Source organism: Aquiflexum gelatinilyticum, assembly GCF_024813435.1.
GTDB classification, from domain to species: domain Bacteria; phylum Bacteroidota; class Bacteroidia; order Cytophagales; family Cyclobacteriaceae; genus Cognataquiflexum; species Cognataquiflexum gelatinilyticum.
Genome location: NZ_JANAEZ010000013.1, coordinates 57,672 through 107,069, shown reverse-complemented (window position 1 = coordinate 107,069; position 49,398 = coordinate 57,672). Strand labels below are relative to the sequence as shown.

At 41.9% G+C, this 49,398-nt stretch carries 47 protein-coding genes (1 of these 47 cut by a window edge); 18 read left to right on the top strand and 29 right to left on the bottom strand.

Features of this window, described 5'->3' with window-relative positions; translation table 11 throughout:
• Positions 1 to 910: 910 nt before the first annotated feature.
• Entirely contained in the window at positions 911 to 4,162 is a 3,252-nt protein-coding gene (locus NK987_RS20845) for a TonB-dependent receptor (protein ID WP_259265429.1), read from the bottom strand.
• 359 nt (positions 4,163 to 4,521) lie between these two features.
• Here NK987_RS20845 and NK987_RS20840 point away from each other — a divergent pair, with 359 nt between their 5' ends.
• Entirely contained in the window at positions 4,522 to 5,226 is a 705-nt protein-coding gene (locus NK987_RS20840; protein ID WP_259265428.1) for a lysoplasmalogenase, read from the top strand.
• 133 nt (positions 5,227 to 5,359) lie between these two features.
• Here NK987_RS20840 and ytxJ read toward each other — a convergent pair whose 3' ends face one another.
• Complete coding sequence (gene ytxJ, locus NK987_RS20835) at positions 5,360 to 5,695, bottom strand: bacillithiol system redox-active protein YtxJ (RefSeq protein WP_259265427.1); 336 nt, start codon at positions 5,693 to 5,695, stop codon at positions 5,360 to 5,362.
• 181 nt (positions 5,696 to 5,876) lie between these two features.
• Between ytxJ and NK987_RS20830 the strand changes: the two genes are divergently transcribed.
• Entirely contained in the window at positions 5,877 to 7,274 is a 1,398-nt protein-coding gene (locus NK987_RS20830; RefSeq protein ID WP_259265426.1) for a DUF4403 family protein, read from the top strand.
• A 110-nt stretch (positions 7,275 to 7,384) separates the two neighbouring features.
• A complete protein-coding gene (locus NK987_RS20825; protein ID WP_259265425.1) occupies positions 7,385 to 7,687 on the top strand; it encodes a DUF6922 domain-containing protein in 303 nt (100 codons plus the stop codon).
• Between the two features lie 96 nt (positions 7,688 to 7,783).
• On the opposite strand, the gene NK987_RS20820 is transcribed toward NK987_RS20825, so the two are convergent.
• The 8 genes from NK987_RS20820 to NK987_RS20785 all read right to left on the bottom strand — a co-directional run bounded on the left by NK987_RS20820 (position 7,784) and on the right by NK987_RS20785 (position 18,116).
• Positions 7,784 to 8,458: a 3'-5' exonuclease gene (locus NK987_RS20820; protein WP_259265424.1), complete on the bottom strand. Its 675-nt coding sequence runs from the start codon at positions 8,456 to 8,458 to the stop codon at positions 7,784 to 7,786.
• A 1-nt stretch (position 8,459) separates the two neighbouring features.
• Positions 8,460 to 10,406, bottom strand: coding sequence for a DUF294 nucleotidyltransferase-like domain-containing protein (locus tag NK987_RS20815; protein WP_259265423.1), 1,947 nt, complete (start codon positions 10,404 to 10,406; stop codon positions 8,460 to 8,462).
• Between the two features lie 163 nt (positions 10,407 to 10,569).
• Positions 10,570 to 12,462 carry an acetate--CoA ligase gene (gene acs / locus NK987_RS20810; protein ID WP_258424047.1) on the bottom strand — a complete coding sequence of 631 codons (1,893 nt, stop codon included), beginning with the start codon at positions 12,460 to 12,462 and terminating at the stop codon, positions 10,570 to 10,572.
• Positions 12,463 to 12,557: 95 nt separating this feature from the next.
• Entirely contained in the window at positions 12,558 to 14,243 is a 1,686-nt protein-coding gene (locus NK987_RS20805; protein ID WP_258424046.1) for a sodium:solute symporter family protein, read from the bottom strand.
• A gap of 23 nt (positions 14,244 to 14,266) precedes the next feature.
• Positions 14,267 to 14,530 carry a DUF4212 domain-containing protein gene (locus NK987_RS20800; RefSeq protein WP_258424045.1) on the bottom strand — a complete coding sequence of 88 codons (264 nt, stop codon included), beginning with the start codon at positions 14,528 to 14,530 and terminating at the stop codon, positions 14,267 to 14,269.
• A 3-nt stretch (positions 14,531 to 14,533) separates the two neighbouring features.
• Complete coding sequence (locus tag NK987_RS20795; RefSeq protein ID WP_259265422.1) at positions 14,534 to 15,982, bottom strand: porin; 1,449 nt, start codon at positions 15,980 to 15,982, stop codon at positions 14,534 to 14,536.
• A gap of 202 nt (positions 15,983 to 16,184) precedes the next feature.
• Positions 16,185 to 16,967 carry a ZIP family metal transporter gene (locus NK987_RS20790; protein ID WP_258424043.1) on the bottom strand — a complete coding sequence of 261 codons (783 nt, stop codon included), beginning with the start codon at positions 16,965 to 16,967 and terminating at the stop codon, positions 16,185 to 16,187.
• Between the two features lie 87 nt (positions 16,968 to 17,054).
• Positions 17,055 to 18,116 carry an FAD:protein FMN transferase gene (locus NK987_RS20785; protein ID WP_259265421.1) on the bottom strand — a complete coding sequence of 354 codons (1,062 nt, stop codon included), beginning with the start codon at positions 18,114 to 18,116 and terminating at the stop codon, positions 17,055 to 17,057.
• A gap of 158 nt (positions 18,117 to 18,274) precedes the next feature.
• Between NK987_RS20785 and ruvB the strand changes: the two genes are divergently transcribed.
• Together ruvB and queG are read left to right on the top strand one after the other, a co-directional pair.
• The gene (gene ruvB / locus NK987_RS20780; protein WP_258424041.1) at positions 18,275 to 19,309 is read left to right on the top strand and encodes a Holliday junction branch migration DNA helicase RuvB; all 1,035 of its coding nucleotides are present in this window, start codon (positions 18,275 to 18,277) and stop codon (positions 19,307 to 19,309) included.
• A gap of 39 nt (positions 19,310 to 19,348) precedes the next feature.
• Entirely contained in the window at positions 19,349 to 20,287 is a 939-nt protein-coding gene (gene queG, locus NK987_RS20775) for a tRNA epoxyqueuosine(34) reductase QueG (protein WP_259265420.1), read from the top strand.
• 21 nt (positions 20,288 to 20,308) lie between these two features.
• Here the strand turns inward: queG and NK987_RS20770 are convergent, their stop codons facing one another.
• Together NK987_RS20770 and NK987_RS20765 are read right to left on the bottom strand one after the other, a co-directional pair.
• Positions 20,309 to 22,108, bottom strand: coding sequence for a Kelch repeat-containing protein (locus NK987_RS20770; RefSeq protein ID WP_259265419.1), 1,800 nt, complete (start codon positions 22,106 to 22,108; stop codon positions 20,309 to 20,311).
• Positions 22,109 to 22,115: 7 nt separating this feature from the next.
• Complete coding sequence (locus NK987_RS20765; protein WP_259265418.1) at positions 22,116 to 23,231, bottom strand: hypothetical protein; 1,116 nt, start codon at positions 23,229 to 23,231, stop codon at positions 22,116 to 22,118.
• Positions 23,232 to 23,513: 282 nt separating this feature from the next.
• On the opposite strand from NK987_RS20765, the gene NK987_RS20760 reads away from it, so the two are divergent.
• On the top strand, positions 23,514 to 24,686 hold the full coding sequence (locus tag NK987_RS20760; RefSeq protein WP_259265417.1) for a hypothetical protein: 1,173 nt from the start codon (positions 23,514 to 23,516) through the stop codon (positions 24,684 to 24,686).
• A gap of 33 nt (positions 24,687 to 24,719) precedes the next feature.
• Here the strand turns inward: NK987_RS20760 and NK987_RS20755 are convergent, their stop codons facing one another.
• A complete protein-coding gene (locus NK987_RS20755) occupies positions 24,720 to 24,911 on the bottom strand; it encodes a hypothetical protein (RefSeq protein ID WP_258424036.1) in 192 nt (63 codons plus the stop codon).
• A 117-nt stretch (positions 24,912 to 25,028) separates the two neighbouring features.
• Here NK987_RS20755 and NK987_RS20750 point away from each other — a divergent pair, with 117 nt between their 5' ends.
• Genes NK987_RS20750 through NK987_RS20740 form a run of 3 tightly spaced genes read left to right on the top strand, consistent with a single transcriptional unit; the run spans position 25,029 to position 28,906 of the window.
• Positions 25,029 to 26,477: a BatD family protein gene (locus NK987_RS20750; RefSeq protein WP_258424035.1), complete on the top strand. Its 1,449-nt coding sequence runs from the start codon at positions 25,029 to 25,031 to the stop codon at positions 26,475 to 26,477.
• Complete coding sequence (gene aroC, locus NK987_RS20745) at positions 26,470 to 27,546, top strand: chorismate synthase (RefSeq protein ID WP_259265416.1); 1,077 nt, start codon at positions 26,470 to 26,472, stop codon at positions 27,544 to 27,546. Before NK987_RS20750 ends, aroC begins: the two co-directional genes overlap by 8 nt.
• Positions 27,547 to 27,562: 16 nt before the next feature.
• On the top strand, positions 27,563 to 28,906 hold the full coding sequence (locus NK987_RS20740) for a dicarboxylate/amino acid:cation symporter (RefSeq protein ID WP_259265415.1): 1,344 nt from the start codon (positions 27,563 to 27,565) through the stop codon (positions 28,904 to 28,906).
• A 58-nt stretch (positions 28,907 to 28,964) separates the two neighbouring features.
• On the opposite strand, the gene NK987_RS20735 is transcribed toward NK987_RS20740, so the two are convergent.
• The 3 genes from NK987_RS20735 to tpiA all read right to left on the bottom strand — a co-directional run bounded on the left by NK987_RS20735 (position 28,965) and on the right by tpiA (position 31,120).
• Positions 28,965 to 29,162, bottom strand: coding sequence for a hypothetical protein (locus tag NK987_RS20735; RefSeq protein WP_259265414.1), 198 nt, complete (start codon positions 29,160 to 29,162; stop codon positions 28,965 to 28,967).
• Complete coding sequence (gene prmA / locus NK987_RS20730; RefSeq protein ID WP_259265413.1) at positions 29,159 to 29,989, bottom strand: 50S ribosomal protein L11 methyltransferase; 831 nt, start codon at positions 29,987 to 29,989, stop codon at positions 29,159 to 29,161. Before prmA ends, NK987_RS20735 begins: the two co-directional genes overlap by 4 nt.
• A 369-nt stretch (positions 29,990 to 30,358) precedes the next feature.
• Complete coding sequence (gene tpiA / locus NK987_RS20725) at positions 30,359 to 31,120, bottom strand: triose-phosphate isomerase (RefSeq protein WP_259265412.1); 762 nt, start codon at positions 31,118 to 31,120, stop codon at positions 30,359 to 30,361.
• Between the two features lie 72 nt (positions 31,121 to 31,192).
• Between tpiA and NK987_RS20720 the strand changes: the two genes are divergently transcribed.
• The 4 genes from NK987_RS20720 (at position 31,193) to NK987_RS20705 (ending at position 32,984) form a co-directional block, all read left to right on the top strand.
• Positions 31,193 to 31,708, top strand: a complete 516-nt coding sequence (locus NK987_RS20720; protein ID WP_259265411.1) for a regulatory protein RecX — start codon at positions 31,193 to 31,195, stop codon at positions 31,706 to 31,708.
• Between the two features lie 44 nt (positions 31,709 to 31,752).
• Positions 31,753 to 32,256: a hypothetical protein gene (locus NK987_RS20715; RefSeq protein WP_259265410.1), complete on the top strand. Its 504-nt coding sequence runs from the start codon at positions 31,753 to 31,755 to the stop codon at positions 32,254 to 32,256.
• Positions 32,257 to 32,353: 97 nt separating this feature from the next.
• Complete coding sequence (locus NK987_RS20710) at positions 32,354 to 32,647, top strand: nucleotidyltransferase family protein (protein ID WP_258424027.1); 294 nt, start codon at positions 32,354 to 32,356, stop codon at positions 32,645 to 32,647.
• Entirely contained in the window at positions 32,637 to 32,984 is a 348-nt protein-coding gene (locus tag NK987_RS20705) for a HepT-like ribonuclease domain-containing protein (RefSeq protein WP_258424026.1), read from the top strand. Before NK987_RS20710 ends, NK987_RS20705 begins: the two co-directional genes overlap by 11 nt.
• 98 nt (positions 32,985 to 33,082) lie before the next feature.
• Here the strand turns inward: NK987_RS20705 and NK987_RS20700 are convergent, their stop codons facing one another.
• Together NK987_RS20700 and NK987_RS20695 are read right to left on the bottom strand one after the other, a co-directional pair.
• Positions 33,083 to 33,550, bottom strand: coding sequence for a heme-binding domain-containing protein (locus NK987_RS20700; protein WP_259265409.1), 468 nt, complete (start codon positions 33,548 to 33,550; stop codon positions 33,083 to 33,085).
• Positions 33,547 to 33,942: a heme-binding domain-containing protein gene (locus NK987_RS20695; RefSeq protein ID WP_259265408.1), complete on the bottom strand. Its 396-nt coding sequence runs from the start codon at positions 33,940 to 33,942 to the stop codon at positions 33,547 to 33,549. The genes NK987_RS20700 and NK987_RS20695 overlap by 4 nt, the downstream gene beginning before the upstream one ends.
• Positions 33,943 to 34,080: 138 nt before the next feature.
• Here NK987_RS20695 and NK987_RS20690 point away from each other — a divergent pair, with 138 nt between their 5' ends.
• The 3 genes from NK987_RS20690 (at position 34,081) to NK987_RS20680 (ending at position 36,614) form a co-directional block, all read left to right on the top strand.
• Positions 34,081 to 34,461 carry a hypothetical protein gene (locus NK987_RS20690; protein ID WP_259265407.1) on the top strand — a complete coding sequence of 127 codons (381 nt, stop codon included), beginning with the start codon at positions 34,081 to 34,083 and terminating at the stop codon, positions 34,459 to 34,461.
• Positions 34,437 to 35,357 (top strand): glycosyltransferase family 2 protein, encoded by a 921-nt coding sequence (locus NK987_RS20685; RefSeq protein ID WP_259265406.1) that lies wholly within the window; start codon positions 34,437 to 34,439, stop codon positions 35,355 to 35,357. Before NK987_RS20690 ends, NK987_RS20685 begins: the two co-directional genes overlap by 25 nt.
• Before the next feature lie 618 nt (positions 35,358 to 35,975).
• Positions 35,976 to 36,614 (top strand): hypothetical protein, encoded by a 639-nt coding sequence (locus NK987_RS20680; RefSeq protein WP_259265405.1) that lies wholly within the window; start codon positions 35,976 to 35,978, stop codon positions 36,612 to 36,614.
• A 256-nt stretch (positions 36,615 to 36,870) separates the two neighbouring features.
• Here the strand turns inward: NK987_RS20680 and NK987_RS20675 are convergent, their stop codons facing one another.
• Positions 36,871 to 37,239, bottom strand: coding sequence for a hypothetical protein (locus NK987_RS20675; RefSeq protein WP_259265404.1), 369 nt, complete (start codon positions 37,237 to 37,239; stop codon positions 36,871 to 36,873).
• 173 nt (positions 37,240 to 37,412) lie between these two features.
• On the opposite strand from NK987_RS20675, the gene NK987_RS20670 reads away from it, so the two are divergent.
• The gene (locus NK987_RS20670; RefSeq protein ID WP_259265403.1) at positions 37,413 to 37,592 is read left to right on the top strand and encodes a hypothetical protein; all 180 of its coding nucleotides are present in this window, start codon (positions 37,413 to 37,415) and stop codon (positions 37,590 to 37,592) included.
• Between the two features lie 464 nt (positions 37,593 to 38,056).
• Here NK987_RS20670 and NK987_RS20665 read toward each other — a convergent pair whose 3' ends face one another.
• The 9 genes from NK987_RS20665 to NK987_RS20625 all read right to left on the bottom strand — a co-directional run bounded on the left by NK987_RS20665 (position 38,057) and on the right by NK987_RS20625 (position 46,984).
• A complete protein-coding gene (locus NK987_RS20665) occupies positions 38,057 to 38,425 on the bottom strand; it encodes a hypothetical protein (protein ID WP_259265402.1) in 369 nt (122 codons plus the stop codon).
• Between the two features lie 35 nt (positions 38,426 to 38,460).
• Entirely contained in the window at positions 38,461 to 38,793 is a 333-nt protein-coding gene (locus tag NK987_RS20660) for a hypothetical protein (RefSeq protein ID WP_259265401.1), read from the bottom strand.
• A gap of 60 nt (positions 38,794 to 38,853) precedes the next feature.
• Positions 38,854 to 39,399, bottom strand: coding sequence for a hypothetical protein (locus NK987_RS20655; protein WP_259265400.1), 546 nt, complete (start codon positions 39,397 to 39,399; stop codon positions 38,854 to 38,856).
• A gap of 198 nt (positions 39,400 to 39,597) precedes the next feature.
• A complete protein-coding gene (locus NK987_RS20650) occupies positions 39,598 to 40,218 on the bottom strand; it encodes a WG repeat-containing protein (protein ID WP_259265399.1) in 621 nt (206 codons plus the stop codon).
• A gap of 256 nt (positions 40,219 to 40,474) precedes the next feature.
• A complete protein-coding gene (locus NK987_RS20645; RefSeq protein WP_259265398.1) occupies positions 40,475 to 40,768 on the bottom strand; it encodes a type II toxin-antitoxin system RelE/ParE family toxin in 294 nt (97 codons plus the stop codon).
• Entirely contained in the window at positions 40,753 to 40,989 is a 237-nt protein-coding gene (locus NK987_RS20640; protein ID WP_259265397.1) for a hypothetical protein, read from the bottom strand. Before NK987_RS20640 ends, NK987_RS20645 begins: the two co-directional genes overlap by 16 nt.
• Positions 40,990 to 41,134: 145 nt before the next feature.
• Positions 41,135 to 42,247, bottom strand: a complete 1,113-nt coding sequence (locus tag NK987_RS20635; protein ID WP_259265396.1) for a Gfo/Idh/MocA family protein — start codon at positions 42,245 to 42,247, stop codon at positions 41,135 to 41,137.
• A gap of 349 nt (positions 42,248 to 42,596) precedes the next feature.
• Positions 42,597 to 43,472, bottom strand: a complete 876-nt coding sequence (locus NK987_RS20630) for a sugar phosphate isomerase/epimerase family protein (protein WP_259265395.1) — start codon at positions 43,470 to 43,472, stop codon at positions 42,597 to 42,599.
• A gap of 11 nt (positions 43,473 to 43,483) precedes the next feature.
• On the bottom strand, positions 43,484 to 46,984 hold the full coding sequence (locus NK987_RS20625) for a PVC-type heme-binding CxxCH protein (RefSeq protein WP_259265394.1): 3,501 nt from the start codon (positions 46,982 to 46,984) through the stop codon (positions 43,484 to 43,486).
• 151 nt (positions 46,985 to 47,135) lie between these two features.
• Here NK987_RS20625 and NK987_RS20620 point away from each other — a divergent pair, with 151 nt between their 5' ends.
• A complete protein-coding gene (locus tag NK987_RS20620; RefSeq protein ID WP_259265393.1) occupies positions 47,136 to 48,011 on the top strand; it encodes an AraC family transcriptional regulator in 876 nt (291 codons plus the stop codon).
• Between the two features lie 50 nt (positions 48,012 to 48,061).
• On the opposite strand, the gene NK987_RS20615 is transcribed toward NK987_RS20620, so the two are convergent.
• On the bottom strand, positions 48,062 to 49,398 hold the 3' portion of the coding sequence (locus NK987_RS20615) for a M14 family zinc carboxypeptidase (RefSeq protein ID WP_259265392.1). It continues 1,252 nt past the right edge of the window; the window shows 1,337 of its 2,589 coding nt (coding positions 1,253–2,589); its start codon lies off the right edge, out of view; it ends in the stop codon at positions 48,062 to 48,064.

The following is a 49,398-nucleotide window of genomic DNA, read 5'->3' as shown; positions in this document are numbered from 1 at the left end:
TCTCTCCTAAGGCTATCGATGGATCGCTGACAGGTTTTCAATTATACCACCGTTCTTGGTTTAATACAACTGTTCAAATCTAAGGTAGCTATCGGGAGGCAAGAAATTTTAATCCTCCCCCGCGCAATGCCACGCCGGCCCGGTCCGCCGCTACGGATCTTCCTACCCGCTCGTGTTCCAAATTAAGATTTTTCTAAAAAAAAATTTCAAACTAGCTCTTCGACATTAAGTCCGCCGCGGCGGAGCGAAATATTTGTAGCCATGGGTAAGGTGCATTACCTGATTCCATACTTTTTCAAATCTCCATGCACCGCAGCCCATAGATAAAAAGGCGGTTTTAACGGTATTTCGGTCACGGATTTCGTAAGTTGGAGAATCTCCATTACCGAAATGGTGGGAAATCTTCAGGTTTTGATTCTTCCAAAACCCCAAGCGGGATTATTATCATTTACTTGAGCAAAAAGACTCAACGTCCGAGTAAAAAGGTGGGACATCCGAGCAAAAAGGTCCACCATTTGAGCAAAAAGGTGCAACGTCCGAGCAAAAAGGCCCACCATCGAAGCAAAAAGGTCCAACTTCCGACCAAATAGGACCAAAGTCCGAGCAAAAAGGTCCATCGTCCGAGTAAAAAGGCGCAACGTTCGAGCAAATAGGCCCAACGTCCGAGCAAAAAGCTCCAACGTTTGAGTAAAAAGGCGCAACGTCCGAGAAAAAAGGCTCAACGTCCGAGCAAAAAGGTGAAACGTCGGAGCAAAAAGGTCCAACGATGGGGTAATGAAGTGGGAGGGGGTACTCCTGAAGTACCCCCTCCCACTTGGGAAGGACCTTATCTTGATTGTGTTTCGGTCAGGACCAAAAAAAAAAGAGGCATCCCGAAAAGGATGCCTCTTGAATTATGAAATGAGTTTGATTAGAAATTGAATCTCAAACCGAACTGTAATCTCCACACGTCACCTGCACCGGCAGATGGGGTGAAAGAATCAGAGATTAGAGTATTTCCAAGGTTTCTGAATCTGAATTGAGGTCTGTTGTTGGCATCTACACCTGCAGGAACAAGCGGAGAAGTTGAAGTCATAAACTGACCTACACCCCAATTTGAATTCAACAAGTTACCTACGTTTAGGATATCTACCCTGAACTCAAGGTTTTGCTTTTTACTTGTGGTCAACAAAGTTTGTGAAGCACTGAAGTCAGCCCTGTATACCATTGGAAGGAATACAGCACCTCTTTCGGCGATTTGTCCTCTATTGGCGCTCAAATACTTGTCTTGTTGGATAAATGATTCCCAAGCAGCAGCTTGTTCAGCAGGAGTGAATGTTCTACCTGAGGAAGTAAACTGTACGAAGTTGGTTTCGTTGGCATTTGCAGGGATATAAAGCAAGTCATTGGAGAAGCCACCGTCACCGTTGAAATCACCGCCATATACATAGCTAGCGTTTCCGATAGTTCTTCCTTCCCAGAATAGGGAGAAAGAGGTAGTACCAAAGGAAAACAAGTCAACAGAATAGTTAGCTACTGCTACTACTCTATGTCCCATAGAGTTGGCAGAAAAGCCCAAACCTGGGTTGTTTGGATCACCTTGGTGTTGGTTGTTGTTCCAAGAACCGAAAGCAATAGAACCTGCATCAATTGTGTTTTTTGCTTCGCCGTAGCTATAGAAACCTTTCAGGTATAAGCCGTTTGCAAATGGTTTTTCCAAGGAAATAGATGCGACCCAAGAATTACCGATTGCTTGGTTACCCAAAGTTACAGCGTTGTCAATTTTACTGTTGATTCTTGTTGCAGCGTTTCCACCTACCCATCTGTCTCTGCCGTCAGGACCTGTAAAACTTCCGTTTGCAGGAGCAAGGTTGGCATTGTAATAAGATACACCGTTTACATCTTTGTTATAAAGGAATTCGGCAGTGGCGATGATTCCACCTGGAAGTCTGTGGTCAATCGCCACGTTAGTTCTCCAGATCTGAGGGAATTTGAAAGTAGGTTCAGTCAAAGCCAATTCATAATTGGCAGCAGGTGCACCTGTAACTGTAGAAGGCTTATAGAAATCAGGATCAGGGTTGAAAGGTCTGGTTGTAGTATTGTCAAATCTGTCAAAACCTGTCAAGATACCGTTATTTCCAACTTGGTTAGAAATCCAAACATATGCAGGACGTCCTGTGAATACACCTGTACCACCCCTTACTTGGGTAGTTCTTGCGCCATCGCTGAGGTCATAGTTGAATCCAACTCTTGGAGACCAAAGGATATTGGCATCAGGAAGTTTGTCAGTTCTGACTTTGATAGTCTCACCTGCTGGATTACGGAAGTTGAATCCTTCCACCTCTTGATTTCTGAAACCTGTCTCTGCGAAGAATGGAACGTCAATTCTCAAACCAACTGTAACCAAGAAGTCTTTGTTGACCTGAATTTCATCCTGTCCGTAGATACCACCATAAGTTACTTTCAATGGCTGTACTGGTTTTTCTTGACCTGGAATATTGGAATATCTCACTTGGAACCTCCTTACTGTAGAAGTTGGGGTTGTCCCTGCAAGGTAAGCATCAGCATCTGCATAGAAATCTTCTAAAGAATTATACACATAAGCTGACTGTGAACCAGGGAAGAATACGTTTTCAGACTCATATCTTTCCAAGCTGAAACCTGTAGTGATGGTATGTTTTCCTTTGAAGATCTGAAGGTTGTCCTGGATCTGGAAAGTTTTGTATCTCAACTCATTGCTTGGAGTGAATGGTTCAAATCCGAATGTGGTGTATGTAGCATTATCCTCCAAAATATCTACCATAGGGAAGAAATCTCCTCTTGAACCCCTGCTTTCATCCTGATAGGTATAACCCACGATCAAGCTGTTGGTCATAGTAGGAGAAAGCCTTGTATTCAATTCAGCTACAATTGAACGGATATTTTCGAAAATGATGTAGTTGGTGTTTTGGAAATTCAAAGCATTCAAGTTTCTGCTTCTGCCACCAAAACCAAGTGAAGAAGAACCTGATGCCAAAACATCAGTGGAAGAATCAAGGTGGTTATACCTTACACTCAATTTGTTCTTGTCATTGATGTTGTAATCTATTTTAGCCAAGAATTTGGTTGCAATAGTAGAGTGGTCATATCCTTGGTAAGGTCCTGTTTCATAACCGAAGTTATTTCTCAAATAGGAACTCAAAGTATTGAGGTCTGAAGCCAAAACTCTCGTGGTGTTACCTGTGATAGGATCACTGCCACTGTTGGCAACGAAGTTTGTTCCTGGAGTTGTTTCTTTATCATCTTCAAATGAAGCAAAGAAGAACAATTTGTTTTTGATGATTGGACCGCCCAATCTAAAACCTACCTGTCTGTATTTGAACTCTCCCGGATCAAAGCTGTTGTCGCCCGCTTGGGTACCGACATTGTCACTTCCTCTCCAAAAGTAATAAGCAGAACCTGTAAATGTGTTGGTACCACTTCTTGTTACAGTGTTGACACCGGCACCGGTAAAGTTACCTTGTCTAACATCATAAGGAGCCACGTTTACAGAAATTTGGTCAATCGCATCCAAAGAGATTGGAGATACACCTGTTCTGTCACCCGGCTGGCTTCCAAGTCCAAAAGAGTTGTTGAAATAAGAACCATCTACAGTGATGTTGTTCAACCTGCTGTCCTGACCACCAAAAGAACTTCCGTTTGCTTGCGGAGTCAATCTTGTGAAGTCATTGATCCTACGGGAGATCGTCGGAAGTTTGTTGATAGTCTCGTTTCCGATTGCCGTTGTAGCACCTGTTCTGTCGGAACTAAATACCGCATTTTTATCGCCTGTAACCACTACTTCAGCAAGTTCCTCGCCATCACCCAACATGGTGACATTGACGTTGGCAGCAATACCCAAACTCAAGAATACACCTTCAACAGTCTGAGTTTCAAAACCGATAAAAGATACCGTAACAGAATAAGGTCCACCAACCCTCATACCTGGGATGGTATACCTACCGTCTATGTTGGTCACTGCACCATACCTTGTACCGGAAGGCATGTGTGTTGCCACGACATTGGCACCGGGAAGAGTTTCCCCGCTGTTGTCTACTACCCTACCAGACATACTGGAGGTGGATACCCCTTGCGGATAAGCAACACCTGTAGCGAGTACAAGCATGATTAACGCAAATAAACTTTTTAGTAATGATTGCCTCATAATTTTTGTTTTTTGTGGGAAATTGAAATTAAAATATTTGGAGCTGGTTATTTTCCGATACAAATGTATGGGAGATGGGCAAGGATTTTTTTTTGAAATTGTTAAGTTTTAACAAATTTTCACAAGTTTACTTAACAAATTCCTAACATTAAAATCCAAAGGTTGTTTTATTTTTAACCAGCTTTTTGTATTTCGTTGCAAATTAGTGCAGTTCACGTCATTTTGGACACGCCGTTTGTTTACCTTTAAATACAATGTTACCAAATCATTACTTCTCTGTCAGAATAGGTATTTATACAAAAGTTCAGAACATAAGTATATAACTTGGCTATATTTGACAATGAAAAATTCTGATTCCTATGAAAAGCAAAAACATACTTTGGCTTTATTTATTCCTTTTTGCAGGAATTATTGACATTGTTTTCACAGCAAATGGAGAGTTTTCCTCTAGGATTTTTACCAAGCCATTGATTTTAATTGCTTTATGGGGATTCTTTATTTTTTCCAGTAAAAATATCAAAGGAACAATTTTAAGAAAAAGCATCAGTGCTGCTTTGATATTTTCGTGGTTGGGAGATGTCCTCCTGATGTTTCCGGACTTGTTCCTCTATGGATTGGGTGCTTTTCTGATGGCCCATATCTGTTATATCATTGGATTCAAGATTGCGCAGACGAATCCCTTTGCGATAGGTAAGGTCAACTTTATCCACCTCTTCTTTGTCAACCTCCCTATTTACATTTTGGCAGCCATTGTTTATTTCCTGATCAATCCCGGACTCGGCCCCATGAAAATCCCTGTGGTAATTTACCTTATTGTTATAGTCATGATGGTAACCACTGCAAGGGAGCGCTACAAAAAGACAAACCCAGTCAGTTTTTGGCAGGTATTTCTAGGAGGAATGTTTTTCATGGTTTCTGATGGGGTGTTGGCCATAAACATGTTTTTCAAACCTTTCCCCGAGTCAGGGGTGATTGTTATGGGGACTTATATCATCGCCCAATTCCTGATCGTCAGGGGGATTTTGGCGCATTTAGACCATCTACCCAAAACCATTCACAAATAAAAAAAATTTCAAGATGGTAAGCGGACCGCTTTTAGTATCAAATAATATCCAGTATCAATCAATATCTAATAAGTCAAGATTAGACATCTGTTTTGTCTTTTTCCTTGAATATTAATTTATGATTGGTCTTAGCTTAAACCCTCCCCATGATATCCGCATAGCTGATTCCCATATGGCTGTTGTCATATACCGCTTTTCCTGATTTGACAATAATAACTTGGGGAGATTCATGGTACACGCTGAATTCCTTTTCGATCTGATTGGAGATTTCCCGATGACGGATCAAATCCAAAAAATAAGGAGTTACTTTTTCAGAATCTTCTTTTTTCCAATTTCTCTTTAACCTGTCCCATGCCATACCGCTGATAGAACACCTTGTTGAATGCTTGAAAATCAGCACAGGTTTCTCTCCGCTTTTTTGCTTGATCTCCTCCAGTTGAGATAAGTTTTCCAGTATATTCCAATCCATGTCTTAAATTTTATTAAACTTTCAAAACCTAAAGTAATTTGAATGGAAATTAGTTCCTTCAAGATTTCCACATTTGCTACCTTTCAGGCAAAACGTTCTTTTGTATAAAGGCAGGGTTCTTGCTTGTTCTGAATACCACAGTTCTTGACTTAAAACCGAAATCCGGATTCTCTCATTTTATATGTTTTCAAAATATATTCTCCCCATTTTCATTTTATCCATCACATTTTCTTCCTGCAAGACCATCAAGCCAGATCATCCCCCGGCTTCTTCAGGGATAGAACTACCACAAGCCATCTCCAAGGCCAATGTTCCTATAGAGATTCCACTTTCTTTTATTGAAAATAACCTCAACCAAGATTGGAACAGCAAGTTGTTTGCAGAAAATGGATTGCCCATCGGCAGCGGACTTACCACCGATATTGATGTGACCAGAACCGGCAAAATTGTGCTGACAGGCTTGGAAAACAATACGCTTCGGGTCAAAATTCCCATGAACCTCAAAGGAGACCTGAAGATTGAAAAGAAGGTTTTTGGGCAGATATTGTCCACAAACTTCCCCTTTAATGAAAATGTCAGTCCCGAAATCAGCTTTGACCCTGAAATCGAAAGCAATTGGGAACTTGGCATCAAAAACCTTGAAATAGAAAATTGGGGCCGCTCTATGAAATACAATCTGTTGGGATTCGAGATAGATCTTGATAAAGTGGTCAAAAGCCAGCTTCAAACCGTGCTCGACAATCAGTTGTCTGCTGCCAACCTCAGCCGTTTTGATTTCAAAAGCATGGCACAAGAGACCTGGGATATTTTTTCTAAGCCTTATACCATGACCCAGCAAGGTTTGGAAGTCCATTTTTACAGTATTCCAACCAAATTGAAATTGACTGAGGAGATCACGACAGATCAAAAATTGAACCTTTATGTTGGATTGGAAGGAGAGATGATGTCCAAAGTCGGTTCGAAACCAAAAGTTCCAAAATCCCCATTGCCCAATATTGATGTCAATGAGAATAAGGCAAACGAACTCGAATTGATATTGCCCCTGATTTTACGCTATGAGGATTTGGATGGCTATCTGAACAAGGAAATGTCAGGCAAAATAATCAAAATCGACAGCAAGACGGAGATAGTTCCCACTGATCTAAAAACCCAAAAATACGGAGACAAGACTTTGTTGTTGATGGATTTTACCGGCATCCGAATGGGAAAAAAGGATATCAAAGGCAAGATGTATTTTGCAGGCAAGCCTGTCTTCGACTCAACGACTGAATCCCTCCGGTTTGATGAAGCTGAGTTTGATGTCAAATCAGACAATGGTATGGCCAATATCGGTATCAGGCTGAAGAAGAGGAAAATCATGAATCAGATCAAGAAACTGGCAAACTATCCTGTCGGTGATTTCCTCAGTGAGGCAAGAAAGGAGATGGAAAAGCAGGGAAAATTTGAGACCGGCTTTGCAACCTTTCAGGTCAAAAATCCAACTTTGGATGTACAGGGAATCTACAATACGGAGGAAGACGTAAGGATTTACCTCAAGTCAACAGGGCAGATGGAAGTAAAGTTGAAGGAAGTGAAATAGATTCAAGACATGAGACAATCAGAATTCCACTTTTTGGTTGAATTTTCATAGATGAATAATTCCGATTTTAACTTTAAATTGGATTGTAATAAATAATCATTTTAAATATTATGTCAGAAAAACCAAAACCAATATTTCATAGACCCATTTTTTGGGATGTGAACTTTGATAAGTTGGACTATGATGCCAAACCCAACTTCATCATCGAACGGGTTTTTGAGCGGGGAGACGTAGATGACATCAGGAATTGTAGAAGGTATTATGGTGATGAGAAAGTTTCTTCTGCATTGTTAAATGCCAAATTTTTACCTGAAATAACCATGTATTTAACTGCTGCCGTTATTGACCAACCTATAACTGCTTTTAGATGTTACGAATTGAGACAGTCGAACCCGGAACTTTTTCCTTACTAGAGGAACTGATGACCGTTCCTGAACTTCAGAGTTTTGTGATTCATTTTTTTAAACAGTTTTTCAAGCTGTCAAGATTCCACATAACCATGCTTCTCCCTACCTTATCAATCCTCCAAAATCCTTGATCCCTTTTATTTCTGCGATTTTGAGTAGTTTCATCAGAAACTGTGCTGTCAGAAATGCATCTCCTGCAGCAGTATGGCGGTCCGCCAATTCTATTCCAAAGCGTTCGCAGACCGCATCCAAGGAGTATTCCTCCTGTTTTGCTGACTTAGTGTCAAAGTGAGGACCTTTCTCCAAACGCATCGCAAGGTATTTGGTGTCAATCACAGGGTTCAGGAATTTTTTAAATCCAAAAGGCTTCAAAGTTTTTTCCAACATGGCTAAGTCAAAACCGATATGGTGGCCCACGATGATGTCTGAACCTATATATTCCAACAAATCCTTTCCAAAATCCTTCAAAGGGGACGTTTCTATGGGATACAAAATCTCATGGACTTTTACTGATTCCCTGTTTTGGACCGGTGCATCAAGATACCTTTCCATGCTGTTTGCTACTTGCAAAGTATATCCTTTGAGTTTGATCGCGCCAAAAGAAACGACATTATCGATTTTTGGATTGAAGCCCGTGGTCTCAGTGTCGAGCACCACAAATGAAAGCTGTGATATAGCCCGCAAAGCAGGAATTTTTTTATCAAAACCCGATTCGTATTCTTCCACGAATGTAGATTTCGGTGTTTTCTTTCCCAATAAAAAATCGAGCCATTTCATATCAGCCTGTAAAAAAGTCGAGTTGAAAGCGGATCCGTATGATCTTCTGCAGCTCATCGATGGGAGCAAAAGTATTTTTCAGCATCTGACGTTGAAGTTTTCCCAAGTCCTCAGGATGGATATACCTTCCCGAATTCCCGGATTTCAAACCTTCGATCGCCCTCATCCGCATCAGGATTTCATAAGCTTTTCCTGCTTCAATCAGGAGTTCGGTATAGTTTGGTTCTAGCTCGGACAGTTTCTCAAACCGCTTGAAAGTATTGTTGATCCCCACTACCCGATGACTGAGTACCAATAACCTTGCGATGTCTGCCAATGGCATCATCGCGCGGAGCTTGATGTCAAATTTGTCTTTTTGCTCCCCGGATTTTTCGACAAGGAAATTCCTGAAAAACCCCAATGGAGGGGGATTGAGCAAAGCATTTTTGGCGAGGAAATTCAGAAAAATGGTTCGGTCTGCAACTTCCTGATAGATATGAGCTGTGAGTTCGTCGGCTAGTTTTTTATGACCAAATACAGGTCTGTAATCAAAGAATATGGTGGCGTTAAGCAATGCCTGTTGGTTTGGGCTGAGGATCCAATCCGAAAAGTAGGATTTCCACACTGATAGCGGCTGACACCATTTGGGGTTGTTAGCCATCATATCAGCCGGGCAGGCCTGAAATCCACAGGCAAACAATGTCTCAATTACTTCCTGTGCGATCAGGAGTAGGTACGCTTTGGTATCTTCAATTTTTTCTTCAGGCACATCTTCAAATACAATGGAATTGTCCAAATCCGTTCTGAGGAGTTGCTCTTCACGGCCTTCGCTTCCCATGGACAAAAAGCAGAATTTTACTTTTGAAGCCTCGAGATGGTTTGGGCTGTGTTTTTTGACTGCCAATTGGACAGCACGCTGGATGATGATGTCGTTGATTTCAGAAATGATGTTTGCCACAAAATCCATCGCCACCTCATTTTCCAGGTAATACTTCAAAAGCATTTCCGCCCTGTTTCGGATTTTGGACATTTCAGACACCTCCCAAGTATTCATCAGGGCATTGATCAATACTGCTGGGCTGTTTCCTTGCGAAAGTAAAATATCATGGTCAGAAAGGATCCCTGTCACTTTGCTTTCAAGGCTGCCATCCTCAGTGAAAATCAGGTGGTGAAGCCTGTTTTTGATCATGGTAAGGTAAAGTTCAGCAAAACCTGCATCCTTTCTTTTGGTCAAGACAGGAGCTGACATCAAATCTTCTACAGGGGTTTCATAGCTTTTTTGTTGGGCAACGAGCTTATTCCGTATATCCTTATCAGTGATTATTCCTAGAGGAAAATGGTTATGGTCCACAATCACGATGGACCCGACGCCTTTTTCCGCCATTTTTTCTACAGCCTTTGAGATTGGAGTTCCTTTTGGACAAGTCAGGACATCTATAGAAAAATTCAGATCCGACTGTCCGCTGAAAATCATCAATCCATTGTCCTTGGACAATTCTGTGAAATCCCTTCTTGCTTTTTGTGATTGGGAAAGGTCCGTTCTGACTACTACCTGCCCCGATGCAAATCCTGCGGCAAAATAGAGACTTACTCTGCTGTTTTCGTTCAGGATTTTTTCAAAAATGGCCACGGGAACCGCATAAATCAAACTGTCTTCAATGGCTCGGGCATTTAGGATATAGGGTCTTTTGCCTAGCAAAGCTAAAACTCCAAACACATCTCCTTCGTCACAGACCTCGACTACACGGTCTTGCCCTTCCTTACTTTCAGTGAGTTGGACCGAACCTTCTTTCAGCACAAAAAAGAAATCCTGGGCAGGATCTCCCTGTTTGAATAAATATTCTTCTTGTGCAAAATATTTGACCTCCACGCCCTTTGCCACCAATCCCAATGAAGCATCATTGAGAAAAGTGAAAGGAGGAAACCTTTTGAGGAATTCCTTGACGCGGTTGACGATGACGTTGGCCATTTATTCTAAATTCAAGACTTGAGACACATATCAGACACAAGACATGAAACACAAGATGTGAGACTTTATTTGGTTTAATCAAAGAGATTCCATCAGGAAATTGAAATCTAATTTGTTAATCGATCCAATCACATGTCCTAAGTCTCACATCTCAAGTCTTATTTTACTTTCTTCCTTCAATAATCTTCGTGACCACATCCGGATCGAGCAGTGTAGAGGTATCGCCCATATTGTCCGTACTTCCTTCCGCAACCTTGCGGAGTATTCTACGCATGATTTTTCCGGAACGTGTCTTGGGCAATCCCGATACAATCTGGATTTTGTCAGGTTTGGCTATCGGACCGATGATCTTGCTGACAGTTTCCTTGATTTCGTTGATGAGGTTTTCTTCAGTTCTATGCGACATGTCGCAGATCACATAGGCGTAGATGCCCTGTCCTTTGACATCGTGTGGATATCCGACTACTGCAGATTCGATGACCAAAGGATGTTCGTTGATGGCGTTTTCTACTTCAGCTGTTCCCATTCTGTGCCCGGAAACATTGATCACGTCATCGACCCGACCGAGGATTCGGTAGTAACCGTCATGGTCTCTTTTGACGCCGTCACCGGTAAAGTACATACCTTTGTAAGTTGAGAAGTACGTCTGTTTGCAGCGGTCATGGTCTCCCCATAAGGTACGTATCATGGATGGCCAAGGGAATTTGACACATAGATTTCCTTCCACTGAATTTCCAGTCAATTCATTTCCTTCAGGATCGACAATGGCCAATTGGATGCCTGGAAGAGGCAAAGTGGCAAAAGCAGGCTTGGTAGGGGTAATGCCTGCAATCGGCGAAACCAAAATACCGCCAGTCTCAGTCTGCCACCAAGTATCCACGATCGGACAACGGGATTGTCCGATATGGTTGTAGTACCACCTCCAAGCTTCCTCGTTGATCGGTTCGCCTACAGAACCCAATACCTTCAATGAATCCAGATTGTAAGGAGCAATGGGGTCTGTACCATAAGCCTGCAATGCCCTGATGGCTGTTGGAGCGGTGTAGAATTGATTGACCTGATGCTTTTCGATAACTGCCCAAAACCTTCCTGGGTCAGGATAAGTAGGCACACCTTCAAACATCAACGTCGTCGCGCCGGCCAATAATGGCCCATATACTATGTAAGAATGTCCGGTAATCCAACCGATATCTGCTGTACACCAATACACATCTCCGGGTGAATATTGGAACACATTTTCAAAGGAATATTTGGTATACACCATATACCCCGCAGTGCTGTGAACCACACCTTTCGGCTTGCCGGTAGAACCAGATGTATAAAGGATAAAAAGCGGATCTTCGCTGTCCATGGTTTCGGCAACGTTGCTGTCCTTTTCACCTTCGATGACCTCATGCCACCAATAATCCCTACCTTCTTTCATGCTAATATCCTGACCGGTACGCTTGCAGACGATCACGGTTTCAACTGAGGCTTTTTCCAAAGCATCATCTACGATGGCTTTGATGCCTATTTTTTTATTGCCGCGGTAATTTCCGTCTGAGGTCAAAATCGCTTTTGCACCGCTATCATGGATTCTGTCTGTAAGGGCATTGGCACTGAATCCCGCAAAAACCACTGAATGAATCGCACCGATCCTCGCACAGGCAAGCATGGCAATGGCTGCTTCTGGAATCATCGGCATATAGATGATTACCCGGTCACCTTTTTGGATGCCTTTTGATTTGAGTGCGTTGGAAAACTGACAAACCTGATGGTACAATTCTTTGTAAGTAATCTTCCTGACCTCTTCGCCGGGTTCGCTTGGTTCCCAGATGATCGCGGTCCTGTCGCCGTAGGCAAAAAGGTTTTTCTCGAAAATATTTTCAGTGATATTCAGTTTACCGTTGACAAACCATTTGACATTTGGGCCTTCAAAATCCCATTTGAGCACCTTGTCCCATCTCTTTTTCCAGTGAAAAGAGTCTGCGATTCTAGCCCAGAAATTTTCCGGTTCGGTAACAGACTTTTGGTATTCATAGAAGTACCCACTCAAGGTATGTATCCTATCACTCATGATTGTATGTATTTTGGTTATTGTTGGTTGAAAATTAACGAAGTCTCCTTTAACAAACTCAATTTTTGTGTAATAATTGGGGTTTCACCAAAATTTCAATGCTCCACCGCACCACCGGCACCTCTTGGAATCCTGATTTCCTCGATCATATCCTGCACATGCTGTGGTGGGGCCGGGGTTGCTTTTGACACAACATAGCAAACCACAAAATTGAGTAGCATGCCCAATGAACCGATTCCTTCCGGTGAAATTCCAAACCACCAATGTCCGGCATTATTCATTTCAGGACTGATGAATTTGAAGTAAATAATATAAGCCATCGTAAATACCAATCCTGAAACCATTCCGGTAATTGCTCCTTCTTTGTTGATCCTGGAGGAGAAAATCCCCATAATGATGACCGGGAAAAATGAAGCTGCCGCCAACCCAAAGGCAAAAGCAACCACCTCAGCCACAAATCCTGGAGGATTTACACCAAAGTACCCAGCCAATACCACAGCACCTCCTGCCGCGATCCTAGCGATTCGTAGTTCTTTTTTCTCAGACATTTCAGGTCTGAAAGTTCTAAAAAGATCCCTTGAAACTGAAGTTGAAATCACAAGTAATAGGCCTGCCGCTGTTGAAAGTGCCGCTGCCATCGCACCGGCTGCCACAAGGCCGACAACCCAATTTGGAAGTTGGGCGATCTCAGGATTTGCCAATACCATGATGTCCTTGTCGATGGTAAGTTCATTGGTTTTCTTGTCTGCCACATACTGCACGATACCATCACCGTTTTTATCCTCTACGACAATGAGGTTGGTTTTTTGCCAGTTCCCGACCCATTCAGGAAGGTTGTCAACAGGCTTTTCCGCAACTGTATCGATGGCATTGTAAATTCCAAATGCTGCTACTGCTGGGGCAGTGGTATACAAAATAGCGATAAAAACCAATGCATATCCTGCGGATAACCTTGCGTCCTTGACCCTTGGTACCGTAAAAAACCTGACAATCACATGGGGAAGTCCAGCTGTGCCGACCATCAATGCAAGTGTGATGGCGAGCATGTCTACCATCTCTTTCCTTCCTGAAGTGTATGCCGCAAATCCCAACTCCGTCAATACGCCATCTAGTTTGTCCAAGAGAGGGGTCCCGTCAGCAACAGTTCCTCCTAAGCCCAATTGCGGAATTGGATTTCCTGTCAACTGCATAGAGACGAAAATAGCCGGAACCATATAAGCGAAAATCAATACACAGTATTGGGCCACTTGTGTATAGGTGATCCCTTTCATTCCTCCCAAAACGGCATAGAAAAAAACGATACACATCCCGATGATTACTCCGGTATTGATGTCCACTTCAAGATATCGGGAGAAAACGATTCCCACTCCCCGCATTTGACCTGCCACATAGGTGAAGGAAATAAACAGTGCGCAAACGACAGCGACAACTCTCGCTTTGTTGGAATAATACCTATCGCCTACAAAATCAGGAACGGTGAATTTTCCGAATTTTCTTAAGTAGGGAGCCAAAAGCAATGCAAGTAAAACGTATCCTCCAGTCCAGCCCATCAAGTAAACCGAACCGTCATATCCCGAAAAGGAAATGATGCCGGCCATAGAGATAAAAGATGCCGCAGACATCCAATCAGCAGCTGTAGCCATGCCATTGGCAAGTGGGGAGACTCCACCCCCTGCAACGTAAAATTCTTTGGTAGATCCGGCACGTGTCCAGATGGCGATACCTATATAAATCGCAAATGAAAGTCCGACAAGGATGTATGTCCAGGTTAAAATTTCCATAGTTTGGTTGGGTTTTGGGTGTTTTATTTTTCATTGACATCAAATTCCTTGTCCAGCTTGTTCATCCGGTAGACATAGACGAATATCAGGATCACAAAGGCATAGATAGATCCCTGCTGCGCAAACCAAAATCCCAGTTTGAATCCTCCGAATTTGAAATTGTTCAGTTGTTCGACCAAGAGGATTCCAAATCCAAAAGAAACCGTAAACCAAACCAATAAAAGGAAAAAGAGTGTTTGGAGATTCTTTTTCCAATAAGCTTTCATTTTTTGTTTGTTGTCAAGCATGTTTTATAGGTAAATATGGGTTTGAAGTATAAATTCTCCGGCTGAGCTGCTTTTTTGGTAATTTTCAAAGATAGGCCTATTGCTATATTGTAATGATATTTTGGCCTGATGCCCGTTCAGGAAATAATTCATGCCGAGGTCATATTGCCAGCTTCCCGTGTCAAAATACTCAAAATCCTTATGGGTCAAAGTACCAAAGGGTTGCAGTTTTCCATTTCTTCCCAACATATTACCCGGAAGCAAAAAACCAGTCTGAAGGTAAAAAACATTTCCTGTTCCGATGGTAGGTTGGGCATTTCCTGTTCCGTTTTGGGTGCTTCCGCTACCTTGTCCGACATTCATGATGCCGATATTCCGAAGATAATTTGGGCCAAAGTCATAGGTGTAATACACTGCATAGACTGTTATGGCTGTACCTTTGCTCTTCCTAAGAGGTAAATCCAAAAAGCTGTCAATGCTCCACAAAGCAATGTCATGTTTTTGGATTTGGCCGGATTGATTTTGAGAACTTGTTGCTTTCGGATGATGGTGCCATCCGCCACCGATGTTAAAGACTTTTTTGGACCCAAGGTAGGAACCTACAAAAAAGGGAAGCTTGTTGTTTTCTTTTTCAAAAAACTGGTAAGCGATATAGCCTTGTGTCGCCCAGTTGTCATTGACGATATTGGCCGCCACAGGTCTGTTACGGGAACTTTCGAAGATGCCTCCTTCGCCCACAGAAAAAGGTTTGTTGACCGCCACTCTATAATCCCATTTTCCCAACTGCCCTTTGGCATACACTCCAAACTGCCTCGCAAACTGATCTGTCATTTCGATCAAGGGCCAGTTGAAAATCGGCGCATCCAGGGTGAGCATATTCAATGTTCCCTGACTGCTGAGTCTTGAGATACCATTCCAATAGTGCAGCCCCATTCCCATAAAAAAGCCATTACTAACTTTAAACTCTGTCCAGACATCGTGGAGGAACATCTGTGGCTTTTTGGCAGAAGTCCCGGCATTGTTTCCAATTCCTGTGACCGGGTCTACTGTGACAGGAATATTTCCGGCATTTCCGGAATTGCCACCACCGGGAACGCCTCCGTTGGTGAAAGTTTGGTTGTTGATACCAAAATGAGCCAAAAACAAAATTTTAGGAGAGACCTGCGCATAGGCCAAAATCCTTGCCCTTCGGATGCCGATATCCACTGTTTTGTTTTTTGGATTGCCATCCACCCCCAAAGTGCCGGGATTGGTTTCGGTAGCCTTTGCCCAAATCTGATTCCACAAAATCAACCTGAAATACCTGCTGCCATCTGAATCAAGGTTCCAAACCAAAGGTTTATACCTATTATCGATTTTGTTGGCATCTTCCAAGGCGGAATTGTAGGCTACCTGTGCCGAATCCTGTCCAACTGCCTCAAAAGACATTTGAATGAATACAAAACAAACCAAAGCACAATAGGCGGGTTTCATCGGCAGGTAATGGCAGCTAAGTCAAACTCAGTAAATGGAATGATTTCAGTGTTAAAATCTAAAATCGATAAACTGACCCAATATAAGAATCGGATTTTTCAATCCTCCAAAAAATTACTTCAAGGGAAAAACAAAACCCAAGAATTCTAATTCAACATTCTTTTCCTTGCAAAAATTGCGTTATGACCCAATCATCAATCCCTTAAACCAACATTTCCAAAACCACAGCCAAACCAAATGCCAAGATGCTGATCAGGACTTTATTGAGGTAAAAACGGTGGTCGGGACTGCTTTCAAAAAAGATGGTAGTCGAGATATGGAGAAATCCACCTGCTACCATCCCATAAAATACATTAAGTCCTTCCCTTCCAAGGATATTTTTTTCATACAAAAAATTACTCAATATCATTCCCAAAGGAGAGGCAAAAGCAAAAACTACCAATAAAGCAAAAACCCATCTTTTTTTAAGGCTTGCCATCAGTACTGCGACCAACGCAAAAGCCTCAGGCCCTTTGTGCAATAGAATTCCAAAAAGCAGGTTATTGCTGCCGTGGTGGTGGTGGCTGTGGCCTGCGTGCTCATCATGTTCATGTAAATGCCCTGCCAAAGAACCGTCTTCAGTCAGCAAAGTTCCTTCGAGAAAGGCATGCAAAAACAATCCGATCATAATTGTCCAAACTCCAACCTGCATGCCATGATGTTGATGATCAGGATGGTGAATATGCCCATGTTCTACGCCTGTGGACAACAAGGCCAAGATCTGCTGCAACAAAAATCCCAACAGGATATAAAATCCCATCTTGGTTGGATCTGATGATTCGAGAAAAAGTTCAGGAAGGATATGCAGAACCGTGATGGCAAATAGATAAGAGCCTGCAAATACCAGGACCAATTTGAAATACCGCTCCTCCCATCTTGGAATGAAATATGCCAATCCACCTGCAATCAAAGCAGTAAAGAAAAGAATCAGGAAATTGAATGTCATGGGATATAAAGGTAATTAGGCTTGAATCAGGAATAAGAACTCAATTTTAAGAAAACGATACATGTTGATTTCTGGGTGGTCACTATTTTAATCTTGAGGAAATGACAAAAACGGTTTGATTCCATCACTTGCAAAGGATTTGAGCTGACCGGTAGAGTCACTGTAAATCAGGAATATTTCAAATAGATTTCTGCTTTTTTGAAGTTCAATGGCTTTTTCTGTTCCCATCACCATCATCGCAGTGGCATAGGCATCTGCTGTCATGCAGTCTTTTGCCAATACTGTCGCACTCAAAAGGCTGTGGTTGACCGGTCTGCCGGTGGCGGGGTTGATGGTATGGGAGATTTTTATTCCCCCTGCTTCATAATAATTTCTGTAATTTCCGGATGTTGCCATTCCTTTATCCTGCAAAGCCACAATGCTGAATAAATCATCTGCCCTTCCTAATTCTTCGGGACGGTTGATACCCACTTTCCACAGTTCACCTTTTTCATTCACTCCTCTTGCCACCAATTCTCCTCCGATTTCTACAAGAAGGTTTTCTATTCCTTTTCCCTGCAAAAATTCAGCGACGACATCCACACCATATCCTTTTGCTATCGCGCTAAAATCGAGATACATCCCCGATTGAGATTTTCTGACACTTGCCGAATCAAAAGTGATTTTATTGAATCCTACCAAATCCAACATACCATCAATGTTGACACTGTCTTTCAGTTGCGGACCTGTCGGGCCAAATCCCCAAAGGTTGACCAAAGGACCAACTGTCGGATCAAATGCCCCGCCTGTGATTTCATATACAGTTTTGCTGCTTTGGAGAACAGGCAAGAAATAAGGCAGTTTGAAATACAGTGTATCACTTTGGTTAAATCTGCTGAGTTCAGAATCCGGAATATAGGTGGAAAGCGATTGGTTGAAACCTGCCAACAAGGAATCTATACTTGCCTGAAAATCCCTTTCGGTTGGATCAAGGTAAGTAATATTGTAAGTCGTCCCCATCGTATTCCCATTTAGTACCACTTTTCCCGTGACTTTCACCACGGTTTCCTCAACGGGCTTTTGTTGGTTTTGACGATAGAGGTACACCACCGCTACCAACAGCAGCAGGATAATGGAATAGATTATGTTCTTATTGGCGTTGGTTCGCATATAAAAGACCAATTTTTCGAAAGTTAAGGGTAATTTTCCAAATTAAGTTCCAAAAATCTTATTATTTGCAATTTTGTTGCAAAAGCTTTTTGCGAATTTATTTTACCTTTTTGCCATGGGCTTATTTTCTATATTTGTGAATTGCTGATTGTAAAGCCATGAGAGAAGATTACCTGAGTGGGGACAAAGAAAAACTGAATTCATCTGACAAAGAAATTGAGAAGGCTTTGAGGCCTTTGAGTTTTGATGACTTTACAGGTCAGTTCAAAATTGTAGAAAACCTGAAAGTCTTTGTACTCGCCGCCAAGCGAAGAAATGAACCTTTGGACCATGTACTTCTTCATGGCCCTCCGGGGCTGGGAAAGACCACGCTCAGCTACATCATTGCCAACGAACTTGAATCAGGGATCAAAATTACCTCAGGTCCGGTATTGGACAAACCTTCTGATCTGGCTGGTTTACTGACCAATCTTGACGAAGGAGACGTGCTTTTTATTGACGAGATCCACAGACTCAATCCCATCGTGGAGGAATACCTGTATTCAGCCATGGAGGATTTCAGGATTGATATCATGCTGGATTCGGGACCCAACGCACGTTCGGTACAGATTTCACTAAATCCATTTACCTTGATCGGTGCTACTACCAGGTCAGGATTATTGACTTCACCGCTTCGCGCAAGGTTTGGGATCAATTCCCGACTGGAATATTATGATGCCAAGCTCCTGACCGACATTGTGCAGAGATCTTCAGGGATTCTTCAAACACCGATAGAAGAAGTTGCTGCCTATGAAATCGCAAGGAGAAGCCGTGGTACACCAAGGATTGCCAATATGCTTTTGCGCAGAACCCGTGATTTTGCTGAGATCAAAGGAACCGGAACAATTACATTGGATATTGCTAAAATAGCCCTGAAAGCCTTGGATGTGGATGAAAACGGCTTGGATGAAATGGATAACAGAATCCTTCTCACCATCATCGAGAAATTCAAAGGAGGTCCGGTTGGATTGTCTACCATCGCCACCGCTTGTAGTGAAGAGGCTGAGACAATTGAAGAAGTGTATGAACCCTTTTTGATACAGGAAGGATACCTCAAAAGAACAGCACGCGGAAGGATGGCCACCGAACTTGCTTATAAACACCTAAAAATCAAACCGAATTTTGGGGCAAGTAGTGGCAGTTTATTTGAGTAATTGTTTTGCATTCATTTCCAAATTCGGAATTAATCCAGCGTGAATCTTCCAGAAAAATACAGCCAAATCATAAAGACCCAGGCCAAAAACCTGGGCTTTGATTTTTGTGGCATTGCCAAAGCTGGATTTTTGGAAGCGGAAGCACCCAAACTTGAAGCTTGGCTCAACCAAAATTATCAAGGTGAGATGGCGTATATGGCCAACCATTTTGACAAAAGACTGGATCCCACCAAACTCGTGGAAGGAGCAAAAACCGTGGTCAGCTTGGTCTATAATTATTTTCCCAAAAAGGCCTTGTTCCAAGAAAAAGAAGCATACAAAATCGCCAAATATGCCTATGGGCAGGATTACCATCATGTCATCAAAGACAAACTGAAAGTACTTCTTGAAAACCTGCGTCAAGAAATCGGTGAAATTGGCGGGAGGGCCTTTGTGGATTCGGCGCCGATGATGGAGCGTCAGTGGGCCCAAAAATCAGGTTTGGGTTGGTTGGGAAAAAACAGCCTTCTACTCAATAAGGAAATGGGCAGTTTCTTTTTTTTGGCAGAATTGGTCATCGACCTTGAGGTCGCTCCTGACCCGCCGATGTTGAAGGATTATTGCGGTACATGTACCAAATGCATCGATGCCTGTCCGACGGAGGCCATTGTCCAACCCGGTGTGGTGGATGGATCCAAATGCATTTCCTACCTGACGATTGAGCTGAAAGAAAATATACCTTCTGCCTTCAAAGGAAAAATGGAAAACTGGGTTTTCGGTTGCGACATCTGTCAGGATGTCTGTCCCTGGAACAGGTTTTCAAAACCCCACCAAGAACCGCTTTTTGATCCCAAATCCGAATTGGAGAAAATGACCAATCATGATTGGGAAGAAATCACCGAAGAAACATTCAGTAAGGTTTTTTCAAAGTCGGCTGTCAAGCGGACGAAGCTGGAAGGATTGAGGAGGAATGTTGGGTTTGCAAAGAAGGATAAATAAGATTAAGGGACTATTCTAATATTATCTGACAAATTTAAACAACCGGAATTGATCATCATAATAGGCATAATCCCGAAATCCTAGGTAAAGATTGTTGTCATCCTTATAAAATTTAGCCTCTTCTCTAAATATCGCTGAAATTCCTTGGACAGGTTTGATCCTTTCATCTGCTAAATTGTATTCAAAAATATTTTTGTTCCCTTTTGCTAAGAATATACTGTTTCCAAATGAAATGATTGACCAAAGGTACCCTTGATCATAGAAACCCGAAAATTCTCCCAACAATTTTGGTGATTGGCCAATTTTTACCGAAAACAGTTTGAGTACATTGGAATTTATCTCAGGAAAGAAAATCGTGCCGTCATTCGAAAGTATATTCGTAGCATTTTTAATTTCAATGGGAACTTGGATACCTGAATCCTCCCATATTTTTAAAGCAGAATTAAAGAAATAGAAATTGGATCGGTTGTAAAACACAAAAGTTAATTTTCCATCATATTCAAAAGAAAATTTAACGGCATTAGGGCCCTCAATGAAGTTTGGTAGCTGTTCCCAATTTTTTGAAACTAGGTCAAGTCTATAAAAATCTGAATAATTAATCGGTGGATTCGGGAAATCATTTTGATTTCCAAGTCCAAAATAAAGTTTATTGTCCTTTGGCATGTAAGATAAGGCATAAAAAGCCCTCCCTCTGCCATCATCAGGAAAATCAGCCAGTTTACTCATGGAATTACCCGCTAAGTTAAAAACATGGATATCGAAATATGTTCCATAGTTATAAGTCAAAATATCATTCCCCGTTGAAAAGTTACTATAGTAACCCTCCACTATTCTTGGAATATTTTCATGACTGCTTACCCAATTGTCATTTACAATGATCTCTTTCTCGTAATTTATCTCACTGTAATTTTGAATCCTAAACGCAAGTTTATATTTACCAGGAGGCATATTTGGAATTTCGCCCACTACTTTGTTTGATTCATTTATAGTCGTCGGTATTCTGTAATCTATATTATTCGCATCAATAAGGTACCAAGTTGATTCCATCTCGATCAAATAACTTAATTCAATTGTTATGTTTTCACCGACTGATAACTGGGTTGGTGATACGGTCAGGATATTTGGGATTCCTATTTCAAATGCTTCTTTTAGTATCGCTGTTTTACCATTTACTGAAATCTTAAGGTCAAATTCTTGGCCTGAAGAAGAAATCAAAGAAGAATTTCTCACAGCCTCTACTACAAGTTTTGTCGGTGTCGCCTCCATAATTCTGAAATTGAAATACGCCTCCAAGCCTCCAAAATCAAGGATGTTGTTCTCCGGTTTCCGACTGAAGTAGTTCCCTTCAATTGTTAATGAATGGTATCGGAAGAGCTTGGATTCGGAGACCGAGGTTATTTCCGGCCCTTTGACCCCAAGACTGGAAAAATTAAAAGATTCACCAAAAATCATCTGCGATCCCGAACGGACAAAAGGTCTTGCAAAATAAGTAAGACCGGGAATCAGGTCATATTGTAGCCTGATTGACAGGGGATTTCCTTGGGGCTTACCTGTAATTTCCTCATAAAAAAAGTACTCGGGAATGCTGATGTTGGCAGAGCCTTCTTTCTCGATTGCCCTATATTGAACACCGTAGCTCTCAATTGTCGATGAGGTGTTTTGAATGATCATAAAATCAATGTTGACTCCTGATTCATTGAGATCTTTGATTCCTAGGCTCTTGATCACCGGATAATCCCTTTCTGAAATATTGCTGTCGATGGTACATGCCTGAAGAATGACTACAAAAAGTGCAAGTATATTTTTGCTGGAAAATTTCATGGGTGTATTAAAATTTAAGACCAAGGGTAATCAAATGCATAGACAAAGTCGTGTTTCCCAAATTTCCGCTTTGGAGATAGCTTTTCAATCCTAAAGTCAGGATCCTATTGTTTTTTCGGATAATGTTGGCCCCTGCACCAAAATGAATGCCCTGATAACTGTCTGCCAATACAGGCTTGTCAGAATGAAAAGTGATTTCATTGTTTTTTTTCCACGCGCCAAATTGATAAGATTTTTGATTCAAGGTATTGGAAAAGGAATACCCCATTTCGAGGTAGGTTCGGAATTTTTGTGGCTTAAGGTCAATATAGTACTTGACTGCCACCGGAAACTGCAAAGCAATCATGGATATGCTGAGGTCGGTTTCATAGTTTTGCCCATTAGGCAATTGGATTTTCTCAAACTTGGTAGCATCGAATCCAAACAACTGAGGGGAGAATGAAATGGAGATATTTCGCTTGAAATTGAGAAAGGCTTCGATGGATAATCCTCCAGAAATGGCCAGACCTGCCATTTCAGTGACCTGTTCAACAGGTTCAATCCCGAATTCGGCAATCGCAATACCAGTTCCAAAAAATGGTTCTACATAAATTGGTTTAGAAAAAGTCCGCAAATCTTTCACCTGATCGGCAGAATTTAGCAGGTATGCAATGGAACCCGCTGTTTGCTTGGTTAGTCCTATCAGTGGATTGACAGCATCGTTTTTGTTCAGGGAAGAAAAAGCATCAGACACTTGACCGTTTACTGCATACAACTTACCTGTTGATTTGTTTTCCAGGTAAAAGGTTTCCTTTTTAACATTTAGTCTGTAAAGAGCCAGATCCTGGTTTTCCGTAGGGATCAATTCAAGGAAAACCAGCATTTCTCGAGGGCTCCCGATATCCTTTCTAAAAAACTTTCTGTCTTTGTATTGAAACTCCGAGACATCATTTACGCCATAAGTTTTCTCTTGTCCGTCTTTTATTGATCGAAATACCAAACTTTGATTTTCTAAAGTGGGAATTTCAAGTATCCTTCCGTCTATATGCAAACTGTCTTGGAAAAGGATATAATCGTTTCTTACTCGTTTTTGGGCTAGAGAATAGGTGGCTGACACCATCAAAACGCTAAAAAAAATTAGCATTCTGAAACACTTAAGGTTTGGGTACATAAAATTAATTCTGAAAGGAAAAGGTGTAAAGCCGACTCAAACCTAAATCTAATCTATATCAACTAATTTTTCCAAATAAAAATGGGATGTGCCGCCACATTTTTTCAAAAATGGAGATAAAAAAATAGCTTCTCTTAAAATGCTGGTTGATAAAGTAATCCATGTTTATGGTAGGCCATTCTTTGTTAAAATCCTAACCAAAAATCTGTATTTAAGAAATCAAATAGGTTAATTTTGGGTCACGAATAAGATGCTATGAAGATTTTTGAAGTCAATTCCGGAAAACTGGAGAGGGATTTTCTGGAAGCTCATGTCCTGATCAATAAGCCTTATCCCAACTGGATCAGGCCATTGGATGTTGATGTGATGTCAGTTTTTGATCCAAAAAAGAACAAACTTTTGGCAAAATCCGAGGCCAAACGATGGGTCCTTAAAGACGGTCAGGGGAAGCTTATAGGAAGGATTGCCGCTTTTGTAAATAAAAGATACACCAACAAAGGGGATGATGTCCCTGTTGGTGGATTCGGTTTTTTTGATTGCATAGATGACCATAAAGCCGCAGACTTTCTCTTTGATACTGCCAAAAACTGGCTAGAGTCAAAAGGAATGCAGGCAATGGACGGGCCGATCAACCTTGGTGACAGAGATAAATGGTGGGGTTTGTTGGTGGATGGATTTCATCCGCCGATCTACAACATGAATTACAATCCGCCTTATTACCAAAAATTATTTGAAGCCTACGGTTTCCAGAATTTTTACAATCAGATTTGCTGGAGTCTTTCAGTGGCGCAAGAAGCGCATCAGTTGGATCTGAAGTTTTATGATGCCCATCAAAAGTTTTATGGAAACCCGGACTTCAGGGCGGAATATCTCAAAAAGGACAACTTGGAGAAATATGCCAAAGACCTCAGTATCGTGTACAACAAGGCCTGGGCAAAGCATCAAGGTAACAAGGATATCTCACCGGAACAGGCGTTGAAATTGTTCAAAACCATCAAACCTGTTTTGGATGAAAAGCTGATCTGGTTTGTCTATCACAAAGATGAACCTGTGGTGATGTGGATCAACCTTCCGGACATCAATCAGATCATCAAGCACCTTGACGGAAAGTTTGATTGGTTTTCAAAACTGAAATTCTTCCTCATCAAAACCTTTGGGAAAAATGAGAATTTCGTGGGTTTGGTGTTCGGTGTGGTACCGGAATTCCAAGGCACAGGTCTTGATTATTATATGATCGTGGAGGCGGAAAAAGTCATCAAATCCACCACTTCCTACAAAAAACTGGAGCTATATTGGCAGGGGGACTTTAATCCCAAAATGCTGAATATTTCAAAAAATCTCGGGGGAAAACACTTTCGGACCTTGGTTACCTTCAGGTACTTGTTTGATAGGCAGAAGCATTTTGAAAGGCATCCGGTATTGCTATAAATAAAAAAAGCCCCAAACTCGGGGCTTTTTGATTTAACCTGCAAGGCTAATGAAATATTTATTTAGGACGGGTTCGTATTTTCCTGAAAACTTCCTGTAACACCAATCCTTAAATTCCTGTATCTCAGTCGGCATCAGCAGGTTTAGGGCCTTGCGCAACTCTTTCTCAAACAATTTTCCGTCAAAACTGACTTTCATCAAGATGATTTTCACGTATTCCAGCATATTTTAAAGAATTTATAAGTAATGATTAAACAGATTGTTTGTTAATACGACATGTAATTTGGTTTGTTGCGTTTAAAATATAAAGCTAATTTGCAAACCATTAGTAGTCATACCAACATGAGTAAAACGACAGTCAGCGCTATTCTTGTATGTTTGTTTCTTTTTATTTCTATGGGCACTTTCGCCCAAGAAGTGGCCATAGAATTGGGGCCGGATGAAATAGCACTCAACGAGACGTTTAGCATCAAAGTGACCATTGCAAACGACAAGATCAAATCCTATGATGAGTTCCCGGAAATAGCCGGATTTCAAAAACAGGGCCTTTCCCAATCATCTTCTATGAATGTCATCAATGGGCAGGTCAGCAGTACCAGCAGCATTATCCAATATTATAAACCGACCAAAAAAGGTGTTGTTAACATTGGAAAGTTTAGCATCAAAATAAATGGAACCGACTACGCCTCTCCCGGTAAATCCGTCACCGTAGTCGATGCACGGGCAGCCCAAAGACAACCAAACCAATCGGATCCTTTCAGTGATATTTTTGGCGGGACAAGGGAAGAACCCGAATTTATTGAAATCGAAGATGACGCATTTTTTGCTTCATCCGTAGATAAAGAAGAAATATATGTTGGAGAAGGATTCAATGTAAGCTTGGCTTTTTACATGTCTGAGACCAATCAGGCCCCTTTTCAGTTTTATGAACCGGGCAAGCAATTGGACGCTATTCTTAAAAAGATGAAGCCTGCCAATGCTTGGGAAGAAAACTTCAACATCACCAATATCCAGCCTGAAAGGGTGACTTTTAACGGGAAAAACTGGATCAAATATAAAGTTTACGAAGCGACTTTCTTTCCTTTTTCAGAAGGTGAAATTACAATCCCACCCATTTCATGGGAAATGATCAAATACAAAGTGGCCAAGAATCCAACTTTCTTTGGCAGCAATAGATTAGAGGATTTCAAAACTTTTACCTCTTCCTCAAAAACTATCAAAGTGAAACCCCTGCCACCACATCCACTCAGAAATGAAGTCAGTGTCGGGATTTTTCAGTTGAGAGAAAATATCACGGAATTTGAAGCGCAAACGGGAGAAGGCATCACCTATAATTTTGGAATTACCGGGCAGGGAAACATCAATTCGATTTCTCCGCCGCAGACAAAACAGATCCATTTATTAAATACTTTCGATCCCAATGTACGTCAGCAGGTCAACAGAGGGAATGGAAAAATTACCGGCATCAAGGAATTCAGCTATTACCTTACCATCAACGAACCAGGGACAATCAACCTCGGGGATTACTTTGAATGGATATATTTTAATCCTGCTTTGGAAAAATACGATACCCTGAGACCCAAAGCCATCCTTAATGTTACCGGGGAGTCCAAAGTCAACCAAGCCATTTCCAATCAGCGTTTGGGAGGGATTTATGATTTGATTGATGTGGAAAACAACGAGCTTTCAAACCAGAGATATAAGTACTATTTTTCAGTTTTTATCAATTTATTATTGGTCGGTTCAGTCATTCTACTAGCCGTCCTGATCACAAGAAGAGGCAATGGGTAATTCATTTGGAAGGATATTTAGGATAAGTACATTCGGCGAATCCCACGGATTGGGTTTGGGTGTCGTGATAGAAGGCTGTCCGGCAGGTTTGCCGATCGATGAGGAATTTATCCGAAACGAAATGCAGCGGCGCAAACCAGGCCAATCCAAAATCACCACCCAAAGAAAAGAAGAAGATGAATTTCAGATCTTGTCAGGGGTGTTTGAAGGGAAGTCCACAGGAACGCCGATCGGTTTGGTCATCATGAATACCGACCAAAAGAGTAAAGATTATAGCCATATCTCTGATAAATTTAGACCTTCCCATGCGGATTATACCTATTTCGAAAAGTATGGCATCCGTGATTACCGCGGTGGAGGCCGGAGCAGTGCCAGGGAAACGGCAGCGAGGGTAGCAGGTGGTGCGATTGCCAAAATGCTTTTGAAACACTACGGTGTCAGTATCCAAGCTTATGTCAGTCAGGTAGGTGACATGAAGTTGGAGAAGAGCTACCAAGAACTTGATCTTGCTAAAGCTGAGGAAAACATCGTGCGCTGTCCGGATCCGGAAATGGCCGAAAAGATGATTGAGTTCATCGATGAGGTCAGAAAGAACAGGGATACAGTGGGTGGAATAGTTTCCTGTGTGGCCAAAGGCGTTCCTCCCGGATTGGGTGAACCTGTATTCGACCGGCTGCATGCCGAATTGGGCAAGGCCATGCTGAGCATCAATGCCGTAAAAGGCTTTGAATACGGAAGTGGGTTTGAGGGGGTGAAGATGCGTGGCTCGCAACATAATGACGCGTATTACCAGGATGGTGATCGGGTCAGGACTAGAACCAATAATTCCGGTGGGATCCAAGGCGGGATATCCAACGGAGAAGATATATATTTCAATGTGGCATTTAAACCTGTCGCAACTATCATGCAGGATCAAGAATCTGTCAATGAATCCGGAGACTCAGTTACCGTTTCGGGTAAAGGCAGACACGACCCATGCGTAGTGCCTAGAGCAGTTCCCATAGTCGAAGCGATGGCCGCTTTGGTTTTGGCTGATTACCTTTTGATCAGCCGTACAAACAAATTATAATTTAACCCAACTCAACATGTTGAAAAAGATACCCTTGCATACCCAGATCATCATCGGATTGGTTTTGGGATTGGTAGTAGGATTGGTCATGATCAAATTCGGTGTTGATCCCTATATTATTATCAATTTTGTGAAACCAATAGGAACTATCTTCATCAATTCCCTGAAAATGATTGCAGTGCCATTGGTATTTGCCTCCTTGGTAATCGGCGTTGCAAATCTTGGGGATGTATCCAAACTCTCCCGGATCGGCGGAAAAACACTTTTAGCTTATTTGATTACTACCATTATTGCGATTTCTATCGGACTTTTGTTGGTCAATGTCTTTAAACCAGGTAAAAGCCTTCCCCAAGCCACAAGGGACAGCTTGATGTCCTTGTACGATGACACAGTAGGATCTAAGTCGGACCAGGCTGCTCAAGTCACCACCCAGGGCCCCTTGCAACCATTGATTGAAATCGTCCCCGAGAACATTGTCCAAGCAGCAGCAGACAACAGCAGCATGCTTCAGGTTGTCTTTTTTGCCATTATTGTTGGCATTGCTTTACTCCAGATTCCCAAGGAAAAAGCAAAAAACTTTACCAGTTTCTTTGATGCATTCAATGATGTGATCATCAAAATCGTGGAGTACATCATGCTGATTGCGCCCTATGGTGTATTTGCATTGATGGCTTCCCTGATAGTCGAGATTGCCGGAGAAGATCCTGATTCTGCAGTTGAGCTGCTCCTAGCCCTCCTCAAATATACTTTGGTCGTACTAGGAGGTTTATTTTTGGTGGTATTTGGAGTTTATTACGTGTTGCTAAAATCCTTCACCAAAATTCCTTTCATCACCTTCTTAAAAGCCTTTAGACCTGCGATGTTGTTGGGTTTTTCGACTTCTTCGAGTTCTGCCACACTACCTGTAACGATGAAGATTGTGGAAGAAGAAATCGGAGTATCTGAGGAAGTGTCAAGCTTTGTCCTGCCATTGGGTGCTACCGTCAATATGAACGGAACAAGTTTGTATCAGGCGGTTGCCGCAGTATTTATTGCCCAGGCTTTGGGTATGGACCTGACGATTTCCCAGCAATTGACAATTGTTTTGACAGCTACTTTGGCAGCAATAGGCTCGGCCGGTGTACCGGGTGCAGGATTGATCATGTTGATCATAGTATTGGAGGCTATAGGCGTACCTGGAGCCGGAATCGCCCTCATCATTGCACCGGATAGGATTTTGGACATGTTTAGGACTGTCGTCAATATTACCGGAGATGCGGCAGTATGCGTCGCGGTGGCTTCTACGGAAGGAGAATTGCCTTCAGGAATGATCCGTCAATCAAATCCTTTTACTCCAAATATTGAGGATGCTGAAGGCTAAAAAATTGGAATATTCAACCTGTTCAATCCCTCCAAGATTTTGATTCTTGGAGGGATTTTTACTTTTTGGATGTCTTTTGCCTTTTATATTTCCCAAAGAAATAACCTGGAAAAATCAAGGCTTTAAGCTTCCAGTCATTCTTTTCTTTTAAGCCTAGGGATTCATCAGCATGTACGGTTCGGTACATCTTGGAGGCCATGAGTGTATGTCCTATCAGGGCAATAAATAGGAAAGCGTAAATTATCAGCTCGGTCATTTTTTCTCCAAAATTAAAGCCGCCCAGTTGTCTTTGGTTTTTTGCTCCAAAAGGGTAAGTTCAAAGGAAGAAGCCCTGTTTTGGATGTCGGCAATGTCATGCTCATAAAATCCGCTTAGCAAGAGTTTCCCTCCTTTTTTCACAAGACCTGAATAAACTTCCATTTCGTCCAAGAGGACATTTTTATTGATATTGGCCAAGACAATGTCGAATTCTCCCTGAGGCTTCACTTCCCGTACGGTTCCTTTTCCCATCCTGACTTTGGACATGCCGTTCAAGTCAAAGTTTTCATTGCCGTTTTCCACGCACCATTCGTCTATGTCAAAGGCTTCAATCTCCAAAACCCCAAGTTTATGTGCCATGATTGCCAAAATGCCTGTACCCGCTCCGATATCCAAAATCCTCTTGCCAGAATGATCTAAGGTAAGCTGATGGGACAACATCAAAAATGTGGTAGCATGGTGTCCCGTACCAAAAGACATTTTAGGATTGATATGGATTTCATATTTGAATTCGGGTCTGGGTTCGTGAAAGGAAGCCCTCACATACACCTGATCGCCGACAAAGATGGGATCATAATGCTTTTCCCACTCCTCATTCCAATTGACTTTGGGCATCTTGCCTTCCTGGACTTCAATCTTTCCGGCCTCTTTATACCTGTCGATGATTTCCTGATAGGCTTCCCTGGCGATCAAATCCTCCTGAATATAGGCGTCGATCCCTTCATCTGTTTCCAAAAATGAATCAAAACCGACTTCAGAAAGCTCCGCAATAAGGATCTCTCGAAATGGTTCTGTGCAGGAAATCTTAAATTCTAAATAGTCCATTTGTATTGTTGTTTGCATTATGCATAAGCGGCAGTGTCTCCACTGCCGATTTGTGTTACCTTGATATTAAATTAATCTGATTTGGTAAATAAGGATCTGCATAGGATTGACAGTTGGAGTCGCGTCATTCTGAACCGTAGCTTGCGGAGGTGAAGAATCTCTTATTTTAAATTAGAGAGACTCTTCACTTCACTCAGAGTGACGCCCCGACCGAAACGTCATAGGACAAGTAATGAAACATCTCTCTTTATCCTTGAAATTGCCTAGCCCTAGGCAGTGTCTCCAAAGCCAATTGAGAATTGAACCTAAGGTTTTTTAACTAGGGTTGGACAATTATCAACCTCGTAAATCAAACATCGTAATTCTTCCTTAGAAAGACTTCACTATCTCCACAAAATCCCTTGACTTCAGCGATGCCCCACCGATCAATCCTCCGTCCACATCAGGTTTGGAAAAAAGGTCTTTCGCATTGCCCGGATTGGCTGAACCGCCATACAGGATAGAAATATTGTCCGCCAACTCTTTGCCGAATTTGCTTGCCAAATGGCTTCTCAAAGCCGCATGCATTTCCTGTGCCTGATCTGAGGAAGCTGTCCTTCCTGTTCCGATGGCCCAGATAGGTTCATAAGCGATGACGATTTTGGACATTTCTTCAGGAGAAAAATCAAACAAGCTTTCAGTCAATTGTTGCTTTACATAGGCCTCATGTGTTTCGGCTTCTCGGATTTCCAATGGTTCACCGCAACAGAAGATTGGCGTCAGTCCGTTTGCAAGTGCCTGCTTGGTTTTTTCGGTAAGCAATTGGTTAGATTCTTTGAAGTATTCCCTTCTCTCGCTATGTCCGATGATGACGTACGTTGCACCAAATGAAGCCAACATCGCGGCGGAAGTTTCTCCTGTATATGCTCCCGAAGCTTTGTCGGAGCAATTTTGCGAACCAAGAAAAAGATTTGGCGTATCCCCGATCAGTTTTTTGACAGGGTAGAGGTGAACAAAAGGTGGATTAAGGACAGCGATGACATCTTTGATGTTTTCATCCTTGAGCATATTGACGATTTCGGAAGTCAGTTTTTGGCCTTCTTCAAAAGTGAGGTTCATTTTCCAGTTTCCGGCAACAATTTTTTTGCGCATGGTTTCTTCGGTTTGATGGTTAGATTTGAAAAAAATAACTTCAAAAGTTACTTTGGGCTAAAATTACATAAAATGTCCTACCCACGAAAAGAATATAATCCCGATCGACTCAAAAAGTACTGGTCTCCGACAGAAGCCAAGCTTAGAATAGCGGCTTATTGCGCTTACCAAGAGCGCTGTCAGGAGGAGGTCAGGAGCAAACTGGCTGAAAAGGGAATTCATGGTGAACAGGCAGAGGAATTGATTTCCCATATGATCGAGGAGGGTTTTTTGAATGAAGAGCGCTTTGCACAGGCTTTTGTCAGGGGAAAGTTTAACCTTAAAAAGTGGGGGAGAAACAAAATCACTCAAGAACTCAAACTCCGAAAAGTCAGTCCTAACTGTATCAAGTCGGGCATGAAAGAAATTGATCCTGAAGATTATTGGCAAAAGCTCCTGGACTTGGTGGAGAAAAAATCCGAGTTCGTTAAAGAACCCGATCCCTTTAAGAAAAAGTACAAAATCCAACAGTACCTGATAGGTAGGGGATTTGAAAGTGATTTGGTCCAAAGTGCTGTAGAAACTGTTTTTTCAGGACAAAACCTTTAATTTCTGGAAGCAAAAGGCTAATTTGCGAAAGATTTGACAGCCAAATGATTCAAAAGTTATTTCCCCTTGACAAAAATTACATTTTAAGACAGGCCCAATCCATTTTGGAAGAGCAAATGCTTGAAGTGATGGTTTTTGAACTCAAAAAATCCTACACCCAACTTTACAATCCATTGATGCTGATGGACGAAACCTTTGCCAAAATCCTTGATACCTATGAGTATCCAAAGGACAGGCTGAGGATGATTTACAGACAGCTTTGTGGGATCTACCGATTTAAGAACAAAGACAACCAATTGGAACTGCTTTTTGACGGCAGGACACATTTGGAGAAGTTTCAGGAAGAATGGTCTTTGCAATTGATTCAGTGGGTTCACGAATTCGGATATCACGAGCAATATGTAAAAACAATGCTTCGCATGACCCTGCTTTTTGATACAGAATCGAGGTCAGAATGGTCAGAAAACCACTGCAAGTTTTTTATCAACGAGTACTTCGAACTCAAAATCATCAAGCGTAAAGGCGAGCTTAAGCTCAAGTCAGCATAAAAAAACCACCATCCCAGTGGTTTTTTGTTTTTTAGGTTGAAATCCAAACATGTATTGTGTGGTATTGCTCTTTTCAAATTATTGGTATCTTTGAAACATGCATTTGGGAACTGAAAAAATTGCAGTTATTAAGGATTATTTCAAAACGAAGCCGGTTTTGAAAGCGTACCTTTTTGGGTCCTTTGTAAGGGAAGAGGCTGATGAACAAAGTGATGTTGATATTTTGGTTGATTTGGATTATTCTGTAAAGATTGGATTGGGATTTATTCAAATGAAGCTTGAATTGGAAAATCTTCTTGACAAAAAAGTTGATTTGGTTTCTTCAGCAGGCTTATCAAAATATATCAAACCGATCATTGATGGTGAAAAAAAACTGATTTATGCGAAGTAAACTTGGGGATAAAATTCGCATAAAGCATATTCTTGATGCTATAGTTGAAATCGAATCTTATGTAGCAAATATGGAGATTGGTGATTTTTTTAATAATTCCATGGTTCGCTTTGCCTGTATCAAGCAATTAGAGATAATTGGGGAGGCTAGCAACCATATTTCACAAGATTTAAAGTCCAACAATTCTCAAATAAGTTGGGAAGAGATAATCTCTTTAAGGAATGTTCTTGTTCATGAGTATTTTGGCGTCGATGCTACTCTGGTTTGGCAGATAATTGAAACTGACATTCCTGAGTTAAAATCTGACATGGAAAAGATTTTGAAATCTTTGGATTAAAACTTTGACCCTAGAAAAGAAAATCTAAACTCAAAGCAAAAAACCACCATGATATTGGTGGTTTTTTTATTTATATCTGACCTAATGGATTTTGAGACTTATCCTTCTTTCTCAGCCACGATATCCATCGTCTCCTCTGCCCAAGTCACGATCTTGGCACGCTGCGCATCGTCAAGCTTTCCGGAGGGATGCATCAAGGTGTAGATCTCCATCGGCATCCTGCCTTCTTTTACTTCAATGGCAATGTCATCCAGAATTTTGAGCTTGTCCATCATGTCGTATTCCTGCCAGATGGAAAAGTTGAGTTCCTCCCTGCCTTCTCGCACATCCTTGGCGACGAGCCAAGAGGAGGGCGCAACATACGAATACCAAGGATAGACCGTCTCATTGCTGTGACAGGCGTAGCATGATGTTTTCAGCATGGTAGAAATCTCTTCACTTGCCAGGCCGTTGAGTACGATGTCACCGGGATTGTTGGGCTCTACCACAGGTAGTTCATTGGGGACAAATTGGATCCCTATAAATATCACGGCAACGCCGCCCAAGATATATTGCCAGAGTTTCATTCTTTTGATTTCTTTTTGCCGGCGCTCCATTCCATTAACGTCGCAAGGTCAGACTCGGACAACTTTCCCTCAGGCCTGTTTTCGAGGAACTTTGCAGGAGGCATTTCCCCTTTTGACAATGTTTCGTTGATTTTGGCCATGGTGGCCATTTGCTTGGATTTCTTGGTTGCCTCAAAGGCATCCCAATCCAGCTTCGCTTTTCCTTTTTCGTTTTTGGATTCGGCATTATGACAGCCGTAGCACTTTTGCTCGACGACTGCCTTGACATTGGCGGGCATGTCAGGAGCCAAAGCATGCAGTTCGTACTCTGATAAAGCATCGGTTTTGGAAGTACCTTGGATAAACAACAGGCCGAGAATGGCCAAAGTCGGAAGTAAAAAAGATTTTTTCATAGTGAGGGTTTTATGGTTATAGCAGGAATTTCAATAAATTTTTCCAGTCATGCAAGAGTAGGGGATCAGTTTGGAACTATTTTTTAGAAACCGATAATTTTCAGGTTTAATCGGCTTGATTTCAGACCTTTTACAAAAATGAAGCGGCATGTAAATGAACCGGGAATCCTTTTTTTGAGTGACGGTAACATACGCCCGATTTACAGGATATATCTCAAAATTCGGGTAAGTGGAACTTTCTTTTCTTTCAAAAAAACCCGGTTTCAAAGAAATCAAAAGCCAATTTCTAATTCGCAGAAAGCTGTATCTGTCCACACTTTCCACCTTTTCTCATCCATCTTTTCGCATTCTTTGATTTTCACGCTGTATATTTCCCTTGGATATATTTCTATTTGTGAGATCGATGTAGACCTTTGCAGGAAAGCCATAAGATCTACATGGAAGGCAAGGCATTTCAGAAATAGCGGATTCAAAGGCAGTAAAATTTTAAACCAATGCGAAAATCAAAGACAGGGATAGCAACTATTATCGTGACCTATAATGGATCCCGGTGGATAAAAAAGTGTTTGGAGCATTTGTTCCAAAGCTCGGTTAGTTCGGATATCATTCTTTTGGACAACAACTCCACTGACGATACCTTTGAAGTCATCAGTCCTTTCCTTGAAAAAATTGAATTCATACAGTTACCCTCCAACCTTGGATTTGGCGGAGCCAATAATATCGGGATCCAAAGGGCTTTGGATCTTGGATATTCCCATATTTTTCTATTAAACCAAGATGCTTATGTGCAGCAGGATTGTATCGCAAAGTTACATTCCACAGCTTTAGAAAATCCGCAATTCGGCATCCTAAGCCCTGTTCAGTTAGACAGTTCGGGACTCGATTTCGATCCGGTATTCAAGGGGCAGGTTGCGAAACATTATTCTCCCGACCCGGGTAAGGCCATAAAGGAATTAAGCAATGAAAATCCTGCACAAGTGATAGAGGTAAAGTTTGTGGGAGCGGCAGCATGGTTTCTCAGTGCTGAAATGATCCGGAAAACGGGTTTGTTTCACCCTGTTTTTTTCCATTACGGTGAAGACAACAACTTTGCCGCCCGGGCGCAGTATTTTGGCTACAAGATAGGGATTCAGGTGGCTACGGCGATGATTCACGACCGGAATGCCCGGGATAAAACCAAATTTTTGCCGATAAAGCTCAGGTCTTTTCCCCTCCACCAATTACTTGATATCAGAAAACACATGGCTATTGCCTGGTTTGTCGGTTATTACCAATTGAACCGGACATGGAAAAAGCTCCAAAAAACCCAAGGAGACCAGTACAAAAAAGAGTTTTTGGAAATGCGGAGGTGGTTTTTTGACAAGTTGGATGAGGCCAAAGAGATCAGAAAAGAACTGAAAAAGGGATTCAGGTAGGCTTAATGCTGTAATACTTATTTATTCATCCTCAATAACCAAGCCCTACAAAGGGCAATAATTATTTGCACACTCTATACTAGTCTTCCGGAGTAGGTTCCTGTGGTATTTTGATAAAACGGAATTTTCAATTCATAAAAATTAAAGGGTAGGACAAAGCGTTTGGAATGATCCCTTTGGTTCCGGTAGCTATCGGAATTAGCTTTGGGCCTGGTGTGGGGTAGGCAAATTCCATCCAGTTGCAACATCTGGCGTTAAACTACACTCAGACCGAATTACCAAATCACCAAGACTCAATAACAAAGCCCAAATCCCACCTAGGTTTAATAGCATCCAATTGGTGAAAATCAGTAATGTCTTTCAATCCTATCTGGACTGTTATTTAAGGTAAAAATAACGATGTAAACAGGTATAAATCAACCTCCACGTTCGGAAAGAAATATCATCAGTTGGGGAAGAAATTGAATGGTTTTGTCCTGAGTCAACAAAAAGAAAATTCTGATTTTCGCATCTTTATTATAAACAAACCACATCAACCAATTACGAATCAAACCAATGGTGTTGATAGCTTTGGCTCAGTTCTGAAGTGGTTGATTAACCTTTAAAACCAAAATAACCATGAAAAATTTAAAACTCTATTACGCAGTCGTATGTGTTCTCTTCCTGATGGGTTGCGAACAGGAATCCCAGGACAACTTCTCCCCGGATCCCACCACCTCCATGGACCTACAAATGAACAGTGTCAATGAGGAGGGGAAAATAACAAGCTATAGTACAAAGGACTTTCCGGCTAGTACCCCTAGTCATGGTCTGAATATGAGTGTTAGTCCCAATCTAAAAGTGACCGGGAATTTTCGTACTGAAGCAGGTTCAAAATACAACTTTGCTGCCGTTCAGGATAGTGATGGTGTAACTGGGGAATGGCAAGTCAATTCACCAACTATTGGTCATTTCTATATGAATTCTATCTGCGTGAGTGTGGATGGTAATGAATCCACTATCGCCGGAATTGTGACGGAAGTGGTATCAGGGAATTTTCAGGAAAACTGGATCGTGTTTATAAAAGTAAAAGACAATGGGGAAGGAGTAAATGCTCCATCTGATCAGAGTACTTTAAACCTTTATTTTTACCCTGATTGGTTTAATTTCTACCCATCTGCAGAAGCTTTTCTTGTTGATTATTCTTGTTCTCGAGTTGGAGCAACCCTGAATTTTGGCCCCTTTATTGACAGGATTGGACAGATTCAGGTAAGGTAATTTTATTGCAAATCATTTTTACTGGAAGATTCCGGGTCGTTTTGGCCCGGAATTTTTGTTTTACTCTTTTGGATGATTCATTTGTCGCAATAAAATGAGGATTCATGATAGGAATGGAAAAACAAGAAGGTGAACCGAGTTCGGCAAAAAGGCAAGTGAGTTAGTATATGAAATGGGAGAGGGTACTTCGCAAGTACCCTCTCTGATTGTAATTATATCAAACTTTAAAAACAATATGCTAGGTAGGTTGAAAGTCCTACCTCCGTATATCCCTCTTTTTCAGAATATAGAAACATGTATCATTATATTCAAGTGGTAAAGTGTAAGCATCAATAAATTCATAGCCATTTTTACTCAAGAAATTTAATGCATCGATCATAGAGTTAAACTCCAAAAGCTCCCCATTTTCATCTTTAATTCTGATTTCTTTGGTGCTTAAGTATTTGTTTTCATTTCCAAAATCTATTCTTACTCCAACTTTCCCAACTCTAAAATTTCCCGAACCAACAATTTGGATGTATTCAATATCAATTTCTTTAATCGGAATATCATTAATTGTTTGTGAAAAGGAATTTGCAAGACCAAAAAAAGCCAAGCAAAAAGTCAGCGAAATTAATTTTTTCATGATGATGGATTTTATATTTTGTTACTGAGTAAATAAACGGGTTTGTTCTTCTGTAAAATACAGACAAACTATTCTTCAATCCTAAAATATTCAAACTTAAAATTAGGGAGGTTTATGGTGAGTTCACCTCTGAGGCGAACTAGTTTAGCAAAAAGGTCAGTGAATTCACCTCTGTGGCGAACTGGTTCTGCAAAAAGGCGACTGAGTTCACCTCCGAGGCGACCGAGTTCAGCAAAAAGGTCAGTGAGTTCACCAAAAAGGTTACCGAGTTCGGCAAAAAGGTAAGTGAGTTCACCAAAAAGGTGACCGAGTTCAGCAAAAAGGTCGGTGAGTTCACCTCCGAGGAGAACTAGTTTAGCAAAAAGATGACCGAGTTCGGTAAAAAGGTGAGTGAGTTCACCTATGAAGTGGGAGGGGGTACTTCCGAAGTACCCCCTCCCACTTCGGAAGTACCCCTGCGGGGATTATTGAATTACAAATTCTTAGGAACGAAAAAGATGTAATTTAGAATTACATCTAGTCGGAGATTCCTAATTCAATTGAATATATATTTACTCCTTAATTTTACTAATTAGTTCGATTATTTCCAGAATCTCAGCTTCCCTTCCTATCATTTTGAATTTGTAATTCTATATCTCTATGAAATTCTGACGGTTGATCAATGATTCCAATTACAAATTGGTAAAAATAAAAGGGTGGAATTACAAATTCCACCCAGTCCTAGGATCAAACCTTAAACTACACCTAAAGAGGGATTCACCATCAAAAGTCAAACTACACTCAGAAAGGGGAATTTTTTTAAGTTTAATACTATTGTCTAATCTTCTTTTTCTGGTTCAGTTGTTGTCTCCGAACCAAATTTGTCGATTATTTCCCTACATTTTCTTAATACATCCGCTCTAAAAAACTTGTTATTCGCGTCAAATGCTTCTTCAAATTCAATCAGCTTTTCAATACTCCATTCCAAGCGTTCTGTGCCTATTGGTAGATCGTCCATATTGATGTAATATGTTGAGAAAATTTCCAAATCAATATTTTCCAGTGGCTTGATGTTACCAATCCAGTTGATGTATTTATTCATTTTCAAGACACCAAGTGGAAGTCCTACTTGATTAGAAATAATCGCCCGAGAATTGGATACTAACTGTTTTATGTGTTTTTGTCTTTGTTGTTCTAGGAAATCCATATTTGATTTTTATCCTTGTTGCTAACGCTTTGCAGCTATCCGAAGGTGGGTTCAATTTCTTGCAGAATCTCAGCTTCTCCAACGAGTTGCTTTCCTTCATGTAACCACCATTTTTGTCCAACATTCAAATATTTTTCAACCTGTCCGGGTATAAAACTTATGGTTACAATCTCCTCCTCCCCAAGTTGAATCCATTCCTTGTCAAAAGTAATTTCTCCAATAAAGGAGGTATTGAAATTTCCTTTCTTGTTGTATTCAAAAACATGATTAGGCCGATAACCTGAAGAGATTCCTGACCATCGCCCACCTTCAGAGGTTGTTTTTAATCTTAATTTAACTTTAATGGTAATTAAGTCAATGTTATCCATATTTGGTTTTTCGAGTAGGACAAAAACCCTGTTATAGTTGAATAAGAGAAAGAAAATTTTTCAATTTAATCCTTTACAATAACCTAAATAATAATTTTTCCTGTAGTCCTTTGTGGAGTCAGTTAAAGCTAATTTTTTTAATTCAATTAAATATTCATTCCGAATAACCAAGGTGTCACCAATAAATCCAGGATTTTTATCGTCAAATTCCATGAAAAGGGTATCTCCGGATTTGTTCCAATGTCCTGTATACCAGGAATTGGCAAAGAATACACCTGTCGAATGTATTTCAAAGCTTTTATCCTCTCTAAATTTAATGGAAGATTGATTTTGTGTCCCTTCATAGCAAGCTCTGAATTCAATTTTACTTTCTAAATCCTCAGAGTCAAAATACCATGGGCTAAATATGAATAGAAAAGTTATTACCGTTATTATTGTCGGCATACAAAAAAGTAGGGTTAAATTATTTCGATTTCTAATTATCCCAATAAGTCCTTTTATCAGGTAGACAAGCATTGCGATAAATGTTGTCGGGATTATAAGAGTCAAAATAATAAATCCTATACCTGTTAAATGCTTATCAATATGGTAATAGAATGTTGTCAAAATGACAAAAGTCAAGCATATTATGGTAACTACCTTCGTCTGATTTTTTGATTTGATGTTTCCCAATTTATTTTATGTTAATTTGATTATTAATAACATCCCAAATCAATTTAGCCAAATATAGTATTCCCAACAGGGATGTAATTGCTTCCAACTGTTTTACAGAATATCCCTAAACCCAGAAAAGTGAAACCATAATCAGATAGGGGGCTTCCATTGAATTTTATCCATTATTTCTTCAAATGAATAAGCTCCAATTTCTAATATTTTGCCATTTTCATTGATGTAGCCGTATCGAGAGCAATTTGTAGAATAGTGGTAATCTCCTGATTCTTCTTCTGGCGTGTTTATAAGCACTACTTTGCAACCTTCTCCAATTATTGCCTTATTTTGAAAAAATGCAGTTACCATTTCGAACTGTGGCTCGATAATTATTTCTCCTTCTTGATTTGCAAAACCAATTCTGCCGGATTCATCGATAATACGGATCTTATTCTCGACTAGGTAATCTGGGTTTATTTCTCCAATTGTTGTATTAAAGACCTTAAATAGGATATCTTCATTCGAATTTATCGCATAAAAACCTTGACGATCTTTCAATTGAAAGATAGCGAAATGGCCGTAATCATAATTATTCAGGTCAATTGAAAAATATTTTGTTGTGTCTAGTGTTCGAATTGTTTTTCCGTCCTGATTTACTAAGTCAAAAATCATTACCCAAGATCCTGTTTCCTTAATTTCAACTTTAAAAAGTTCAGGATTATCACTATTGCATGCAGATACGATAAGGAGTCCAAGAAATATAAAGGCCTTATTCATTTTTTGTATTAACACCAGTTTTTGATAAGATAGCCGTATTCGTTTGCTTCTTTTTCTGAAATATCTGATTAGTTTATCATTTATCCAATCCATCCTCCGGACATTTTATCTGATCCATTCCTTCCCAAAACCCCACAAAAAAACCACCGCATTCGCAGTGGTTCTTGTGTTTTGAGAGATATAGGTTGTAGGAATAGGTTTACCTGAGGGTAAAGTCCGGCAGCTTCATGAGCTTTTTTATTTGAAAAGTACGTTCCTACATCTTTAACTTTTTTGGATTTTGTCTTGTATCCCAAACCCGAAGTATCACGATTTTATCGGGATGATTGAGGTAAAACATTTTGAAATCTTTGATGATTTTTACCCTAACATCAGGAAAATCAGTTACAAGTCCGATATTAGGGAATTGAGATACGAGCATAGCTGTCTGATTAAAAAGCAATTCCAATTTTTTGCTGAATACCTCTGATTTATTTCTTTTTGCCCAATAAAGATAGATTTTGTATCTGTCTTCAATTGACTTGCGGGTCCAGACTATTTCTTTAACCATTCCTCAAGCATATTTTTCGCAGATTCAGAAGAATGCAAATTCCCATCAGCAACATCCTGAAGCCCCTTTTGGACTGCGTTACGTTCCTCTTGGGTAAGCTTATAGGTTTGGGCTAAAATTGATTCTTGATTGATCAGTCTGATGATGTCTTCAAGGATTTGTTCATCAGAAATGGAGGTTACTTTATTGATTATCTCCAATTTGAGTTCAGATACTGACATAATGTTTATATTTTGATATCCTAAATTAGGAATTTTAATCGGTTTGGTAACTGATTCCTTCATCCCTCAATTTGAATTTAATACAAAAAAACCACCGCTTTCGCAGTGGTTCTGGTTGGAGAGATATAGGTTGTAGGGAATAGGCTTACCTGAGGGTAAAGTCAGGAAGTTTCATGAGCTGACCACCGGCCATCGCTGACTCATGGGCAAGGATGCCAACGCAGGTGATGTTGGCGGACTGTCTTGCATCAGGATACGGTGCCCTTCCTTCGTGCAGGGCCGACAGAAATTCATTGACAAGGTGCGGATGCGAACCGCCGTGTCCCGCCCCTTGGATAAAGGAAAGGTGTTGGTTGTCATCCGAATCATATACGCCTGCGGTGGTGAAGGAAGAGATTTCCTTTGGAAGCAGGTGGGCATAATCTGGGATTTTGACCCGCTCGGGGACTTCCCCGGTATGGATGACGGAGTCTTCATGCTCGATCAGTGTCCATTCAAATGACTTTTTGGAACCATAGACATCAAAGCTTTCGCGGTATTGTCTCGCCGTGTTGAAGAGTGAGCGGGTGACTTCTGCGGAGAGGTCGGAGTCTTTGAGTTTGATATGACAGGTCTCGATGGCAAAGGGAGAACCGTATTTTGGGATGAGGTTTTCGTCTATCCTCCCCGAACCAAAGCAGGACACGTATTCGGCCTGTGCTTTTGGCAGTGCCAATACCGGACCCACACAGTGCGTCGCGTAGTGCATCGGCGGCAGCCCTTCCCAGTATCCCGGCCAACCGGCCATCTCCTGTTGGTGACTTGCTCTCAGAAACTGGATTTTACCCAATTCCCCTTTCTCATACATCTCTTTGACAAAAAGGAATTCACGGGAATAGATCACCGTCTCCATCATCATGTATGTCAGTCCTGTTTCCTCACAGGCTTCGACGATCTGACGGCACTCTTCCACAGTCGTGGCCATGGGCACCGTGCAGGCGACATGCTTGCCGGCCCGGAGTGCTTTGAGTGATTGCTCGGCATGGGCTTGGATCGGGGTATTGATATGGACAGCGTCTATGTTTGGGTCTTTGAGGAGCTCATCGTAATCGGTATAGCGCTTCGCAACGCCAAAGGCATCTCCGATTTCATTGAGCTTGTCTTCATTTCTTTGGCAGATGGCATACATATTGGCGAGCGGATGCTTTTGGTAGATGGGGATGAATTCCGCCCCAAAACCCAGTCCGACGATGGCGATGTTGATTTGTTTCTGGCTCATGGCTTTTATGGTTATTGGTTATTAAGTTATTTGGGTTAATGGTTATTTGGTTAACTGATTAATTGATGGGTAGGGTTGAAAAGTAGGTGGTTGATGGTTATTGGTTAAGGGTTATTTGGTTATTGGTGAAAGGTAAGAAGATGTTGGAGTCCTCCAGCTATGTGCGCTCTGTGTGCTATGTGGTTAGTTGTTTGTTGTTGGTGGCAATTAGGTTTATGGTTACTTCGACTGCGCTCAGTACAAGTATTTGGTTAATGGTTAGTGGAAAGAGGAATTGGCGGTGCCTTAACATCTCTTTTCACGACCTCCAGCTCTGTGCTCCCTGTGTGCTCTGTGGTGAAAGACATCCCTAGTGTGTGAATTTTTTGCCTGAGATCCAGTCTTGCAGAAAAGCAAGTCCTTGGGAGGCAAATTCATCCTGACTTGGGGAGAGGGGCTTCCAGATGCAGACTGCACCTGCAAGTTCCTGCACATTTGGCGTAAAGCTCTCTATCGAAATCACTCCAGTGTAATTGACGGCAGCAAGACCTCTTTTGAAGGAAAACCAGCTTGTCTGACCTGTTCCGGGGATGCCACGGTGGTTTTCGGAGACCTGCACATGCAGGAGTTTGTCACCAACCTGTCTGACGGCCTCTTCCAGATTGGATTCTTCGATGCTCATGTGAAAGCCATCCAACAGCACTTTGGCAGCGGGATGGTTGATGTCTGAGATGAGCTGCATGAGTTCTTTCGTGGTATTGATGAGGTCAGTTTCGAAGCGGTTCAAAGCTTCCAAAGCGATCTCCTGTCCCATGGACGCGGCCATCTGACAGACTTTGTGGAGGTTGTTTACGGCACGGTCCCACTCGATCTTCCGCTGCTCGGGAGAGACAAGCCTTGCTTTTCCCACCGCAGAATACATCGGTCCTGCGACGAATTTGGCACCGAGTGCTGAACTGATCTCAAAGCATCTTTGCAGGTAGTCAAAGCTTGTTTTGTGAAAAGCCGGGTCATCATGTGTTAAATCACGTGTCGGCCCAAAAGCCCCACAGATGATGGGTTGCAGGCTGAATTCTGCGAGTGCTTTTTTGACGGAAGGGATGTCGATCAGATCCGGGTTTTCGACGGGTATTTCTACCGCGTCGAAGCCCATTTCTTTGATTTTTGAGAATAATCCAATTGTATCTTTTTGGAATGGAGAAGTCCAAAGCCAGGTGCTGACACCAAAAGTTGCATTTATTGCCATAATATCCTGTTTTACTCGACGATCATTTTACCGTTCATGATGCGCCAATGTCCCGGTACAGTACATACAAAAGGATATTCTCCTTTTTCTGTTGGGGCGGTAAAGATAATGGATTCGAGCCCTTCAGGATCCACAAGCTTGGAAGCTATAATGATCTCAGGGATATTTGGAACGTAATTTTTTTCGATTCCTTTTGGATCTCTTGCCATTTCGTCAGCGGCTTTTCCAACCGTTTCGAGTGAACCTATCTTGGCAACGATCAGGTTGTGTTGCATGAAATCTTTGTTTTCGAAGTCAATGATCACCTGTTGGCCGGCTTTCACCTTGAAGCTTGTCACATTGTATTTCATTTCATGAGGGATGACACCGATCTTCACTACCAAGGCATTTTCTCTTGATACCGGAGCGGCGGCTTTTTCAGGGCCTTTGGCCAAATATTCCTGCAAGTTGAAGTTTGGATCTTTGAGGCTGAGGTAGCTGTCTCTACCCATTCTTCCCCTTAGCCAAGAGAAACCTTCATATTCACCGACCTGATTTTCTCCACCCATGTCATTGCCTACACGGATTCTGTCCGGAGTCAATGGGGTGATGAATAGGGAAGGGGCTTTTGCTTTGGCAATCGGATTGTCATTGATTTGCAAAGTCATCTCTCCACCCTCAAGGAGCTTGGCTTCCACCTTAAACAGTTCTTTTGGCAGGTTGCCGGCAGTGATTTTGTAGGTTTTGCCGTTTTGTTTTACCACCCAATTCAAGGTAGATTTTTTTACAAAAAGGGAATACCCGTTCATCTTGTTTCCCTGTGCGGCAATGACTCCTTCGAGCGGTTCGTTTCCTTCCGCCAACTCGGTGACGATATGGATTTCTTTGTTGCTGACATCAGGAGGATAGACGATCGCTGCCCTTCTGTCGAGGTTGTATTGCTCGACGACAAGACTCTTGGTGAGTTTTTCTGTCAGTGTGTAGAGGGAATCTACTTTTTCTTCAGGGAAAAGCGTGGCAAGGTTCTGCTCAAAATAACTTGGATGGGCAAGAACTCCGGAGAATATCACCTGAGGAAGGTATGGATCTTTGCCGTTGGCTTCGTCCTGACTTGCTTCATAGATCAGGCTGCTGATTTCGGCAGATGCAGGAATCTCCGACAAGGCAAGGAAAGCAGCTTTCCTTACATTCAAGTCAGGATCCTGATGGACCTTGTTGGATTGGATCAGTGCAAAAGTTTCATTGGTTTTTGGAAGTACTTCAATCGCATTTTTCCTCACACCTGCAGAAGGATGTGACAATGCTTTGCCAACAATCTTGATGGCATTGGCATCATCACCGCTCAGCGCGCCGAGGCCATGCAATGCCCAAAGGGCGTGGTTGGCAGCGGTATTGAGACCGATTTCATCCATGTCCCTGTTTTCTACAAGCTTATAGAGGTCACCGATAATGGATTTGTTTTGGGTTTCGACGATGAGCCTTTGGGCAGTCATTCTCCAAAACATGTTGTCGCTTTTCAAGCCTGCGATCAGGTCTGAATTATTAGAGGGATCAATGGAAAAACCTTTGTATTCCGGCGCGCCTCTGTATACCAGCCTATAAATCCTTCCATGCTTGGCATCCCGCATAGGGTTGATGTAGGCATTTCCGGCACCGTTGTCAAATCCTTTTGGAGTAGGATTGTGCTGTATAATAAAGTTGTACCAATCCGCAATCCAAAGTGAACCATCCGGTCCGACTTCTGCATGTACAGGAGAGAACCACTCGTCTGAACTCGCCAATATATTGAAGCCGTTCTTTTCTTTGAATCCTGAACCATCTTTGGTAATGATGGCATTGTGGAGTACCCTTCCCGTAGGTTCGGCCACAAAAGCCACCCTGTTCCAATAGGATTTAGGGAAAGTCCTTGCCGTGTAGAAATTATGTCCTGCGGCAGCGGTATAGCCGCCATGGTAATCCACCTGTCTCAAAAACTGCGTTAGGTGCGGCATGTCGTAGTGGCTGTCAATCCCAAAGACAGTATTGTTCATCCCACCCGCGATAGGTCTTTTGACGTTTTTATTGGTCATCGCAAGGAAGGCAGAGTGCTGACCGTTGGCAGTGGAAATGAATACATTGAAATCTTCCGAGAAGCCAAGTCCCCAGGTATTGTTACTGGTCGAGCCCAAAAACTCAAAGTTCGAAGCATCAGGAGCGAATCTGTAAATACCTTGGGAGAAGTTGAATTCCTTTCCGCCCACAGTTCCCTGGAAACCTGAATATCCCAATACGCCCCAAATGTTATTGTCATAGCCATACTTCAAGTTGGAAGGTCCGGCGTGCGTATCGCTTTTGCCCCAACCAGTGATCAAAACTTCTCTTACATCTGCTTTGTCGTCACCGTCTGTATCTTTTAAGAATACAAAATCCGGAGCCATGGAGATGAGGATCCCTCCGTTCATGGCCATGATGCTTGTCGGGATATTGAGTCCATCAGCAAAGACAGTTACTTTGTCAGCTTTGCCGTCGCCGTCTGTATCTTCAAGAATTTTGATGCGGTCATTTCCGCCTTCGGTGCGAACTTCGTTAGGATAATCTTCTGTTTCGATCACATACAGTCTTCCTTTTTCATCCCAACACATTGCCATTGGATTGACAATTTGTGGTTCTGAAGCAAAAAGCTGCAATTCAAATCCAACTGGGATCTGTACCAATTTCATGGATTCTTCAGGAGAAAGCGGAAGCTGGAATTTCGGTGCTGGGTCTTTGTTTTCGTAGTTTGGAATGACTGCATCTTCAAAAACCGGTTGGGGGATTTTGAAATCCGCCACCTGCTTGGCCACGTCATCTCCGATTGCCCAAAGTACGCCGTTAGCTACGAGGGTATGGAAATTTGGCTGAGACCAGGTTCGCTCATTGTGTCCATAAGCTGTATAAAATACACGTCCTTTTCCTTGATTTCTCACCCAAGTCCAAGGCTCACGGTGTCCGTTTTCCTCCCTTTCCATCAGGACAGTCATGTCAGGATTGATTCGGGTGTGGATATAGGTTTCATCCCAGGTCTCAAACACTTCCACGCCCTGCATTACTGGATGGTCTGCGGCAATGATATCGACTGTGAAATCACCCGTACCATGCGATTGGAATTGTCCGCCTACGGCTTCGACATACCAATCAGAATTCTGGAAACAGAAAGAGGCACTGTGGAGGGGAATAAAACCCTTGCCGCTTTCCACATATTCTTTCAGCGCAGCTTCCTGATCTGAAGTGATGCTGTCATGGTTGGCATAGATCATGATCCCGTCATATTGATTCAGGTTGTCCAGATTGAGGTCATTGGGATCCGAAGTATAAGTGAGGTTGATTCCTTTTTGGAAAAGGGGTCTTGCCAGATAAGGCATCAGTTTCTCGGAATCATGGTGCTTGCTGTCATGTCCGAGGAAGAGGATTTCTGCTCTTCTTGGCCCTGTGGGAAGCTCCGGTAAATTTGACTTTTTGCCGCAACTGATGGCAAAAAAGAGGAGCAGGAGGAGGAGTAAATGAGAATATCTCATGGATAGCGTTATTTAGGGAAAATAAGGGTTTATTGGAAGATTCAAATTGGAAATAAAACAGATGGCAATCTTCCTTTTTTTTTGCTGATTGTGACTGAATTTTGTCTATAAATTTGATAATTGAATATTATTTTGGCATAATTGACTAATCATGAAACAGGCACTTCAAAAATCAAGGATTCCTGAGGACAAAGCTTTCGTTGCTAAAGCGCTTGTTGCCCCTAATTTTGACAAACATTGGCACTTTCACGATGAGTACCAATTGTTTTTGGTTTTGGAAGGAAAAGGTACCAGGTTTATCGGCGATCAGATGAAGCCTTTCAAGGAGTTTGATTTGGTTTTTACTGGGCCAAATCTTCCGCATTTGTGGCGGAATGATCCGCAGTACTTTGATAAAGACAGCGGCCTCACGACAAAGGGGATTGTGGTGTACTTTGGGAAAGATTTTTTGGGAAATGCCATTTATGACAAGGAGGAATTTGAAGCAATCAAGACTTTGCTCCAAAAATCCGAGCGGGGATTGGAGATTACAGGGAAGACCAATGAGATGCTTCGTAGTCAATTGAAAAAACTGCTTGATTCAAAAGGTATTGACAGTATCCTGAAATTGCTGGAAATACTGAAAGTTTTGTCAGAGTCTTCCGACTGTCATCCCATTACGCAGGCCGGCTACATCAATACCAACAAAGAATCCGAAAAAGACAGGATGAGTAAAGTCTATGAATATGTGATGGAGAATTTCCGCCAAAAAATCCTGTTGGAGGAAGTGGCATCCTTGGCGAATATGACTGAAAGTGCCTTCAGCCGGTACTTTTCTTCGAGGATGAACAAGTCTTTTTCGGAATTTCTTGCAGATGTCAGGATCGGGCATGCCTGTAAGCTGTTACATGAAATGGATGCCAACATCAGCGAAATCTGTTACGAAAGCGGCTTCAATACCCTTTCCAATTTTAACAGACAGTTCAAGGAAAGGATTGGGGTGACGCCGTTGGTTTACAAAAAGGATTATTTCAAGACCCTAGAATAGGAATAACCCTCCAAGGGTTTTCAAGGCTTGGAGGGTTAATTGGAAAAAGATCAATCTGCAGTTCCGCTTTCGATCACCTGACCAAAGAATATGGCATTAAGGAAAAGCTTGTTTGTACCGTACCAAATTGCCCTGAAGTTGGGATTGTCCACCATGCCGATGACCCGTCCCCGGCCAAGGCGCTTGACCTGAATGGCACTGCTGTTTCTGACCAACTCGAGGTTTTCAGGATGGACATAACCACTTGCCAAAGGCTTGTCGGTATAGACCAAGGGATTTGAATAAGGATTCTTTCCCGGTTCGAGCACTTGGTTGCTGTTTCGGAAAGTGAAAAGCTCGGCCTTGCCATAGCCGTATCCAATCGGATGGGTTACATCAAGCTTTGCATGGAAAATAGTCCCGCTTGTCATCCTTGCGCCGGTATTTTTGGTGTAGTCTTCATAAGGTTGGGCGGCCATTTTTTCTTCCTCTTTGGGTTCTTTTTTGAAGGTAAATGAAACCAGTTCATTGCTGTTGAGCCAAGTCATGGCATTGCCTCTCGCGATCAGGGTATTTCCGGCACTTGCCCAGGATTTGATTTCTTCGGCTTCGGATTTTCCCCAACTTGAATAATTGCCATTCGGCATGATAAGGACATTGTACCTACTCATGTCGGTATTTCGTAGTCTTTCTACAGGTAAGAGGGTTATTGGCATATCAAACCTTTGGTCCAAGAGGTGCCACATTTCTCCGGCTTCTCCGCTTGCGACACCTGTTCCTACCAAGACAGCGACTTCTGGTTTTTTCAACACATCAATGCTTGGAGATCCGATATTGACACCCGAAGTATATCCGGTATTGATGCCGTAGACAGTGATTCCCGTTTCGGCAGCAAGGGAAGCTAAAGAGGAGTGAAGTTTGGTGGCAGCATCTTCTTCAGCATCTCTTTGTGTGCTGACTAGAATACTTCCTCTTTTCAGGACTTTTCCGTCAGCAAGGGTGATGGGTTCATGCGTCAGACGTACCAAAAATCCTTCATCCATCAGGTGATAGGCAGCTTTTGGGGCATAGTAGTCTGCCCATTCAAAGGCGTAGGCATAAGCGTTTTTTTCACCGATCAGGGTACCGGCTTTTTTGCCAAAACCCTCCTCGAGAAGTGTGACATCGGCAAGATTCATGATTTTGCTGCTCAATGCTGTGTAGTCAAGGTTGAAGGACATCGGCAATGTCCACGCGGAGACGTCATAGAAAAGACTGTCCTGAAAAGTATTTCGAGTTTCAAAAATCGCCTTGATCAACTTGTATTGCGGTTGGTCTAGCGGGACGATATAGGCTTTTTCTTTCTCAAAAGGGACACCGTTGACAGTGATGTTTTGGTTGAGGGAGTAGACATCGATCTGATGTTGTT

What these genes read in the sequence shown, in the direction of transcription:
- NK987_RS20845 (WP_259265429.1), bottom strand. Translation starts at nt 4,162, where the DNA reads ATGAGGCAATCATTACTAAAAAGTTTATTTGCGTTAATCATGCTTGTA.
- NK987_RS20840 (WP_259265428.1), top strand. Translation starts at nt 4,522, where the DNA reads ATGAAAAGCAAAAACATACTTTGGCTTTATTTATTCCTTTTTGCAGGA.
- ytxJ (WP_259265427.1), bottom strand. Translation starts at nt 5,695, where the DNA reads ATGGATTGGAATATACTGGAAAACTTATCTCAACTGGAGGAGATCAAG.
- NK987_RS20830 (WP_259265426.1), top strand. Translation starts at nt 5,877, where the DNA reads ATGTTTTCAAAATATATTCTCCCCATTTTCATTTTATCCATCACATTT.
- NK987_RS20825 (WP_259265425.1), top strand. Translation starts at nt 7,385, where the DNA reads ATGTCAGAAAAACCAAAACCAATATTTCATAGACCCATTTTTTGGGAT.
- NK987_RS20820 (WP_259265424.1), bottom strand. Translation starts at nt 8,458, where the DNA reads ATGAAATGGCTCGATTTTTTATTGGGAAAGAAAACACCGAAATCTACA.
- NK987_RS20815 (WP_259265423.1), bottom strand. Translation starts at nt 10,406, where the DNA reads ATGGCCAACGTCATCGTCAACCGCGTCAAGGAATTCCTCAAAAGGTTT.
- acs (WP_258424047.1), bottom strand. Translation starts at nt 12,462, where the DNA reads ATGAGTGATAGGATACATACCTTGAGTGGGTACTTCTATGAATACCAA.
- NK987_RS20805 (WP_258424046.1), bottom strand. Translation starts at nt 14,243, where the DNA reads ATGGAAATTTTAACCTGGACATACATCCTTGTCGGACTTTCATTTGCG.
- NK987_RS20800 (WP_258424045.1), bottom strand. Translation starts at nt 14,530, where the DNA reads ATGCTTGACAACAAACAAAAAATGAAAGCTTATTGGAAAAAGAATCTC.
- NK987_RS20795 (WP_259265422.1), bottom strand. Translation starts at nt 15,982, where the DNA reads ATGAAACCCGCCTATTGTGCTTTGGTTTGTTTTGTATTCATTCAAATG.
- NK987_RS20790 (WP_258424043.1), bottom strand. Translation starts at nt 16,967, where the DNA reads ATGACATTCAATTTCCTGATTCTTTTCTTTACTGCTTTGATTGCAGGT.
- NK987_RS20785 (WP_259265421.1), bottom strand. Translation starts at nt 18,116, where the DNA reads ATGCGAACCAACGCCAATAAGAACATAATCTATTCCATTATCCTGCTG.
- ruvB (WP_258424041.1), top strand. Translation starts at nt 18,275, where the DNA reads ATGAGAGAAGATTACCTGAGTGGGGACAAAGAAAAACTGAATTCATCT.
- NK987_RS20770 (WP_259265419.1), bottom strand. Translation starts at nt 22,108, where the DNA reads ATGAAATTTTCCAGCAAAAATATACTTGCACTTTTTGTAGTCATTCTT.
- NK987_RS20765 (WP_259265418.1), bottom strand. Translation starts at nt 23,231, where the DNA reads ATGCTAATTTTTTTTAGCGTTTTGATGGTGTCAGCCACCTATTCTCTA.
- NK987_RS20760 (WP_259265417.1), top strand. Translation starts at nt 23,514, where the DNA reads ATGAAGATTTTTGAAGTCAATTCCGGAAAACTGGAGAGGGATTTTCTG.
- NK987_RS20755 (WP_258424036.1), bottom strand. Translation starts at nt 24,911, where the DNA reads ATGCTGGAATACGTGAAAATCATCTTGATGAAAGTCAGTTTTGACGGA.
- NK987_RS20750 (WP_258424035.1), top strand. Translation starts at nt 25,029, where the DNA reads ATGAGTAAAACGACAGTCAGCGCTATTCTTGTATGTTTGTTTCTTTTT.
- aroC (WP_259265416.1), top strand. Translation starts at nt 26,470, where the DNA reads ATGGGTAATTCATTTGGAAGGATATTTAGGATAAGTACATTCGGCGAA.
- NK987_RS20740 (WP_259265415.1), top strand. Translation starts at nt 27,563, where the DNA reads ATGTTGAAAAAGATACCCTTGCATACCCAGATCATCATCGGATTGGTT.
- NK987_RS20735 (WP_259265414.1), bottom strand. Translation starts at nt 29,162, where the DNA reads ATGACCGAGCTGATAATTTACGCTTTCCTATTTATTGCCCTGATAGGA.
- prmA (WP_259265413.1), bottom strand. Translation starts at nt 29,989, where the DNA reads ATGGACTATTTAGAATTTAAGATTTCCTGCACAGAACCATTTCGAGAG.
- tpiA (WP_259265412.1), bottom strand. Translation starts at nt 31,120, where the DNA reads ATGCGCAAAAAAATTGTTGCCGGAAACTGGAAAATGAACCTCACTTTT.
- NK987_RS20720 (WP_259265411.1), top strand. Translation starts at nt 31,193, where the DNA reads ATGTCCTACCCACGAAAAGAATATAATCCCGATCGACTCAAAAAGTAC.
- NK987_RS20715 (WP_259265410.1), top strand. Translation starts at nt 31,753, where the DNA reads ATGATTCAAAAGTTATTTCCCCTTGACAAAAATTACATTTTAAGACAG.
- NK987_RS20710 (WP_258424027.1), top strand. Translation starts at nt 32,354, where the DNA reads ATGCATTTGGGAACTGAAAAAATTGCAGTTATTAAGGATTATTTCAAA.
- NK987_RS20705 (WP_258424026.1), top strand. Translation starts at nt 32,637, where the DNA reads ATGCGAAGTAAACTTGGGGATAAAATTCGCATAAAGCATATTCTTGAT.
- NK987_RS20700 (WP_259265409.1), bottom strand. Translation starts at nt 33,550, where the DNA reads ATGAAACTCTGGCAATATATCTTGGGCGGCGTTGCCGTGATATTTATA.
- NK987_RS20695 (WP_259265408.1), bottom strand. Translation starts at nt 33,942, where the DNA reads ATGAAAAAATCTTTTTTACTTCCGACTTTGGCCATTCTCGGCCTGTTG.
- NK987_RS20690 (WP_259265407.1), top strand. Translation starts at nt 34,081, where the DNA reads ATGAAGCGGCATGTAAATGAACCGGGAATCCTTTTTTTGAGTGACGGT.
- NK987_RS20685 (WP_259265406.1), top strand. Translation starts at nt 34,437, where the DNA reads ATGCGAAAATCAAAGACAGGGATAGCAACTATTATCGTGACCTATAAT.
- NK987_RS20680 (WP_259265405.1), top strand. Translation starts at nt 35,976, where the DNA reads ATGAAAAATTTAAAACTCTATTACGCAGTCGTATGTGTTCTCTTCCTG.
- NK987_RS20675 (WP_259265404.1), bottom strand. Translation starts at nt 37,239, where the DNA reads ATGAAAAAATTAATTTCGCTGACTTTTTGCTTGGCTTTTTTTGGTCTT.
- NK987_RS20665 (WP_259265402.1), bottom strand. Translation starts at nt 38,425, where the DNA reads ATGGATTTCCTAGAACAACAAAGACAAAAACACATAAAACAGTTAGTA.
- NK987_RS20660 (WP_259265401.1), bottom strand. Translation starts at nt 38,793, where the DNA reads ATGGATAACATTGACTTAATTACCATTAAAGTTAAATTAAGATTAAAA.
- NK987_RS20650 (WP_259265399.1), bottom strand. Translation starts at nt 40,218, where the DNA reads ATGAATAAGGCCTTTATATTTCTTGGACTCCTTATCGTATCTGCATGC.
- NK987_RS20645 (WP_259265398.1), bottom strand. Translation starts at nt 40,768, where the DNA reads ATGGTTAAAGAAATAGTCTGGACCCGCAAGTCAATTGAAGACAGATAC.
- NK987_RS20640 (WP_259265397.1), bottom strand. Translation starts at nt 40,989, where the DNA reads ATGTCAGTATCTGAACTCAAATTGGAGATAATCAATAAAGTAACCTCC.
- NK987_RS20635 (WP_259265396.1), bottom strand. Translation starts at nt 42,247, where the DNA reads ATGAGCCAGAAACAAATCAACATCGCCATCGTCGGACTGGGTTTTGGG.
- NK987_RS20630 (WP_259265395.1), bottom strand. Translation starts at nt 43,472, where the DNA reads ATGGCAATAAATGCAACTTTTGGTGTCAGCACCTGGCTTTGGACTTCT.
- NK987_RS20625 (WP_259265394.1), bottom strand. Translation starts at nt 46,984, where the DNA reads ATGAGATATTCTCATTTACTCCTCCTCCTGCTCCTCTTTTTTGCCATC.
- NK987_RS20620 (WP_259265393.1), top strand. Translation starts at nt 47,136, where the DNA reads ATGAAACAGGCACTTCAAAAATCAAGGATTCCTGAGGACAAAGCTTTC.